The 54,985-nt window shown below is 69.6% G+C and carries 61 protein-coding genes and 1 tRNA gene (2 of these 62 only partly in view); 26 read left to right on the top strand and 36 right to left on the bottom strand.

The window, feature by feature from the left end; genetic code table 11:
- From ACFWH5_RS09960 to ACFWH5_RS09970, 3 genes are all read right to left on the bottom strand, one after another.
- Positions 1–467 carry the start of a substrate-binding domain-containing protein gene (locus ACFWH5_RS09960; RefSeq protein ID WP_378834339.1) on the bottom strand. Its footprint begins 658 nt before the window's first position, so the window shows 467 of its 1,125 coding nt (coding positions 1–467); the start codon lies at positions 465–467; its stop codon lies off the left edge, out of view.
- 53 nt (positions 468–520) lie between these two features.
- Complete coding sequence (locus ACFWH5_RS09965) at positions 521–3,370, bottom strand: hypothetical protein (protein ID WP_378834340.1); 2,850 nt, start codon at positions 3,368–3,370, stop codon at positions 521–523.
- A gap of 246 nt (positions 3,371–3,616) precedes the next feature.
- Positions 3,617–4,390: a hypothetical protein gene (locus ACFWH5_RS09970; RefSeq protein ID WP_378834805.1), complete on the bottom strand. Its 774-nt coding sequence runs from the start codon at positions 4,388–4,390 to the stop codon at positions 3,617–3,619.
- Between the two features lie 174 nt (positions 4,391–4,564).
- On the opposite strand from ACFWH5_RS09970, the gene ACFWH5_RS09975 reads away from it, so the two are divergent.
- Positions 4,565–6,562 carry a DUF262 domain-containing protein gene (locus ACFWH5_RS09975; protein WP_378834341.1) on the top strand — a complete coding sequence of 666 codons (1,998 nt, stop codon included), beginning with the start codon at positions 4,565–4,567 and terminating at the stop codon, positions 6,560–6,562.
- 28 nt (positions 6,563–6,590) lie between these two features.
- Here ACFWH5_RS09975 and ACFWH5_RS09980 read toward each other — a convergent pair whose 3' ends face one another.
- On the bottom strand, positions 6,591–6,812 hold the full coding sequence (locus ACFWH5_RS09980; RefSeq protein WP_378834343.1) for a hypothetical protein: 222 nt from the start codon (positions 6,810–6,812) through the stop codon (positions 6,591–6,593).
- A 148-nt stretch (positions 6,813–6,960) separates the two neighbouring features.
- On the opposite strand from ACFWH5_RS09980, the gene ACFWH5_RS09985 reads away from it, so the two are divergent.
- Positions 6,961–7,836 (top strand): DUF72 domain-containing protein, encoded by an 876-nt coding sequence (locus ACFWH5_RS09985; RefSeq protein WP_378834344.1) that lies wholly within the window; start codon positions 6,961–6,963, stop codon positions 7,834–7,836.
- Positions 7,833–8,042, top strand: coding sequence for a KTSC domain-containing protein (locus ACFWH5_RS09990; RefSeq protein ID WP_378834345.1), 210 nt, complete (start codon positions 7,833–7,835; stop codon positions 8,040–8,042). Before ACFWH5_RS09985 ends, ACFWH5_RS09990 begins: the two co-directional genes overlap by 4 nt.
- Positions 8,043–8,049: 7 nt before the next feature.
- On the opposite strand, the gene ACFWH5_RS09995 is transcribed toward ACFWH5_RS09990, so the two are convergent.
- Complete coding sequence (locus ACFWH5_RS09995; RefSeq protein WP_378834346.1) at positions 8,050–9,039, bottom strand: YihY/virulence factor BrkB family protein; 990 nt, start codon at positions 9,037–9,039, stop codon at positions 8,050–8,052.
- Between the two features lie 124 nt (positions 9,040–9,163).
- On the opposite strand from ACFWH5_RS09995, the gene ACFWH5_RS10000 reads away from it, so the two are divergent.
- On the top strand, positions 9,164–9,463 hold the full coding sequence (locus ACFWH5_RS10000) for a hypothetical protein (RefSeq protein ID WP_378834347.1): 300 nt from the start codon (positions 9,164–9,166) through the stop codon (positions 9,461–9,463).
- A 24-nt stretch (positions 9,464–9,487) separates the two neighbouring features.
- On the opposite strand, the gene ACFWH5_RS10005 is transcribed toward ACFWH5_RS10000, so the two are convergent.
- Complete coding sequence (locus tag ACFWH5_RS10005; RefSeq protein WP_378834349.1) at positions 9,488–10,543, bottom strand: iron-containing redox enzyme family protein; 1,056 nt, start codon at positions 10,541–10,543, stop codon at positions 9,488–9,490.
- 205 nt (positions 10,544–10,748) lie between these two features.
- Between ACFWH5_RS10005 and ACFWH5_RS10010 the strand changes: the two genes are divergently transcribed.
- The gene (locus ACFWH5_RS10010; protein WP_378834350.1) at positions 10,749–10,955 is read left to right on the top strand and encodes a CDGSH iron-sulfur domain-containing protein; all 207 of its coding nucleotides are present in this window, start codon (positions 10,749–10,751) and stop codon (positions 10,953–10,955) included.
- A gap of 9 nt (positions 10,956–10,964) precedes the next feature.
- Here ACFWH5_RS10010 and ACFWH5_RS10015 read toward each other — a convergent pair.
- Both ACFWH5_RS10015 and ACFWH5_RS10020 read right to left on the bottom strand, forming a co-directional pair.
- A tRNA-Ile gene (locus ACFWH5_RS10015) sits at positions 10,965–11,038 on the bottom strand.
- A 33-nt stretch (positions 11,039–11,071) separates the two neighbouring features.
- Positions 11,072–11,608, bottom strand: coding sequence for a gamma carbonic anhydrase family protein (locus ACFWH5_RS10020; protein WP_378834352.1), 537 nt, complete (start codon positions 11,606–11,608; stop codon positions 11,072–11,074).
- 128 nt (positions 11,609–11,736) lie between these two features.
- Here ACFWH5_RS10020 and ACFWH5_RS10025 point away from each other — a divergent pair, with 128 nt between their 5' ends.
- Positions 11,737–12,222, top strand: coding sequence for a Dps family protein (locus ACFWH5_RS10025; protein WP_378834353.1), 486 nt, complete (start codon positions 11,737–11,739; stop codon positions 12,220–12,222).
- A 51-nt stretch (positions 12,223–12,273) separates the two neighbouring features.
- Here the strand turns inward: ACFWH5_RS10025 and ACFWH5_RS10030 are convergent, their stop codons facing one another.
- The 6 genes from ACFWH5_RS10030 to ACFWH5_RS10055 all read right to left on the bottom strand — a co-directional run bounded on the left by ACFWH5_RS10030 (position 12,274) and on the right by ACFWH5_RS10055 (position 18,838).
- Entirely contained in the window at positions 12,274–13,755 is a 1,482-nt protein-coding gene (locus ACFWH5_RS10030) for an amidohydrolase (protein WP_378834354.1), read from the bottom strand.
- Positions 13,752–14,393, bottom strand: coding sequence for an FMN-binding negative transcriptional regulator (locus tag ACFWH5_RS10035; protein ID WP_378834355.1), 642 nt, complete (start codon positions 14,391–14,393; stop codon positions 13,752–13,754). Before ACFWH5_RS10035 ends, ACFWH5_RS10030 begins: the two co-directional genes overlap by 4 nt.
- Positions 14,394–14,454: 61 nt before the next feature.
- A complete protein-coding gene (locus ACFWH5_RS10040) occupies positions 14,455–15,936 on the bottom strand; it encodes an alanine/glycine:cation symporter family protein (RefSeq protein WP_378834357.1) in 1,482 nt (493 codons plus the stop codon).
- A 105-nt stretch (positions 15,937–16,041) separates the two neighbouring features.
- Positions 16,042–17,055, bottom strand: coding sequence for an Fpg/Nei family DNA glycosylase (locus ACFWH5_RS10045; RefSeq protein WP_378834359.1), 1,014 nt, complete (start codon positions 17,053–17,055; stop codon positions 16,042–16,044).
- Position 17,056: 1 nt separating this feature from the next.
- Positions 17,057–17,542: a ribose-5-phosphate isomerase gene (locus ACFWH5_RS10050; RefSeq protein WP_378834360.1), complete on the bottom strand. Its 486-nt coding sequence runs from the start codon at positions 17,540–17,542 to the stop codon at positions 17,057–17,059.
- A gap of 102 nt (positions 17,543–17,644) precedes the next feature.
- Positions 17,645–18,838, bottom strand: a complete 1,194-nt coding sequence (locus ACFWH5_RS10055; RefSeq protein WP_378834362.1) for a ferrochelatase — start codon at positions 18,836–18,838, stop codon at positions 17,645–17,647.
- 135 nt (positions 18,839–18,973) lie between these two features.
- On the opposite strand from ACFWH5_RS10055, the gene pepN reads away from it, so the two are divergent.
- From pepN to ACFWH5_RS10075, 4 genes are all read left to right on the top strand, one after another.
- Positions 18,974–21,544, top strand: a complete 2,571-nt coding sequence (pepN, locus tag ACFWH5_RS10060; protein WP_378834363.1) for an aminopeptidase N — start codon at positions 18,974–18,976, stop codon at positions 21,542–21,544.
- 99 nt (positions 21,545–21,643) lie between these two features.
- Complete coding sequence (locus ACFWH5_RS10065) at positions 21,644–22,729, top strand: mechanosensitive ion channel family protein (RefSeq protein WP_378834364.1); 1,086 nt, start codon at positions 21,644–21,646, stop codon at positions 22,727–22,729.
- Entirely contained in the window at positions 22,726–23,175 is a 450-nt protein-coding gene (locus ACFWH5_RS10070; RefSeq protein WP_378834365.1) for a globin, read from the top strand. The genes ACFWH5_RS10065 and ACFWH5_RS10070 overlap by 4 nt, the downstream gene beginning before the upstream one ends.
- Entirely contained in the window at positions 23,172–24,836 is a 1,665-nt protein-coding gene (locus ACFWH5_RS10075; protein WP_378834367.1) for an FAD-binding dehydrogenase, read from the top strand. Before ACFWH5_RS10070 ends, ACFWH5_RS10075 begins: the two co-directional genes overlap by 4 nt.
- 39 nt (positions 24,837–24,875) lie before the next feature.
- Here the strand turns inward: ACFWH5_RS10075 and ACFWH5_RS10080 are convergent, their stop codons facing one another.
- Positions 24,876–25,559, bottom strand: a complete 684-nt coding sequence (locus ACFWH5_RS10080) for a hypothetical protein (RefSeq protein WP_378834368.1) — start codon at positions 25,557–25,559, stop codon at positions 24,876–24,878.
- A gap of 18 nt (positions 25,560–25,577) precedes the next feature.
- Here ACFWH5_RS10080 and ACFWH5_RS10085 point away from each other — a divergent pair, with 18 nt between their 5' ends.
- Positions 25,578–26,474: an acyl-CoA thioesterase gene (locus tag ACFWH5_RS10085; RefSeq protein WP_378834369.1), complete on the top strand. Its 897-nt coding sequence runs from the start codon at positions 25,578–25,580 to the stop codon at positions 26,472–26,474.
- 20 nt (positions 26,475–26,494) lie between these two features.
- Here ACFWH5_RS10085 and ACFWH5_RS10090 read toward each other — a convergent pair whose 3' ends face one another.
- The 7 genes from ACFWH5_RS10090 to ACFWH5_RS10120 all read right to left on the bottom strand — a co-directional run bounded on the left by ACFWH5_RS10090 (position 26,495) and on the right by ACFWH5_RS10120 (position 32,435).
- Positions 26,495–26,971 carry an acyl-CoA thioesterase gene (locus ACFWH5_RS10090; protein ID WP_378834370.1) on the bottom strand — a complete coding sequence of 159 codons (477 nt, stop codon included), beginning with the start codon at positions 26,969–26,971 and terminating at the stop codon, positions 26,495–26,497.
- 63 nt (positions 26,972–27,034) lie between these two features.
- Entirely contained in the window at positions 27,035–28,714 is a 1,680-nt protein-coding gene (ettA, locus tag ACFWH5_RS10095; RefSeq protein WP_378834371.1) for an energy-dependent translational throttle protein EttA, read from the bottom strand.
- Between the two features lie 154 nt (positions 28,715–28,868).
- Positions 28,869–29,864, bottom strand: a complete 996-nt coding sequence (locus ACFWH5_RS10100) for a bile acid:sodium symporter family protein (RefSeq protein WP_378834373.1) — start codon at positions 29,862–29,864, stop codon at positions 28,869–28,871.
- Between the two features lie 93 nt (positions 29,865–29,957).
- The gene (locus ACFWH5_RS10105; protein WP_378834374.1) at positions 29,958–30,485 is read right to left on the bottom strand and encodes a DUF6993 domain-containing protein; all 528 of its coding nucleotides are present in this window, start codon (positions 30,483–30,485) and stop codon (positions 29,958–29,960) included.
- 54 nt (positions 30,486–30,539) lie between these two features.
- Positions 30,540–31,109: a single-stranded DNA-binding protein gene (locus ACFWH5_RS10110; RefSeq protein WP_378834375.1), complete on the bottom strand. Its 570-nt coding sequence runs from the start codon at positions 31,107–31,109 to the stop codon at positions 30,540–30,542.
- A gap of 134 nt (positions 31,110–31,243) precedes the next feature.
- The gene (gene msrA / locus ACFWH5_RS10115) at positions 31,244–31,765 is read right to left on the bottom strand and encodes a peptide-methionine (S)-S-oxide reductase MsrA (protein WP_378834376.1); all 522 of its coding nucleotides are present in this window, start codon (positions 31,763–31,765) and stop codon (positions 31,244–31,246) included.
- A gap of 46 nt (positions 31,766–31,811) precedes the next feature.
- A complete protein-coding gene (locus ACFWH5_RS10120; RefSeq protein WP_378834377.1) occupies positions 31,812–32,435 on the bottom strand; it encodes a LysE family translocator in 624 nt (207 codons plus the stop codon).
- 70 nt (positions 32,436–32,505) lie between these two features.
- On the opposite strand from ACFWH5_RS10120, the gene ACFWH5_RS10125 reads away from it, so the two are divergent.
- Both ACFWH5_RS10125 and ACFWH5_RS10130 read left to right on the top strand, forming a co-directional pair.
- Complete coding sequence (locus tag ACFWH5_RS10125; RefSeq protein WP_378834378.1) at positions 32,506–33,216, top strand: exonuclease domain-containing protein; 711 nt, start codon at positions 32,506–32,508, stop codon at positions 33,214–33,216.
- Between the two features lie 53 nt (positions 33,217–33,269).
- A complete protein-coding gene (locus ACFWH5_RS10130; protein ID WP_378834379.1) occupies positions 33,270–33,575 on the top strand; it encodes a hypothetical protein in 306 nt (101 codons plus the stop codon).
- A gap of 63 nt (positions 33,576–33,638) precedes the next feature.
- Here ACFWH5_RS10130 and ACFWH5_RS10135 read toward each other — a convergent pair whose 3' ends face one another.
- The 3 genes from ACFWH5_RS10135 to glgA form a co-directional block, all read right to left on the bottom strand.
- On the bottom strand, positions 33,639–33,893 hold the full coding sequence (locus ACFWH5_RS10135) for a type B 50S ribosomal protein L31 (protein ID WP_378834380.1): 255 nt from the start codon (positions 33,891–33,893) through the stop codon (positions 33,639–33,641).
- An 87-nt stretch (positions 33,894–33,980) separates the two neighbouring features.
- Positions 33,981–34,763, bottom strand: coding sequence for an ABC transporter ATP-binding protein (locus tag ACFWH5_RS10140; protein WP_378834382.1), 783 nt, complete (start codon positions 34,761–34,763; stop codon positions 33,981–33,983).
- Positions 34,764–34,780: 17 nt separating this feature from the next.
- A complete protein-coding gene (glgA, locus tag ACFWH5_RS10145; RefSeq protein WP_378834383.1) occupies positions 34,781–35,965 on the bottom strand; it encodes a glycogen synthase in 1,185 nt (394 codons plus the stop codon).
- 46 nt (positions 35,966–36,011) lie between these two features.
- Here glgA and ACFWH5_RS10150 point away from each other — a divergent pair, with 46 nt between their 5' ends.
- The 3 genes from ACFWH5_RS10150 to ACFWH5_RS10160 are packed head-to-tail and all read left to right on the top strand — an operon-like array spanning position 36,012 to position 38,686.
- Positions 36,012–37,253, top strand: coding sequence for a glucose-1-phosphate adenylyltransferase (locus ACFWH5_RS10150; RefSeq protein WP_378834385.1), 1,242 nt, complete (start codon positions 36,012–36,014; stop codon positions 37,251–37,253).
- A gap of 49 nt (positions 37,254–37,302) precedes the next feature.
- Positions 37,303–37,938 carry a phosphoserine phosphatase SerB gene (serB, locus tag ACFWH5_RS10155; RefSeq protein ID WP_378834386.1) on the top strand — a complete coding sequence of 212 codons (636 nt, stop codon included), beginning with the start codon at positions 37,303–37,305 and terminating at the stop codon, positions 37,936–37,938.
- 49 nt (positions 37,939–37,987) lie between these two features.
- Positions 37,988–38,686 (top strand): alpha/beta fold hydrolase, encoded by a 699-nt coding sequence (locus ACFWH5_RS10160; RefSeq protein ID WP_378834387.1) that lies wholly within the window; start codon positions 37,988–37,990, stop codon positions 38,684–38,686.
- Positions 38,687–38,688: 2 nt separating this feature from the next.
- Here ACFWH5_RS10160 and fabG read toward each other — a convergent pair whose 3' ends face one another.
- Entirely contained in the window at positions 38,689–39,399 is a 711-nt protein-coding gene (fabG, locus tag ACFWH5_RS10165; protein WP_378834389.1) for a 3-oxoacyl-ACP reductase FabG, read from the bottom strand.
- Between the two features lie 137 nt (positions 39,400–39,536).
- Here fabG and ACFWH5_RS10170 point away from each other — a divergent pair, with 137 nt between their 5' ends.
- From ACFWH5_RS10170 to ACFWH5_RS10190, 5 genes are read left to right on the top strand one after another with little or no spacing between them, the layout of a single operon-like run.
- Positions 39,537–40,115 (top strand): DUF4190 domain-containing protein, encoded by a 579-nt coding sequence (locus ACFWH5_RS10170; RefSeq protein WP_378834390.1) that lies wholly within the window; start codon positions 39,537–39,539, stop codon positions 40,113–40,115.
- Between the two features lie 54 nt (positions 40,116–40,169).
- Positions 40,170–40,529: a DUF3099 domain-containing protein gene (locus ACFWH5_RS10175; protein ID WP_378834391.1), complete on the top strand. Its 360-nt coding sequence runs from the start codon at positions 40,170–40,172 to the stop codon at positions 40,527–40,529.
- A complete protein-coding gene (locus ACFWH5_RS10180; protein WP_378834393.1) occupies positions 40,526–40,723 on the top strand; it encodes a hypothetical protein in 198 nt (65 codons plus the stop codon). The genes ACFWH5_RS10175 and ACFWH5_RS10180 overlap by 4 nt, the downstream gene beginning before the upstream one ends.
- An 8-nt stretch (positions 40,724–40,731) precedes the next feature.
- On the top strand, positions 40,732–41,532 hold the full coding sequence (locus ACFWH5_RS10185; RefSeq protein WP_378834395.1) for an SURF1 family protein: 801 nt from the start codon (positions 40,732–40,734) through the stop codon (positions 41,530–41,532).
- A gap of 56 nt (positions 41,533–41,588) precedes the next feature.
- Positions 41,589–42,161, top strand: a complete 573-nt coding sequence (locus ACFWH5_RS10190; RefSeq protein ID WP_378834396.1) for a GrpB family protein — start codon at positions 41,589–41,591, stop codon at positions 42,159–42,161.
- A gap of 42 nt (positions 42,162–42,203) precedes the next feature.
- Here ACFWH5_RS10190 and abc-f read toward each other — a convergent pair whose 3' ends face one another.
- A complete protein-coding gene (gene abc-f / locus ACFWH5_RS10195) occupies positions 42,204–43,802 on the bottom strand; it encodes a ribosomal protection-like ABC-F family protein (RefSeq protein WP_378834398.1) in 1,599 nt (532 codons plus the stop codon).
- A gap of 163 nt (positions 43,803–43,965) precedes the next feature.
- Between abc-f and ACFWH5_RS10200 the strand changes: the two genes are divergently transcribed.
- The 4 genes from ACFWH5_RS10200 (at position 43,966) to ACFWH5_RS10215 (ending at position 47,948) form a co-directional block, all read left to right on the top strand.
- Positions 43,966–44,634, top strand: coding sequence for a DedA family protein (locus ACFWH5_RS10200; RefSeq protein WP_378834399.1), 669 nt, complete (start codon positions 43,966–43,968; stop codon positions 44,632–44,634).
- Positions 44,635–44,639: 5 nt separating this feature from the next.
- The gene (locus ACFWH5_RS10205) at positions 44,640–45,863 is read left to right on the top strand and encodes a sensor histidine kinase (protein WP_378834401.1); all 1,224 of its coding nucleotides are present in this window, start codon (positions 44,640–44,642) and stop codon (positions 45,861–45,863) included.
- Entirely contained in the window at positions 45,860–46,531 is a 672-nt protein-coding gene (locus ACFWH5_RS10210) for a response regulator (RefSeq protein ID WP_378834402.1), read from the top strand. Before ACFWH5_RS10205 ends, ACFWH5_RS10210 begins: the two co-directional genes overlap by 4 nt.
- Positions 46,532–46,649: 118 nt before the next feature.
- Positions 46,650–47,948 carry an acyltransferase gene (locus ACFWH5_RS10215; RefSeq protein WP_378834403.1) on the top strand — a complete coding sequence of 433 codons (1,299 nt, stop codon included), beginning with the start codon at positions 46,650–46,652 and terminating at the stop codon, positions 47,946–47,948.
- Between the two features lie 12 nt (positions 47,949–47,960).
- Here ACFWH5_RS10215 and ACFWH5_RS10220 read toward each other — a convergent pair whose 3' ends face one another.
- The 3 genes from ACFWH5_RS10220 to ACFWH5_RS10230 are packed head-to-tail and all read right to left on the bottom strand — an operon-like array spanning position 47,961 to position 49,835.
- The gene (locus tag ACFWH5_RS10220; protein WP_378834405.1) at positions 47,961–48,557 is read right to left on the bottom strand and encodes a CbiQ family ECF transporter T component; all 597 of its coding nucleotides are present in this window, start codon (positions 48,555–48,557) and stop codon (positions 47,961–47,963) included.
- Positions 48,554–49,279: an energy-coupling factor ABC transporter ATP-binding protein gene (locus tag ACFWH5_RS10225; protein ID WP_378834406.1), complete on the bottom strand. Its 726-nt coding sequence runs from the start codon at positions 49,277–49,279 to the stop codon at positions 48,554–48,556. The genes ACFWH5_RS10220 and ACFWH5_RS10225 overlap by 4 nt, the downstream gene beginning before the upstream one ends.
- Positions 49,260–49,835, bottom strand: a complete 576-nt coding sequence (locus ACFWH5_RS10230; protein ID WP_378834408.1) for a biotin transporter BioY — start codon at positions 49,833–49,835, stop codon at positions 49,260–49,262. The genes ACFWH5_RS10225 and ACFWH5_RS10230 overlap by 20 nt, the downstream gene beginning before the upstream one ends.
- Positions 49,836–49,911: 76 nt before the next feature.
- On the opposite strand from ACFWH5_RS10230, the gene ACFWH5_RS10235 reads away from it, so the two are divergent.
- Positions 49,912–50,463: a TetR family transcriptional regulator gene (locus ACFWH5_RS10235; protein ID WP_378834410.1), complete on the top strand. Its 552-nt coding sequence runs from the start codon at positions 49,912–49,914 to the stop codon at positions 50,461–50,463.
- On the opposite strand, the gene ACFWH5_RS10240 is transcribed toward ACFWH5_RS10235, so the two are convergent.
- The 6 genes from ACFWH5_RS10240 to sufD all read right to left on the bottom strand — a co-directional run.
- Positions 50,438–51,838: an MFS transporter gene (locus tag ACFWH5_RS10240; RefSeq protein WP_378834411.1), complete on the bottom strand. Its 1,401-nt coding sequence runs from the start codon at positions 51,836–51,838 to the stop codon at positions 50,438–50,440. The two genes, ACFWH5_RS10235 and ACFWH5_RS10240, sit on opposite strands and share 26 nt — an antisense overlap.
- Positions 51,835–53,004: a MalY/PatB family protein gene (locus tag ACFWH5_RS10245; protein ID WP_378834807.1), complete on the bottom strand. Its 1,170-nt coding sequence runs from the start codon at positions 53,002–53,004 to the stop codon at positions 51,835–51,837. The genes ACFWH5_RS10240 and ACFWH5_RS10245 overlap by 4 nt, the downstream gene beginning before the upstream one ends.
- 80 nt (positions 53,005–53,084) lie before the next feature.
- Positions 53,085–53,414 carry a metal-sulfur cluster assembly factor gene (locus tag ACFWH5_RS10250; protein WP_378834413.1) on the bottom strand — a complete coding sequence of 110 codons (330 nt, stop codon included), beginning with the start codon at positions 53,412–53,414 and terminating at the stop codon, positions 53,085–53,087.
- A gap of 9 nt (positions 53,415–53,423) precedes the next feature.
- Positions 53,424–54,194 carry a Fe-S cluster assembly ATPase SufC gene (gene sufC, locus ACFWH5_RS10255; protein ID WP_378834415.1) on the bottom strand — a complete coding sequence of 257 codons (771 nt, stop codon included), beginning with the start codon at positions 54,192–54,194 and terminating at the stop codon, positions 53,424–53,426.
- Entirely contained in the window at positions 54,195–54,521 is a 327-nt protein-coding gene (locus tag ACFWH5_RS10260) for a non-heme iron oxygenase ferredoxin subunit (RefSeq protein ID WP_378834416.1), read from the bottom strand.
- Positions 54,518–54,985, bottom strand: partial view of a Fe-S cluster assembly protein SufD gene (gene sufD / locus ACFWH5_RS10265; RefSeq protein ID WP_378834417.1) — the 3' portion only. Its footprint extends 729 nt past the window's final position; only the last 468 of its 1,197 coding nucleotides appear in the window; its start codon lies beyond the right edge, outside the window; the stop codon is at positions 54,518–54,520. The genes ACFWH5_RS10260 and sufD overlap by 4 nt, the downstream gene beginning before the upstream one ends.

The raw sequence follows: 54,985 nt of genomic DNA on the forward strand, positions 1-54,985 counted from the left end.
CCCAGCGTCGCCATGAGGCGGTAGGTCTCAGGGTCGTCGGGGTACGCACCGGCCGGCGTGACGATCACCCCGTCGAGCCGGGCGGAGACCATCCTGCGGAGCTGGCGTCGTTCCAGCTCCGCCGAGTACTCGGAGGTCGCCAGCACAAGGCGCACACCGAGCTCGGCGGCGGCTGCCTGTGCCCCCGCGATCACACGCGGGTAGTAGTAGGCGGCGGATGGCACCACCATGCCGATGCTGACCGGACGCGGCGGTGATGCCCCGGGACGCGCCGAGAGCGGCATGGCGGCCGGGGGGATCGCCCCGCCGTGCACCCGTTCGAGCCGCCCCTGGGCGGCGAGGCTGTCGAGGTCGCGGCGGATGGTCATGGCGGACAGACCTGTGCGCCGCGTGAACATCGCCGTCGAGAACGCGCCCGTGAGGGCGAGTTCGCGCAGGATCTGGTTACGGCGTTCGGAGGGGATCAACGGCGAGCTCCTTGGAGGGTCCTCTCCCACGCTACCCACTTCCCGATCGCGGCTCAGTGCGCCATGGCCAGCCCCGATGCCGGAGTCTGCGCGAGCCGATCGGTGTCGATCACCCGTCCGTCGAGGATCATCCGTCCGGCTCCGGTCATCGTCGCGGTGAGTGGACCGGACCGACTAGTGGCCAGCACGATGCGAAAGGTCGCGTGCGTCCCCGCGCGCGTCAGACGCAGGGTGCCGTCGATGTTCTCGGCGATCAGGCCCTCGGGTTCGAGCACGAAGCCCGACAGTGTGGCTCCGTTCGGCGCCGTGAAGGTGAACATGGGAGAACCGGGTGACGGGCTGTCGTCGATCGTGATCGAGACGCCGTTCTCCGGGCGCAGCTGCCAACTCCATTCGTGTGGGACCGTGTCGTCGAACCGATCCTTCACAGCCACGATGGCGCTGCTTCGCCCGCCCTTCGCCAGGTCCACCACTTCCTGTCGCTCGGCCTTCACGACCTCGAAGTTCTCTGAGCCGTCGAGATGCAGGTAGCCACCGCCCTGGCCGCGGAATGCCCGGGAATCCAGCGTTCGCCCCTTGCCGTTCACGGTCTCGTACTGGCTGGCATAGGGCTGCAGCTCGCCGTCGATGAGAGGCACGCTCCACAGTGCAGGCGCGTCCTTCGCCTTGCCGCCCAGGGTCGCCCAGGTGGTGTCGTCACCGATCCACGACAGTGAGAAGGTCTCGGACGACGACCAGCCACGGTGCTGCTGGTTGCGGTTCGACGTCACGATGATCGTGTCATCGGAGTCGCGATACCGGTTGCGGAAGGCGTAGAAGCCCGAGACGTCGTCGAGGATGGCGGTCTTGGCGGCCTTGGCGGTCAGCCGGCCCGTGGACGCACTCGGGTGCGTCGGGTAGTAGAGCATGCTCCACAGGCCCTGGATGCCGTCGAACGAGCGGGTCGCCGAGTCGACGCCCATCACTTCGTCGTACACCGCGGTCATCCCGTCGACGGCGCTTTTCGGTGTGATCGGGAAGAGCAGCGGGAAGGCACCGGCGACCTGGCCGTTCGGTCCGCTCACGCCCCACTGGGCCACATCGCCCTTCTGACGGTACGACGCGACGTGCAGGGCGAGGTTCCAGAACTGCGGGCGCTGCAGGTGCTCGTCGAGCGCGGTCATCCCGGTCCCCTGCGCGAGATAGATCGACGGCAGCATGTACAGGGCGGTGTAGTGGAAGTAGTCCCAGCCCTCCTGGGTGTACCCCGAGTCGGTGTACGCCTGGTCCAGGTGCTGCGCGACCTGATCGGCGAGCATCCCGATGCGGGCGTCGTGGTACCCGAAGTCACCGTCGCCGCGCGCTGCCAGCAGGAGCGCCAGCTCGCTCGCGCGGACGACTCCGACCCAGTTGCTGGTCTTGGACGTGTCGTCCAGAGCGGGGTGATGGTAGGTCGACAGCAGGTCGACGGAGCGCGTCATCGCCGTGCGCACCGTCGCGCGCTGCGCCTCGGTCCAGGCGGCATGAGCCCAGTCGTAGGCAGGGGCGAGCAGCAGCTGTGCACGGGCCAGTTCGAGGCCCATGTTCACGTCACGCGGCACGATGAAATCCAGAGAAGCCATGATGCCGTCGTATGCGGTCTGCGCATACGACGGATCACCGGTCACGGCGTAGGCGAACGCCGCGTCGCGAGCGCGGTACAGCCCCGCGCTGCCGTTCGAGGCGTACCCGGAGTCCGGGCCGGAGACGCGGGACAGCAGCGCGGACCATGCGCCCGTCACCGTGGGCTGTCCCTTCGCGAGAGCCCGCTTCACGGTCGAGATGGCATCACCGGTGGCGATCGCGCGCGGATGCTCGCTCGATCCGACCACGGCCGTGCCGATCACGGTGGCGCCGGAGCGCAGCTCGACCGTCTGTCCTCCGTGGGCAGCGATCTGAGCGTGGCCCTGCGCGCCGGCGACGTCCACCGTGCGGCGACCGGCACGCAGCGAGAGATCCTCGGAGGGGACGTGTTCCGCGAGGGTCCAGCTGACCCGTGCGCCGGCCCCATCTTCGAGCGCTGTGACGATCGTGTTCTGCTGGGTGCTGCGCAGCACTGCCGGGGTGGTCACCTGGCGCGCCGGTGTGGTGGCGATCACTGTTCCGTCCGCCGCGACGGCATCCACCTGGTACGTGTAGGTCGTGTCAGGCGACACGCCGTCGTCCGCCGTGGTGGCCGCGTAGGCGCTGCGCAAGAAGCTGGTGTCATCGCGCGCCGGCGGCTCCGCTCCCGTCGTACGGTGCACGGCGTACCGCGCGGCCTGCTGCGCGTCGTCGAAGGACCAGAACAGCTCCACCACTCCGTGCGCGGTCGCCGTGGCGGTGAGCGACGCCGTGCTGGCTCCGGCGTCCACGCGAACGCCCGTCACCCAGAGCGTGCCGGGCGAGCGGTCCAGCATGGGCTCGATCGAGAGCTGGGCGGCTCCTGCGGGCAGCGTGATCTCGGTGGAGACGGTCTTCCAGTCGAACGTTCCCGTCAGGTACGGCCCCTTCTGCACGGGCACGATCGCTTTGCCTGCCGCATCGAATGCCTGCACGCGAACCTCGCTGAAGCCGCCGGAAAGACCGATGCCCTTCACCGAAGCCGAGACGACGAGCTCGCGGGGCGTGGTCTCGTCGACGGCGATGCGCTGCGTCAGCGCATACCGGGTCGCCGCGCCGGTAGTCGCAGTGATCGACACCGCGGAGCCGCCGTCCGGTCCCGCCGTCTGATCGACCGTGACCTCGGCCGTACCCGCAGGGTTCCACGCTCTCCACATCTCCGGCAGTCCGGACGATGCGACCGATGCGAAATCGGGGTTCGCGACCACCGGCACGGCGCCTTGCGCGGCGCTGCTCGGCGCGGCGATCATGAGCGAGATCATCATCGCTGCGCTCGCAGCCATGGCCGCCGTCATCCGCGAACGCCTTCGGTGCCTGAACATCGTCGTCGAAGACATCCCGAGGTCCTCCTTCGCCTGCCCGGATCGCCGGGTGCCCGCATCCGCGCGGACGACTCAGATGCTATGCGCAGCATCCGCGCCTCTGCCGGAAACGCACAGAAGCGCACATCCCGCCCTGTGCCCTCGCGCGTTCCCCACGAAAAGGGAGCCCCGGCCGTGCGGCCGGGGCTCCCTCGATGCGCGTGGCGCTCAGGCCTCGCTCATGGCTTGCTTGACCTGCTGGCCCTTGGCCGCGTAGTACGCGGCGCGGGCAGCGTCCTTGCGCGCCTGCTCGGCGTAGCCGTGCTCGAGGACGTCCTGCGGCACCTCGAACTGCGTGTGCTCAGAGGTGCCGTTGTACTTCTCGATGTAGGCGTCGAGCTCGGGACCCGAGGTCCACGAGGTGATGAGGTTGTAGCGCGGCTCGGTGCCGTTGTGCGTCGTGGCGTGCCACAGGCGCTGGGTGTCGATGATCAGCTGGGCACCCGCGGGCAGCGCGATGCGCACCTCGCCCTGCGGGTCGGTGCGGTTCTCGCGCAGCACGAAGAAGCTGTCCTTGTCGTCGGTCAGGTTGAAGAAGCCCCGCACGACCCAGCCGGTGCCGTCGGGGTTCAGGCGGTTGTTGTCATCCTGGTGCAGGTTGTACAGGCAGTCGCCGTACGGCGTGGGCTGCAGCTCGATGACGCGGCAACGGCCGACGTTCGCGCCCGGCTCCTGCGCGCGACGGGTCAGGTTCGGTGCCTTCTCGACCTGCGAGTCGATCCAGACGCCGTCCTTGTCGGTGCGCGGTGGCTTGTGGTTCCAGAAGCCGTTGCACTCGATCTCGCCCTGCGCGCTGGCGAGCGGGGCGAAGCGCGTGTCTCCGGAGGACTTCCAGTCGACATACTCGATGTCGAGCCACTCCTTGGGGTCGAGATCCTGGTTGTACCTGTCGAGGATGACGAAACCCTTGTCCTCGAGGGCTGCGGACTTGATGTATCCCATGATCTGAGTCATGTCCTTTCGTAGGGGGCCAGCACGTTTTTACAGGCCCTACTTAGGCAAGCCTACATCGGGGCCCGCGAGGAGCCTGGGCGCGCCACCGGGCGGAATCCAGCCCGGGACTAGACTCGACGCGGCGGATCCCGTCTTCCCGCCGCACGGAGGAATCACCCAGTCATGGCAACGGCGACCAATGTCGAAGCGACCGCAACCGGCACGATCGAATGGCTCTCCGCCCCGGCGACGAACATCGTGGTGCCGGTGTACCAGCGCCAGTACCGGTGGGACATCGGCGGGTGCGAGAAGCTGCTGTCGGATGTGCGGGCGGTCGCCGATGAGCAGGAGTCGCATCGTCACTTCATCGGGTCGATCCTCTCGGCGGAGGACGCGCAGGACGGCGATCTGATCCTCATCGACGGCCAGCAGCGGGTGACCACGATCATGCTTCTCGTGGCCGCCCTGCACCACGCCGTGCGGGAATCGGACCCGTCGATGGCGGCGGAGCTCGAACGCGTGCTGGTGCGATCGGATGCCCCGTCGCGCACCAGGCTGCGTCCGCATCACGCCTGGGCCGACCTCTACGAGTCGGTCGTCCTCGACCGGCGTGACGATGACGAGCGGGAGTCGCGATTCGACGACAACTACGCGTTCTTCCGCAGTCAGGTGCATGCCGATGAGGCTCCCCGCATCTGGCGCGGGCTGCGCAAGCTCGAGCACGTGTCGATCACCTTGGGCGCCGAGGCCAACGCCCAGCAGATCTTCGAGAGCCTCAACTCCACCGGCGAGCCGCTGCGCGACCACGAGCTCATCCACAACTACGTGCTGATGGGACTGTCGCACGCCGAGCAGCTCGTCGTCGAGGAGGAGTTCTGGCAGCCCATCGAACGGCACACCGGCGAGACCATCGGCGCCTTCTGGCGCCACTACCTCGTGATGACCACGGGACGAGAGGTCGCGGCGGCAGGCGAACACGGCGTGTATGCGGCGTTCCGTGACTCCTTCCCCCGTCTCGATCTCGCGCACCTGCGCACCGATGCGGCGGTCTGGCGGGAGTATGCCGAGATCTACGGGACCCTGCTGGATCCGACGCGCGAACCCGACCTCGCCGTGCGGCGTCAGCTGGAGCACGTGAACACGTTCGGACGTGCCACCTATCCCCTTGTCATGAGCGCGTACGGGGACCACCGGCGCGGGGTGATCGCACAGGACGAGCTCATCGAGACGCTGGAATGGGTGCAGGCGATGTTCCTGCGCCGGGCGGTGGTGGGGCTCCCCGCCGACCGGCTGATCGCGCGCCTCTGCCGTGCCCGCGCCGGGGGCCGCGACGAACTGATGCGCGCGGTCGCCCGCATCACCCCGTCCGACGAGCGGGTCAGCGCCGTGCTGAAGTACGTCGAGCTGCCGCACGCGAGCTATGTGCTGGGCCGCATCGAGGACGTCGACGACCCGTCCGCCTTCGATGTGGAGAGCATCGTGCCGGCGGTTCCCGCGGATTCGTGGTCGGGTGACGGCATCCGCCCGTGGAGCGAGTACAGCGAGGACGAGCAGAACAGTCACCGCGCACTCGCGCCGACGCTGGGGAACCTCACGCTGCTCGAGCCGCAGCTGACCGAGCGCGTGTTCGGCGCGGCGTTCCCCGACAAACGCCGCGACGCGTACGCGCGCAGCGCGGTCGCCTCCACGCGGGAGCTGTCCGACGTCGACGTGTGGGACACCGCCGCGATCTCGGCGCGCAGCGCGCGCCTGATCCGCGAGTTCGTGCGCGTGTGGGCGCGGCCCGCTCTCGCCGAGATCGACGACGACGGCCTCACCCCGGTGCTGGATGCGGTGCGGCGGCGCGGATGGCCTGCCGGCTGGGATCGCGAGTTCGACTACGTCGAGTATCGCGGCGAGCACTGGGAGGTGAAGGACGTGAGGGCGCTCTTCAACCGCGTCTTCCGTCGCGCGTGGACCGACGATCGGCCGTCCGCGCTGTCATACAGCGCGCATCACGGCGGACCCATCTACGACGAGATGGCCTGGAAGGGCCACTGGGACACTCTCGCCGACGGAGCGCACCTCTACATGGGCTGGGATTCCAATTACATGATGACCGCCCTGCAGGGCGTGCTGGAGGAGTCCGGCATCGCCGCCGAGGTGTTCGTGAAGTACTCCTACATCGGGAACGTGATGTGACTCTTCCGCTGACACGGATGCGCCGGACCTAACCTTCCGGACGCTGCTCGTCGCCGTCCTCGGGGACCTCGATGTTCTGCTCGGCCACGTCGGCCGGATTCGCCTCGACACCGCCGGGCTCCGGCTGCGTCGTCGTGCGCTCGGGGTCGCGGGGTTCCTCGACGGGCTCCCGCCGCTGCTCGAGGCGGTCGCCCTCGGCCGCCTGCATGAGATCGTCCGCCTGAGTGTGATCGTCCGGCCTGCCGGGCATGACGGCTCCTTTCCTGGTACGGACCTCCAGGATGCCCACCGCCGAGCGGGCAGGAAAGGGGGTTGCGGTCGTCCGAGTCGCCCGCGTCAACCCCGGTGCCCACGCCGCTGGGGTCCCGTAGCGTGCGAAGCGATCGAAAGGAGCGCGGATGGACTCGGCTGCCGCGGCACCCCCACGCACGGGCCGGATCCGGGTGGGCACGTCCGGCTGGCGGTACGGCTCGTGGCGTGGCGACTTCTACCCTCGCGGTCTTCCACAGCGACGTGAGCTCGCGTTCATCGGCGAGAGCTTCTCGACGGTCGAGCTGAACGGCAGCTTCTATTCGCTGCAGCATCCGGACAGCTACCGCAAGTGGCGGGCGAGCGTACCCGAGGGATTCACCTTCGCCGTCAAGGGTTCTCGGTACATCACCCACATGCTGCGGCTGCGCAACTCCCGCACCGCACTGGCGAACTTCTTCGCCTCGGGCGTGCTCGCCCTGGACGACGCGCTGGGACCGGTGCTGTGGCAGCTGCCGGAGCGGCAGGAGTTCGATCCGGATCGACTGTCGGAGTTCCTCGCGATGCTCCCGCGCACGACCGCCGAGGCGCAGGCTCTCGCTCGCGACCACGATGCGAGACTCGACGGGCGCGACTGGCTGCACATCGACGCCGACCGCCCCATCCGTTACGCCCTCGAGCCGCGCGCGGAGAGCTTCGCACATCCCGACCTGTACGCCCTGCTGCGCGATCACCGCGTCGCGCTCGCGCTCGCCGACACGGCCGGCCGGTGGCCCCGGCTCGAGGCGGACACCACCGACTTCGCCTACATCCGGCTGCACGGCTCCGCCGAGCTGTACACCAGCGGGTACTCGGCGGCGGAGCTGCGCGAGTGGTCCGACCTGTGCCGGCGGCTGTCGAACCGGCAGGCGGACCACCCGGCAGACGTCTACGTGTATTTCGACAACGACGCGAAGGGACACGCGCCGCACGATGCCCGCGCACTCGCCGACCTCGTCGGAGACGCACCGGAGGGCGCGCCGTGAAGAGGGACGAGGTGTCGTCCTCGGCCCTCACGTCGGTCGGCTACGACCCGGCGCACGCCGTGCTCGAGATCGAGTTTCGCAGCGGTGACGTCTACCGCTACTACGCGGTGCCGCCGTCCGTGCACTCGGCGCTGATGCACGCGCCCAGCCTGGGCACCTACTTCCAGCGCCGCATCCGCGACCGCTACCCCACGGAGAGGCTGTGATCGGGTCTCAGCGCCGCGACCGGCGGAACCGGCGCGCCGCCCGCGCCTCCTCGAGCTCGGCGCGGGCGTTGCGGCGAACCCGCTCGGTGTCGCGCAGCGGCACCTGGATGTCCCGCTCCGCCGGGATGCCGTGGCGCAGCTCCCGGATGCGCTCCATCTCGGCGTCGAAGAGCGCGCCCGCCAGCAGGGACATGTTGCCGATCCAGAGCCACAGCAGCAGCATGACGATGCCGGCGAACGAACCGTAGATCCGGTCGTAGTCGGCGAGGTTGCTCACGTAGAACCCGAACCCGACGGATGCGAGCGCGAACAGCGCGATGGCGATGACCGCACCGAGGCTGATCAGGCGGAAGCGCGGATGCGCGATGTTCGGCGCGAAGTAATACAGCAGCGCCACCACGATGACCACCACCGCAACCAGCACGGGCCACCGCGCGATGCGCCACACGAGCAGGGTCACCTCGCTTGCTCCCGTCGCCCGACCCACGGCCTGCACGAGGGGCCAGCTCGCGACGGCGAGGCCCCCGGCGAGCGACACCAGCAGGAACACGACGAGTGTGACCAGCAGGTGCACGGGCTTGGCCTTCCAGAGCACCCGGCCCTCGGGCACGTCGTAGATCCGGTTGATCGCCCTGCCCAGTGCGGTCACGTACCGGGCGACCGACCACACCGCGATCACGAGAGCGACGACGAGATACCATCCGATGTTCGCCGCCGACGCCAGCTGCTCGATGGGCTCACCGATCGCCCCCACGACGTCGGGCGGCAGCACATCCTTCGCCACATCGAGCACGGCGCGCACGCCGTCCTTCCGGTCGCCCAGCAGCGCGATCAGCGAGAAGGCGGCGACCACCGTCGGAACCATCGCGAGCAGTGCGTAGAAGGTGAGACCCGCCGCCGCATCCGGCGAGGCCGTGCGGAAGAAGCCACGGACCACTCGACGCACGATGGAGCCGACCTCTGCCCTATGCCGCGCTCGTGCCACCTCGGTGCCCATGCGGCACAGTCTCGCGCATGCCGCGCCGTCGCGCATGCGACTTGCCGCGACCCGCGTCGCGGTGCTAACGGCAGGCGAAGTCAAGCCCCTCGCGCCGTGATCCCGTCCGGACGACGGTGGAGGCATGAGCGACAGGACAGACGACCCGAACCGCGCCGCAACCCCGGAGGACGATCAGGATTCGCCGGCCGCCGGCTCCGCAGAGCGACCGCGCGCGACCGACGAGCCGAGCGCCGAGAAGCCGTCCGACGAGCAGCCGCGCGTCTCGGAGCTCGAGGAGCCGAGCACCGAGAAGGAGCCCGATGAGGAGCCGGAGGCGCGGCGCCCCCATGACCCCGAGCCCGACCACCAGGCGGTGGGCATCGGCGTCGTCGGCGGACCGCAGACCGACACCGACGCCGCGGACGACGGCGAGAACGGCTGACAGGCCACGGGCTCCTGACGAGCGTCAGCGGGCGGTGTCGGCCGCGCCCCGCAACGACGATTCGCCTCGCTCCCAGCAGTGCAGGATGTGCTCGCTTCCCCATCCGTCGACGGTGAGGCACGCGGCGGCGCCGAAAAGGATGTCGGCAAGCAGTTCGGGCTCGTCCTCGGCGAGCGAACCGGCGAGATCGCGCCCGGCGATCTGCTCGTGCACGGCGTCCGCCTCGACATGCTCGTCGTAGTACGCCGCGACATCGTCGCCGAAGCCGACACGGCGCAGCCCCTCGGCGATCGCGCGGCACGGCAGCGACGACGTCATCTCGAACGCCGCGAGGTGCCCGACCGACGCGCCGCGAAGTCGGCGGTTCATGCCGAACATCGTCATCAAGTTGAACGACGCGAGGGTGATCGCGGGCACGGCGTCGACATAGGCGCCGTAGGTGTCATCCAGCCCCGCCCCACGCATCGCCCGGGCGAACATCGTCTGATGCATGCGGTCGGGGCGGCCGCCGCCGTACTCGTCGGCCTGGATCTCGACCAGCGCCACCTTCGCGCGGCCGGTGAGCCGAGGGATCGCCCAGGAGTGAGCATCGGCTTCGCGCAGCGTGTAGATGCTGCGCTGTATGAGCAGCTCGCGGGCCTGCTCGACCGTCGCCTTCCTGCTGACGAAGCGCGACAGGCTGGGGCCCGGCTCGGGGGCGGTCATGCGGAAGAGCTCAGCGGCGACGGCTTCTCTCGTCGGCTCCGGGACCGTCGGATGCTCGACCGCGGCCCGCACGGCATCTTCGAACGCCCGCTCCAGTGCCGCGCGCGCGGTGATCAGCGACGTGTCCCACTCCCAGTGCGCCCCGAACGCCGGAATCGACCCGTACGCGACCGCGTAGAGCAGGAACAGCGACAGCTGAAGATCGTCGTCGCGGATGGGGTCCTCTGTGAGTGCGGCTTCGCTCGCACGCTGCGGCAGCTCGTCGGCACGACCGGGTGCCCGATCGCTGAGCACATCGAGCAGCGCGGAGCTGAGCGGGCCGCGCGCGGCGAAAGGGGTGGAGAGATCCGAATCCGAGGCGAGGCCGATTGTCATGCGAGGTCTCCTTCGTCAGTGCACCGTCGTGCGTTCACTCTAGAGCGCGCGTGCACAGCGTTCATCGGGCTTGACACCGCCTGTGCACAACTGCCAACGACACATCCCGCCTGCTCCGCTACCGGGATGCTCCGCGGGCGTCAAGACCCTGCATCCGGCCGCCCGACAACGGGCAGACTCGGCAGAGAGAGCCCAGAGGAGAGCGATGACCACGCACGACGAGCCCGTCTCGATCACCCCCTGCCCCGACGGCCCGCTTCTGGTGCGCGGCGAGATCGAGCTGCGTTCCGCCGACGGCACCCTGATCGATCCGCACCGGCACACCGTGGCGCTGTGCCGGTGCGGGCTGTCATCGATCAAGCCGTTCTGCGACGGGGCGCACAAGACGGCAGGATTCCGCACGGAGGCGTGACGTTCCCGGTGGGGCGGGCGGGACTCGAACCCGCGATCGTTGGGTTATGAGCCCACTGCCTTGACCAGCTTGGCCACCGCCCCGTGCGCACCAGCCTATCGAAGCCGGCGCCCGGCTCAGGACGGTTCCGCCGACGTGTGCGTCGAGATGTGCGCGAGATAGACCGCGGCGTTCCGCTCCAGGCCCTCGCGCTCCTCGTCGGTGAGCGCCCGGCGCACCTTGGCGGGCACACCGGCGACCAGCGACCCGTCGGGCACCTCGGTGCCGCTGAGCACCACGGCTCCCCCGGCGACCAGACATCCGCTGCCGATCACCGCGCCGCTGAGCACGACGGCGCCCATGCCGATCAATGAGCCGTCGCCGATCGTGCAGCCGTGCACGACCGCGTTGTGGCCGATCGACACCCGCTCTCCGATGACCACGGCGTGGTCGGTGTCGACGTGCACCGACACGTTGTCCTGCACATTGCTGTCCGCGCCGACCGTGATCGGGGCGGAGTCGGCGCGCAGCACCGCGTTGTACCAGACGCTCGCGCGCGCACCCAGCGCGACGGCGCCGACGATGCGCGCCCCGTCGGCGACGAACGCGTCGGAGGCGATCTCCGGACGCCTTTCCGCGAGGGTGAGGACGGATGCTGTCGCGGCGATGCTCATGAGGCGAGACTACCCTCACATCCGCGGAATCACGCGGCAGTAAGCGTTGCCTTCGCTTGCTTGCGGAATACTCCCCGCTGAGTAGCGTTGGTGTCAGACGAGCCCCGCAGACCCTTCAGGAGGACCCCATGAGCAAGGCACAGACCGTCCCCACCACCGCCGTCGACCCGACCGTCGCCGCGGCCGCCGCACAGTTCCTCTCCCCCGTCGTGCTGGGCCTCGAGGCGCTCACGGTGAACGGCAAGCAGGCGCACTGGCACGTGCGCGGCGCGAACTTCGTCGGCGTGCACGAGCTGCTCGACACGATCGTCGCGCATGCCGGCGACTACGCCGACACCGCCGCGGAGCGCATCGTCGCCCTCGGCCTGCCCATCGACGCCCGCATCGGAACCGTCGCCGAGAAGGCCGGCATCACCGCCGTGCCGGCCGGCTTCACGCAGTCCGATGAGCTGGTGCGCGCGGTGATCAGCGACATCGACGCCATCCTGGTCGACCTGAAGGCCGCGATCGACGGCCTGGACGAGGTCGACCTGACCAGCCAGGACGTCGCGATCGAGATCATGCGCGGGCTCGAGAAGGACCGCTGGTTCCTGGTCTCGCACATCGCGGCCTGACCGCAGCCCTCGAACGGGCTCCGGAGCATCCGCTTCGGCGCCCGTTCGCGTTCACCCGAGGTGCGTCACGCGACCGCCCAGGATGGTCGCCGCGATCGGCATGGACCGCAGCTCCTCGCGGCCGGCGCGCAGCGGGTCGACGGCGCACAGCACGAGGTCTGCTGTCGCGCCGACCGCGATCGAGGCCTCACCGTGCCGGCTGCTGGCGCCCAGGGCGATCTCGGTCGACACCCGCTCCTCGGGATGCCAGGCGTCGCGCTCGTCGCCCGTGCGATGTACGGCGGCCGAGATGGTCAGCCACGGGTCCAGCGGTGCCACCGGCGCGTCGGAGCCGAACCGCACCGGGATGCCGGCCGACAGCAGCGTGGCGAGCGGGTGCCCGATCGCCTGCTGATCCCGCCACAGGTCGGCGGCCATGTCCCGGTCGTCCACCGCGTGCTCGGGCTGGACGCTCGCGACGATGCCCAGACGGGCGAAGCGCATGAGGTCGGCATGCCGCACGAGTTGCGCGTGCTCGATCGTTCCCCTCGCCTGCGTGTAGGTGAGAGCGTCGAGTGCCTGCGCCACGGCGCGATCACCGATCGCATGCACCGCCGCATCGAGACCTGAACCGGCGGCGATCGTGAGCAGATCGCGCAGCTCGTCCGGCCCGATCGTGAGGACGCCGAAGTTGTCCGGGTCGTCCGCGTAGGCGTGCGAGCACGCCGCGGTGCGCGTTCCCAGCGAGCCGTCGGTGATGAGCTTCAACGGGCCGACGCGGACCAGTCCGTCCGTTCCGGCGAGTTCGTCGCCGCTGCGCAGACCTTCCCTGATCGCCCGTTGCAGGTCCGCGCGATAGAACGCGAACTCCACGCGGTGAGCGTCGAAGCCGCCGGCGACGCGGCGGCGCCACGCCTCCGCGTTCCAGGCCATGTCGAAATCCACCAGCCCCGTGATCCCGCGCGCGGCGGCCCGGGAGCCGGCGGCCGCCACAGCGGCATCCGCCACGATGTCGTCGGCGGCATTGAGACGACGGGAAATCTCGAACGCGTCCTCCTCGCGCAGCAGACCGTCGTCATCGACGCCGTCGAAGCCCTCCCTTCGCAGCGCCGCGGAGTTGAGCCAGACGCTGTGCACATCGGCGTTGATCAGATACGTCGGGCGTTCACCGGATGCCGCATCGAGCAGCGCGCGCGTGGGACGATCCGGCCACAGCCCGTCCCGGAAGCCGGTCCCCACCACCCTGTCGTCGGGCAGCGGCGCAGCCCCGGCGATCAGCCGCGCGGCCTGGACGGCGCTCGATGCCTCGCCGAGCGGCATGCGCTGCGCGTCGAGCGCCCACTGCACCGTGTGCACGTGATGATCCCAGAGGCCGGGGATCACCCAGGTGCCCTCGGCGTCGAGCTGCTCGCACGTCGTCGCGAGATTCCCGGTCGGCGCGATGTCGGCGATCACGCCGGAGCGGATCAGGATGTCGACCGGCTCATCGGCGGGAAGGTACTCCCTGCCCGGTCCGGCCACGCGGGTGGCTCGCAGCAGCAGGTCGCCGGTCATCCGCGGCGCGCCAGACGAGCCTCGTGCGCCCTGCGCATCTCCGCCGCCAGCGCGGGGTTGGCGTACTCCCCCGCGCCGTCGAGCTCGGCGATCACGTTCTCCACGACCTCGTCTGGCTTGTTCTGGCTCAGCTTGCGCTTCGCCGAGACGCGCGTGGGCGAAAGGCGGAACCCGACCGTGCCGGCCTCGAGCGCACGCACGAACTCCTCGGTGTTCGGCGGCTGCCACATCAGGCGGGGCTGCGGCAGCATCCGTTCGAAATGGGCGACCAGGTCGTCGAGCACCCGTAGGTTCGCCTCGGTATCGATGACCTCGGGGATGCCGGCCAGATGCACCGCGGTGTAGTTCCACGTCGGCACCGCCCGCACATCGCCGTACCAGCTCGGCGAGATGTAGCCGTGCGGTCCCTGGAAGACCAGCAGCAGCTCGCGTTCACCCAGATGGAGCACCTGGTCGTCGGGCTTTCCGACGTGCCCGATCACCGTGAGGTCGTCGCGGTCGGGATCGAGCAGCACCGGGTAGTGCGACGCGATCAGCCCGTCATCACCCGTCGCGATCACCGTCGCCCACGGGTTCTGCGCGATCACCCTGCGCAGCTCGGTCACATCCGTCATGGCGAAGCTGGGATTCTGACGCATGAGACCAGATTACGGCCGCGGCGGCGGGACGAGCGCCGCGCTCGCCCCACCGCCGCTGCGCTCACTTCCGCTCGTCGACGACCGGTATGGCCTGCGTCTTCCAGGCCTCGAAGTCCTTGTCGCCCGCCATGAAGGCGTTCACCTCGTCGGTGCTGGCACGCAGCTTCGGATCGTTGTCGAGGTACTTCTTCGTCTCACGGGCGATCAGGCCCGAGAGGATGAGCAGGCCGATCAGGTTCGGGATCGCCATGAGCCCGTTCATGACATCGGAGAAGGCCCAGACGACGCCGAGCTGAACCGTGCAGCCCACGAAGACCACCAGCGAGAACACCACGCGGAACGGCATCACCGCGCGACGTCCGAGCAGGCGCTCGATGTTGCGCTCGCCGTAATACGACCAGCCCAGGATGGTCGACCCCGCGAACATCACCAGCCCGATCGTGACGATGTAATGGCCCCAGTCCCCCGGCAAGCCGTGCGAGAACGCCTCACCGGTCATCAGAGCCGCGCTGATCTGCTCGCCGGTCTCGGGGTCGGTCATGTTCCAGACGCCGGTGGTGATGATCACCAGGCCCGTGCAGGTGACGACGATAATCGTGTCGATGAACGTCTGGGTCATCGATACCAGCCCCTGGCGCACCGGGTGGCTGGTCTTCGCCGCTGCCGCGGCGATGGCGGCGGAGCCCATGCCCGACTCGTTCGAGAAGATGCCGCGGGCCACGCCGAACTGCACGGCGATGATGATGGCCGAACCGGCGAAGCCGCCGACGGCGCTCGTGCCGGTGAACGCGTCGGTGAAGATCTGCGCGAACGCCGCCGGCACGCCGCCGATGTTGGCGATGAGGATGTACAGCGCGCCCAGCACGTAGAAGATGATCATGATCGGGACGAGACCCGCGGTGACGCGACCGATCGACTTGATGCCGCCGACGAGCACCAGCAGCGCGAAGATCGTCAGCGCCACGCCCGACACCCAGGTGGGAACGTTGAAGCTGTTCTCCATGTTCGTGGCGATCGAGTTGCCCTGGGTCATGTTGCCGATGCCGAAGCAGGCGATCACCGCGGCGATCGCGAAGAACAGCGCCAGGAACTTGCCGAACCCGTTGGGGATGCCGCGCTCGAGGTAGTACTGAGGTCCGCCCGACTTCTCGCCGGCATCGTCGGTCTTGCGGAAGCGCACGCCGAGGAACGCCTCGGAGTACTTCGAGGCCATGCCGAGCAGGCCGGTGACCCACATCCAGAACAGTGCACCCGGGCCGCCGATGCCGATCGCGGTGGCCACGCCGACGATGTTGCCGGTGCCCACCGTGGCGGCCAGCGCGGTGGTGAGCGCCTGGAACTGCGAGATGTCGCCGTCGGCGCCGGCATCCTTGCGGGTGAAGAGACCGAGGCGCAGCGCCGCGCCGAGGCGCAGGAATTGCAGTCCGCCGAGGCGGATGGTGAGGTAGAGGCCCGTGCCGAGCAGCAGCGGGATGAGGATCCAGGGTCCCCAGATCCACGAGCTGAGCCCTGTCAGAAAGTTCTCCAGACCGGTCAGGTCCATGGCGTCTCCTGTCGTGCGTCGTTGCAAAGGATTCCGCCATCATATTCACGGCGCGCGTTCAGCTCGGCGCGACGTGCCACGCGTGGCGCGCGCCGGTCGGTCGGCTTAGCGCTGGCAGAACGGGCACCAGTACAGCTTGCGGGCGCCGATCTCCTCGAGCGCGATCTCGGTGCCGCACACCCGGCAGGGCAGCCCCGCACGGCGATACACCCAGTGCCGGTCGTCGCGGTTCGCCATCGCCGCCCGATACTGCTCCGGCGACAGATCGTCCATGGTCATCATCTGACCGGTCTCCACGCCGACGGCCAGCAACCGGACCCAGTCCCGCCAGAGTGCGCGCACGATCTCCTCGGGCACGTCCTTGCCCGGCGTGTGCGGATCGAGGCGCGCGCGGTAGAGCATCTCCGCCCGGTAGACGTTGCCGATGCCGCTGACGACAGACTGATCCATCAGCAGCAGCGCGATGGGCGTCGCCTTGCGGCGCACGATGCCGACGAAGCGCTCCTCGCCTTCCGCGGGATCTCCCACCAGCGGATCGGGGCCGAGCTTCGCGATCGTCGCGAGCATCTCATCCGGCGTCTGCAGCACGCACGCCGTCGGCCCGCGCAGGTCGGCGCAGGTCACGGGCGTCAGCAGACGCAGCCGCACCTGGCCGACGACCGGCGGCGGCCACTCGTCGCCCTCGTCCTCGAGACCCTGGGTCTGCTCGGACATGCGCACGTGCACGCGGGTGCGGCGCGGCGCGCCGATCGATGCGAGGGAGTTCTCCCCTTCGGCGTCGAAGATGGGCGCCTCGTCGTCGCCTTCGGCGAGCACCGCACCGCGCTGATTGGTCTGGCCCATCCGCCCGTTCGCCGAGGCGATGGTCGGGTCGACGAGGATCTCGCCCGCGAAGTCCCATGCACCGTAGAGCCCGAGATGCACGCGCAGCCAAAGGTTCCCGTCGAACTCGAGGAACATCTGCTTGCCGACGGCCCGCGCCTGCAGCATCTCGCGACCGTCGAGTACCGCCGCTCCCTCGGCGAATCGCCCCTGTGGGCTGCTGGCGCTCACCGGCCGGCCGACGAAGTTGCGCGCGAACTGCCGGGCGACGCGGTGGACGGAGTGACCCTCGGGCATGTCAGGCCCGCGGGTCCGGCAGCAGAGACCCGTCGCCTTCGAAGTCGGCGATCTGGCCGATGCGGCGCGTGTGGCGTTCCTCGTCGGAGAACGGCGTGGCGATGAACGTGTCGATGAAGGAGGTCACCTCGTCGAAGCTGTGCTGGCGCGCACCGATGGAGATCACGTTCGCGTCGTTGTGCTCGCGGGCGAGCTCTGCCGTCGACAGGTTCCAGACGAGCGCCGCGCGGATGCCTTCGACCTTGTTCGCTGCGATCTGCTCGCCGTTGCCGGATCCGCCGAACACGACGCCCAGCGCCTCGACGCCGGCTCGCTGGTCGGCGACCACCGCCTGCGCGGCGCGGATGCAGAAGGCCGGATAGTCGTCGAGCGCGTCGTACTCCACCGGACCGTGATCGATGACCTCGTGCCCCGCCGTGCGCAGATGCTCCTGCAGTCGCGTCGAGAAGTCCAGGCCGGCGTGGTCGGTGGCGATGTGGATGCGCATGGCATCATCCTATTCCGGGCGCCCTTGATCGGCTCTGCGCAGGGGCCTCGCGCCTCCCAGGCTCCGGGCAGCGCGAAGCGATGCTCGGAGGGGGGCGTGGGATCAGGGTGCGACGCCGGCCGCGGCCGGCTTGAACCCCGCACGGACGTTCTCGCAGCATCCGGGCCGGCACACGTCGAAAGCCGGACCGAGCGAGGTCGCGTGCGCTCGATCGGAAGCAGGACGGCCCTCGAGCCTCTCCTGGATGAGATCGACGATACCGGCGACGAACGACGCCGACACGCCGGGGGTGGGCGTGCGCACGAACCGCAGCCCGGCTCCCTCGGCGGCCTCCTTCGCCTCCGTGTCGAGGTCCCAGAGCACCTCCATGTGGTCGCTCATGAAGCCCACCGGCACCACCACGACAGCACGGCGTCCGCGCCGGGGCAGATCGCCGATGACGTCGCACACATCCGGCTCCAGCCAGGGCTGCGACGGCGGGCCGGAACGCGACTGGTAGACGAGCTCCCACGGCACGGCGGCGGCCGACGGCAGCAGCTGGGCCACCCGGTCCATCACCCAGGCCGCGACCGCCTCGTGCTGTGCCGCATACGCGCCGCCCTCGCCCCAGTCGACGTCACGGGGACCGGAGCGCTCGGCGTCCGCCGTGGGGATGCTGTGCGTCGAGAACAGCACCTGCACGTCCTCCGGGGCGACACCGCCGTCGATGAACTCCGCCACCGCGGCGTGCACGCCCTCGACGAAGGCCTGAACGAACCCGGGGTGGTCGTAGAACGGGCGGATCTTGTCGATCGTCACGACGCCGTCGTGCTCGGTGCCGTCCAGCACGCGGGAGAAGTCCTCGCGGTACTGGCGGCAGCTCGAGAACGAGCTGTACGCGCTCGTGGCGAAGGCCAGCAGCGTCGTGTCGCCGTTGCTCGCGGCTTCGGAGACGGCATCCTCGAGATACGGCGTCCAGTTGCGGTTGCCCCAGTAGACGGGCAGATCGATCGACCGCGCCGCCAGCTCGGCCTCGAGCGCGATCTTCAGCGCGCGGTTCTGCCCGTTGATCGGGCTGACGCCCCCGAAGTGCCGGTAGTGGTGAGCGACCTCCTCCAGCCGCTCATCCGGAATCCCACGTCCCCTGGTCACGTTCCGCAGGAACGGGATGACGTCGTCCTGCCCTTCGGGACCCCCGAAGCCGGCGAGCAGGATCGCGTCATAGGCGACGGGCTGCTCGATGTACGGGGCGCCTCCCGCAGCGGCGGGCGAGGCGTGGCGGACGACATCCGGTACAGAGGAACTCACGGCCTTCATCCTTCCACTCGTGGCTATGAGCCAGCGGCGAGACGATTCGCGACACCGCGGTGCTGGCGTAGGCTGTCAGGGTTGTCGTCGGCGCCAGCAGCGTCGACGCGGGACGACATCCCCTCACCACTGGGAGAAACAGCTGTGCCTGGAGAAAACCTCACCCGTACCGAAGCGCAGGAGCGCCGCGCCGTCATCGACACGCAGTCCTATCAGGTGTCGCTCGATCTCACCAAGGGAGCCGAGGTCTTCGGCTCTCGCAGTGTGGTGCGCTTCAACGCCACACCGGGCGCCTTCACCTTCATCGATTTGATCGCACGCGACGTGCGCGAGATCACGCTCAACGGAGAGCAGATCGACCCGAACGAAGCGTTCGCCGATTCGCGCATCGCGCTCAGCGATCTGCAGGCCGAGAACGTTCTGATCGTCGATGCCGACTGCCTCTACACCAACACCGGCGAGGGCCTGCACCGCTTCGTCGATCCGGTCGACGGAGAGGTGTACCTCTACTCGCAGTTCGAGGTGCCGGACTCGCGGCGCGTCTTCGCCGTGTTCGAGCAGCCCGATCTGAAGGCGACGTTCCAGTTCACGGTCACCGCGCCCGCAGCGTGGAAGGTCGTGTCGAACTCGCCCACGCCCGAGCCGATCGTGCACGACCCCTCATCGGGGTCGGGCAGCGAGCCGATCGCCACCTGGGGCTTCGAGCCCACCCCGCGCATCTCGTCGTACATCACCGCGCTGATCGCCGGGCCCTACGAGGCGACCTTCTCCGAGCTCACCAGCAGCTCGGGTCAGGTCATCCCCCTCGGGGTCTACGGGCGCAAGAGCCTGTGGCAGCACCTCGACGCCGACTACATCTTCGACAAGACCCGCGAGGGCTTCGCGTACTTCGAATCGAAGTTCGGCGTGCCGTATCCGTTCGCCAAGTACGACCAGCTGTTCGTGCCGGAGTTCAATGCGGGCGCGATGGAGAACGCCGGCGCGGTCACCTTCACCGAGACGTACGTGTTCCGCAGCAAGGTGACGGATGCCGTCAAGGAGCGCCGCGTCGTCACGATCCTGCACGAGCTGGCCCACATGTGGTTCGGCGACCTCGTCACCATGAAGTGGTGGAACGACCTGTGGCTGAACGAGTCGTTCGCCGAGTGGGCGTCGACCATCGCCACGGCCGAGGCGACCGAGTGGAGCGAGGCCTGGACGACCTTCAACGCCATGGAGAAGACCTGGGCGTATCGTCAGGACCAGCTGCCCTCCACGCATCCCGTCGTCGCCGAGATCAACGACCTGCAGGACGTGCAGGTCAACTTCGACGGCATCACGTACGCCAAGGGCGGCTCCGTGCTCAAGCAGCTCGCCGCCTGGGTCGGGATCGACGCGTTCTTCGCGGGCGTCGGCCAGTACTTCCAGAAGCACTCGTGGGGCAACACCGAGCTCAGCGACCTGCTCGCCGAGCTCGAGGCCACGAGTGGCCGCGAGCTGAGCACATGGGCGAAGAAGTGGCTCGAGACCGCCGGCGTGAACACGCTCTCGCCCGTGATCGCCGAGGATGCATCCGGCGCCATCACCCGCTTCGCGGTGACCCAGACCGCCCCCGCCGACTACCCCACCATCCGTCCCCACCGTCTGGGCATCGGGTTCTACGACCTCGACGGGGATGCGCTCGTGCGCACCCACTACGTCGAGGTGGACGTCGACGGCGATCGCACCGAGATCCCCGAGCTGCAGGGCCTGCGGCGCCCCGACATGGTGCTGCTGAACGACAACGACCTCGCGTATGCGAAGATCCGCCTCGACGAGCGCTCGCTGGAGACCGCGATCGCCCACCTCGCAGACATCAGCGACCCGCTCGCGCGCTCGCTGGTCTGGGGTGCGGCGTGGGATCAGACGCGCGACGCCGAGACCGCGGCATCCGACTACATCGATCTCGTGCTGGGCAACATCGGCCGCGAGACCGAGTCGACCACGGTGCGCACCACGCTGGCGCAGCTGCAGCTCGCCGCGAACCACTACGTCGCACCGGATTCTCGGGCAGCGGCCCGCGAGAAGATCGCCGATGGCCTTTGGGCGCTGGCCCAGCAGGCCGAAGCGGGCAGCGACAGCCAGCTGCAGCTCGTCAGCGCGTTCGCGAACGCGCTGACGACGCACGACCACGCCGGCATCGTCGGCCGCCTGCGTGCCGGCGAGGAGACGCTGCCAGGGCTCGAGATCGACGCCGACCTGTCGTGGCAGCTGCTGATCGGGCTGGCCGCCGCCGGCGCCACCGACAAGGCGGCGATCGACGCGGCGCTCTCCGCCGACAACACCGCCAAGGGCGCCGAGTTCGCCGCCCAGGCCCGCGCGGCGCTGCCGACCTCCGAGGCCAAGCAGGCCGCCTGGTCGTCGCTGATCGAGAACGACGACCTGCCGAACACCATCGTGCGCGCGGCGGCCGCCGGCTTCGTGCACCCGTCCGGCGCCGGCGTGCTCGGCGAGTTCATCCCGAAGTACTTCGACATGCTCCTGCCGATCTGGGAGGGTCGCACCTACCAGATCGCCGACTACCTGATCGTGGGCCTCTACCCGCGTGCACTCGCGAACGTCGAGCTTCGCGACGCGACCCGCGCCTGGCTGTCCGCCCACCAGGACGCCTCACCGGCACTGCGCCGCCTGGTGCACGAGAACCTGGCCGATGTGGAGCGCGCCCTCGCCGCGCAGTCGCGCGACGCGGAGGACTGATCCCCACGGCCCCCTCTGGCAGGCCGACGACACGTCGGACTCCGAACGGGCCTCTGCGCATCCAGTGTGCGCGGAGGCCCGCTCGCTAACATCGAGGTGATGAACATCCCCTCCGCCGCGGAGACGCCCGCGCCCGAACCGACCGACCCCGGACCGTGGGGCAAAGTGCTGACAGCCCTCCTCGAGATCGGCGGGCGGGCACTGACCGTCGCGATCATCATCGCCGGGTGCGTGCTCATCGCCTTCATCCTTCGGTTCGTGATCCGCCGCGTGGTGCAGCGCATCGTCAACAGCGCGAAGTCCAAGGCGCGCGTCGATGACACGCAGGCCCTGGAGCGGTCGCCGCTGGCCGACATGCGGCTGGTGCAGCGCACGCGCACGCTCGGGTCGATCCTGCAGAACATCGTCAATGTGATGCTCGTGGTGATCGCCATCGTGCTCGTCGTCAACTTCCTGGCGCCCAGCCTGCTCGGCTCGCTCACCCTGCTCACCGCCGCCGTCGGCGCCGGTCTCGGCTTCGGCGCGCAGAACATCGTCAAGGACGTGCTGAACGGCATCTTCCTCGTCGCCGAGGATCAGATCGGCATCGGCGACGTGGTCGACGTCGGCCTCGCCTCCGGCGTCGTCGAGTACGTCAGCGTGCGCGTCACCCAGGTGCGCGATGTGAACGGCACGCTCTGGTACGTGCGCAACGGCGAGATCACCCGCATCGGCAACATGTCCCAGGGATGGGCGCGTGCGATCGTCGACCTCGGTGTGCCGGCGGACGCGGAGCTCGAGCTGGTCGAGTCCACGATGCTCACCACCGCGCAGGATCTCGCGAAGGATCCGAAGTGGCGCACCCGGATCATCGAGCGTCCCGAGGTGTGGGGCCTCGAGTCGGTCGACGGCGACGCCCTGGTGGTGCGCGTGGTCATGAAGACCCGCGCGAACGCGATGGACGACGTCTCACAGGAGCTCCGCCGCCGCCTGCGCCAGGCCCTCCTGAATCACGACGTGCTCGTCCCGCGCCTGGAGTCGGTGACGCTGACCGGACCCGACGGCGCCCGCCGGGTGCGCGGCGCGAACCCGCCGAAGACGCGTCCGAATCCCGTGACGGGCGTGCCCCGGGTGGTCGAGCGCGGCATCTGGCGGCGCAGGAAGAGCGGCGACGGCCGGAACGGCGAGGAAGGCGAGGAGAAGTGAGCTTCTACGACGAGGTCGGCGGCTACCCGACGTTCGAGCGGATCGTGTCGGTGTTCTACCGCGAGGTGGCCCTCGACCCGGTGCTGAAGCCGATGTACCCCGAGGAGGATCTCGGCCCTGCCGCGGAGCGGCTCACCTGGTTCCTCGCCCAGTACTGGGGCGGTCCCGCCACGTACGGCGAACGACGCGGCCACCCTCGGCTGCGCATGCGTCACATGCCGTTCCACGTCGATCCGGATGCCAGGGACCGGTGGCTTCGGCACATGCGCACGGCCGTGGACGAGGCCGCGTTGTCGCCTCTGCACGAAGCGACGCTCTGGGACTACCTCGAGCGCGCCGCATATGCCATGGTGAACACATTCGAGCCCTCGGGCATCGGGCCCGCCTCCGGCGGACGCACGACGCTCGAGACGCGCGCCAGCCAGGAGCCGACGGAGACCGCATGACGACCACGCCCGCCACCCGATCCGCTGATGTTCTCGTGATCGGGTGGGGGCTGTCGGGGCTGGTCGCCGCGGCGGAGGCCGTCGCCGCCGGGCGCAGCGTCGTCCTCATCGACCAGCAGCCGCGCACCGACCTCGGCGGTCAGGCGTGGTGGTCGTTCGGCGGGCTGTTCCTCGTCGACTCCCCCGAACAGCGTCGCATGGGCGTCCGCGACTCGCTCGAGCTGGCCACCCAGGACTGGTTCGGCAACGCCGGCTTCGACCGGCCGGAGGACGAGTGGGCCCGGCGCTGGGCGGAGGCGTATCTGCAGTTCGCGGCCGGTGAGAAGCGCGCCTGGCTACGCGAGCGCGGAGTGGGCTTCTTCCCCGTCGTCGGCTGGGCGGAGCGGGGCGGTGGCGGCGCCATCGGACCCGGGAACTCCGTGCCGCGCTTCCACATCACGTGGGGCACCGGTCCGGGAATCGTCGCGCCGTTCGCAGATGCCGTGGAGAAGGCGGAGAGTGCACGGGCGGTCACCGTGCTTCCACGTCACCGTGTCACCGAGCTGATCGTCGAGGGCGGGTCGGTCGTCGGGGCGCGCGGGCAGGTGCTCGCCGACAGCGACGCGTCGCGAGGCGCGGTGTCCCCGCGGGACGAGATCGGCGACTTCGAGATCCGCGCCGGAGCGACGGTGGTCGCGTCGGGCGGGATCGGGGGGAATCACGACCTCGTGCGGGCGGCGTGGCCCGCCTCGCTCGGGACTCCCCCGCAGCACATGCTCACCGGCGTGCCCGCGTACGTCGACGGGTCGATGCAGGCTGTCGCCCGTTCCGCGGGCGCCAAACTCATCAACGGCGATCGGATGTGGCATTACGTGGAAGGGATCACCAACTGGGATCCGGTATGGCCGGGCCATGGGATCCGCATCCTGCCCGGGCCCTCGTCGCTGTGGCTGGACGCCACCGGAGCACGGCTGCCCGTTCCGCTGTTCCCCGGCTTCGACACGCTCGGCACCCTCGCGCACCTGCGCCGGACCGGGCACGATCATTCCTGGTTCGTCACCACGCTGAAGATCGTCGAGAAGGAGTTCGCCCTGTCGGGCAGCGAGCAGAATCCGGACCTCACCGGCAAGGACGTCGCCCTGCTGCTGAAGTCCCGGCTGGCCAAGGGTCCGACGGGACCAGTGCAGTCGTTCCTCGACGAAGGCGCCGACTTCGTCGTCGAGAACGACCTGGAGTCGCTGCTCGCGCAGATGACCCGGATGCCGGGCGGGGAGGCGCTCGACGTGGACCGCGTGCGCCGCGAGGTGATCGCCCGGGATCGCGAGATCGGGAACGACTTCACGAAGGATGCGCAGATCTCCCTGCTGCGCTCGATGCGCGCCTACCGCGGCGATCGCCTCATCAGGACCGCTTCCCCGCACCGCCTGCAGGATCCGGCCGCAGGGCCGATGATCGCGGTCAAGCTGCATGTGCTCACCCGCAAGTCGCTGGGCGGCATGCAGACGGATCTGGACGGCCGAGTGCTCGACGCCGCGGGCGAGGCGATTCCCGGCCTGTTCGCGGTCGGTGAGGCGGCCGGGTTCGGCGGGGGCGGCGCGCACGGCTACCGGGCGCTGGAGGGGACGTTCCTCGGCGGATGCCTGTTCTCCGGCCGTCAGGCGGGCCGGGCTGCCGCCCGCTGAGCGGCTGTCCTGTGCCGGAGCTCCGCGGTCAGCGCGACGTCAGGCGTCGGGGCCGGAGCCCGTCGACGCGCCGGTGGCGCGGATCGGCGTCAACCCTGTCACGGCCGGACCGCGGCTGAGCACGTGCCCCCGTGCGAAGGCGAGTCGCGTCCACCGGCCGGATGCCGTGACGCGCACGCTTTCGGCACCGGAGATGAAGCCGAAGGCGTGTGCGGCGAACGCGACCCCGCGCGGCAACCCGAGCAGTGCGTCATCCGGCTCGCCCCAGATCCGCGCGCGCAGGGTCCGTACCGCTTCCTCCCCCGCGCCCGCCGGGGTGCCGTGCGCGACCGCGGAGATGCCCCACTGGGCGCGCTCCGCCACGAGGTGCGCGTCGATCGAACCCACCGGCTCCCACCCGGCGCGCGGCGGAGCGATCCCGGCCCATGCCGGCGACAGGGCGGTCTCGGGAAGGCTCAGCTGTGCAGGGTCCTCCGTCTCGCCGAGCGTCTCGACGACGAGGTCGCAGCGCAGTTCGGGATCGGCGTGCACGATCCGCATCGCCAGGACGGTGGGGGTGTGATCGAACAGGCTCTGCGGGGCGAGCGCCGCCGCGGACAGGGCCAGCACACCGCCGGATGCCTGCAGGCGGACGCCCTCGGCGCCGGCCCTCGCGGCGCGGCCGGAGAAGGTCAGCACGTCGCGTGCGGTCTGCGGGTCGGCGAGCACGAGGGGTCTGGTCACTCCTCCTAAACTAGTCGGATGACCGCCGAGCAGAACGCCCGCCGATCCGTCGACAACCTTCTCGACGTGCTCAGCCTCGCCGCATCCGAGGCCCGCACCACCGAGGACATCTTCACCGGGGTGTCGCATCCGATGCCCACCGGCCGGGTCTACGGCGGTCAGGTGCTCGCCCAGTCGCTCATCGCCGCAGAGCGCACGCTGCCCGAGAACCGCATCGTGCACTCCATGCACGGCTACTTCCTGCGCCCCGGCGATGCCAGCCAGGGGATCACATTCGCCGTCGACCGCATCCACGACGGGCGCTCGTTCTCGACGCGCCGCTCCCAGGCGTACCAGGGCGGAGTGCCCATCTTCTCGATGATCGCCTCGTTCCAGGATCAGGATCCCGGGGTCGAGCACGCGCAGCCGATGCCCGAGGGGGTTCCCGCCCCGGAGGACGTCCCGTCGGACGACGAGTTGATCGGCTCGGTGCATCCGCTCACCGGGCGCCTTCTCGCGGAGCGTCCGGCCGATGTGCGGCACGTCAGCGGTCCGCTGTTCCTCGAGGTCGCGGGTGAGCGGGTACCGCAGCAGGCGGTCTGGATGCGGATGCGCGCTCCGATGCCCGATGACCCGGGTCTGCACCGCGCCGCACTCGCCTATCTGAGCGACATGACGATCCAGGAGTCGATCCTGCGCCGTCACGGCGTCACGTGGAGCACACCGGGGCTCAAGGTGGCGAGTCTGGACCACGCCATGTGGTGGCACCGCTTCGGCCGCGTCGACGAGTGGATGCTGTACGTGCAGGAATCGCCGAACGCCCGTGGCGGCCGTGGTCTCGGAGAGGGACGCATCTACAGCCGCGAGGGTGCGCTGCTCGCCAGCGTCGCTCAGGAGGTCATGGTGCGGGTGCCGGAGGGCGACGCGTCGGCCTGATCGCCGGGATCATCGCGGGCTCAGCGTCGGTGGTACGCGAGCGGCTCGCCCACGAGGGGCTCCCAGGCCGCACGCATCTCGGCGCTGAGCCGAACCGGGCGCCCCGTGGCGGCATCCACCAGCACGATCACGGTCGTCGCGCGGGCGTACAGCATCGGCTCGGCACTGCCCGGGTGGTCGTGCACCTCGTAGCAGACCTCGATGCTCGAGCCGCCGAGCTTGCCGAACCACAGCTGCACGTCGAGCGGGTGCCGCTGATACGGCACGGGTGCGAGGTATTCGATCTCCTGTCGGGCGATCAGCGTGAGCAGCCCGTGCGCGATCCCGGAGTCGAGCACGGCGGTGCTCGGCGCCTGCTCGCCGGGTGCCGGCTTCCAGAAGGCGCGCACGCGCGCCTCTTCGAGCAGCTTGAGCATCGACGTGTTGTTGACGTGATTGAACGCGTCGAGATCCCCCCAGCGCAGCTGGATGGGGATGTGCAGTCGCTCAGATGTCACGATCACAGCTCTCGTCCGGTGTTCGATCGACTCGCCGGCCCCACGCCCCCGTGGGGCGAGGGATCAGTCGCGCGTCAGCTTGCGATGGGTGGTGCGGTGCGGGCGCGCCGCCTCCGGACCCATGCGCTCGATCTTGTTCTTCTCGTACGCCTCGAAGTTGCCCTCGAACCAGTGCCACTGCGAGGGATTCTCATCGGTGCCCTCATAGGCGAGGATGTGGGTGGCGATGCGGTCCAGGAACCACCGGTCGTGGGTGATCACCACCGCGCACCCGGGGAACTCGAGCAGCGCGTTCTCGAGCGAGCTCAGCGTCTCGACGTCGAGATCGTTGGTCGGCTCGTCGAGGAGCAGCAGGTTGCCACCCTCCTTGAGCGTGAGCGCGAGGTTCAGCCGGTTGCGCTCACCGCCGGAGAGCACGCCGGCCTTCTTCTGCTGATCGGGTCCCTTGAAGCCGAACTTCGACACGTAGGCCCGCGAGGGGATCTCGATCTTGCCGACCGTGATGTAGTCGAGCCCGTCGGAGACGACCTCCCACAGGGTCTTGTCGGCGTCGATGCTGGCCCGCGACTGGTCGACGTAGCTGATCTTGACCGTCTCGCCGATCTTCAGGTCTCCCCCGTCGAGCGGCTCGAGACCCACGATCGTCTTGAACAGGGTGGTCTTGCCGACGCCGTTCGGTCCGATCACCCCGACGATCCCGTTCGGCGGCAGGCTGAAGCTCAGGCCGTCGATGAGCATGCGCTCACCGAAGCCCTTCTCCAGGTTCTTCGCCTCGATCACCACACTGCCCAGGCGCGGGCCGGCGGGGATCTGGATCTCCTCGAAGTCGAGCTTCCTGGTGCGCTCGGCCTCGGCAGCCATCTCCTCGTAGCGGGCCAGGCGCGCCTTCGACTTCGTCTGACGGCCCTTGGCGCTGGAGCGGACCCACTCGAGCTCGTCCTTGAGCCGTTTGGCGAGCTTGGCGTCCTTCTTGCCCTGGATGTCGAGTCGCTCGGCCTTCTTCTCCAGGTAGGTCGAGTAGTTGCCCTCGTAGCCGATGAGGCGTCCCCGGTCGACCTCGGCGATCCACTCCGCGACGTTGTCGAGGAAGTACCGGTCGTGGGTGATGGCGATGACCGCGCCCTTGTAATCCTTCAGGTGCTGCTCGAGCCACAGCACGCTCTCGGCATCGAGGTGGTTGGTCGGCTCGTCGAGAAGCAGCAGATCGGGCTTCTGCAGCAGCAGCTTCGCCAGGGCGACGCGACGCTTCTCACCGCCGGACAGCGGTCCGATGAGGGCATCCGCCGGCGGGGTGCGCAGCGCGTCCATGGCCTGCTCGAGCTGGGAGTCGAGATCCCAGCCGTCTGCGGCATCGATCTCCTCCTGCAGAACGCCCATCTCGGCGAGCAGGGAGTCGAAGTCGGCGTCCGGGTCGGCCATCAGCGCCGAGATCTCGTTGAACCGGTCGACCTTGGCCTTGATGGCCACGCCGTCCTGGATGTTCTCGAGCACGGTCTTCGACTCGTCGAGCTCGGGCTCCTGCATGAGGATGCCGACCGAGAAGCCTGGCGTCAGCTTGGCCTCACCGTTGGACGGCTGGTCGAGGCCGGCCATGATCTTCAGGATCGTCGACTTACCTGCGCCGTTCGGGCCCACCATGCCGATCTTCGCGCCCGGGAGGAACGCCATGGTGACGTCGTCGAGAATGAGCTTGTCACCCACGGCCTTGCGGGCTCGCACCATGGAATAGATGTACTCGGCCACGAAACGGCGCTCCTTCTGTCGGCGGGCAACGGGAACGGAACCAGGGGGAACCGACTCACCAGCCTACCCGCCTTCATTCCCCGGTCAGCCCGGGCAGGGGGCTGGACGGTTCGAACGCTGCGCGCGAACCACCGGTCCCCGGCTGCGGATCCTGTCAGGCGGTCTCGTCGACCTTCGCCGTGCGACGGCGCGCGGCGGGCGCGCGTCGCGACCAGAAACCCGCCAGGAGCGAGCCCGAGACGTTGTGCCAGACCGAGAAGATCGCGGCCGGCAGCGCGGCTTCGGGACTGAAGTGCGTGCGGGCGAGGCCCGCCGCCAGACCGGAGTTCTGCATGCCCACCTCGATGCTCACGGCGCGGCGGGACGACTCGTCCAGGCCCACGGCGCGCGCAGCGCCGTAGCCGAGCAGCAGGCCGACGCCGTTGAGCGCGATGACGATCGCGAAGATCAGCAGTCCGGAGCTGAGGATGGTGGCCGCGCTGCCCGCGACGACGGCGAGGACCACGAGGGTGATGCCGACGACCGAGACGAGCGGCATCCACTCGACGAGCACCTCGACGACGCGCGGGAGGAAACGACGCAGCAGCAGGCCGACGCCGATCGGGATGAGCACGATCTGGACGATCGAGAGGAACAGCCCCGGCGCGTCCACGGGAAGGTAGGAGCCCGCGAGGAAGAGGACGAGCAGCGGGGTGAGGATGGGGGCCAGCAGGGTGGAGACGGTCGTCATCGCGACCGACAGGGCGACGTCCCCCCTCGCCAGATACGTCATGACGTTGGAAGCGGTGCCGCCCGGCGCCGCGGCCACCAGGATCACGCCCACGGCGATCGCCGGGTCGAGCTGCAGGAGCGTCACGAGCAGCCATCCGGTCGCCGGCATGACGATGTACTGCGCCAGCACGCCGATCAGCAACGCGACCGGTCGCTTGGCGACGATCGCGAAGTCCGATCCGCGCAGAGTCATACCCATGCCGAGCATGATGATCATCAGCAGCGGGTTGATCCAGGGCCCCAGAACAAGGAACGGTCCGGGCAGGAAGACGGCGACGGCACCTGCCGCGAGCACGATGAGCGGGAACCAGGCTCCGGCGATCCTTCCGATGCGTGCGGCGGTGGTCTCAGGGTGCGGCGTCGCTTCTTCGGTCTTCACCCCGACAGACTAACGACCACTGCTCCCCTGCCTGTGCATCATGACATCGCCGCTGCGCGCGCCTGAATGTCGGTGATCCGGCGGACAGGTCGATCACCAGTCGATCGGACGGGTGTCTCCGATGAGGCAGCGACCCTCCGCGAGCTGCGGCATCACGGCGGTCACCGGTTCGCCGGTCGAAGGGCCGGTCTGACCGATGAGGCACTGCCCGTCACGCCACGCGACGGAGAACTGGATGCTCTCCGCCGGGTTCCCGACCGTGGAGCGGTCGGCGGTGAGCTGCATGCGCTCCCTGTCGAATCCGGCTGCGGTCAGCGCGTCGATGTAGGCGCGCCCCGCGTCGCGCTCGGCCGAGGCCCAGACTTCGTCGATCACTGCCGAGAACAGCGGCTCGTTGTCTTCTGCACTCCCCTCAGGATGCAACGCCGGCGCCGGCGCGGGCTCCGGTTCGGCCGCCGGTGTGCTCGCATCCGCGGACGGCGTCGGCGACGTGACGTCCGTCGGCTCCGAGGTGCAGCCGACCAACGCTGCCGCAAGCGTCGACAAGACGAAGCCGGCGATGGCTGCCCTCGGCAGGAAGTACGCAGGGCGCGCGGCGGAGTCGGCGATTCCTCGGGTCACGCTCAGCAGTCTAGAAGGCCGCCGCCGGGCATCCGATCTCCGCCGCGCGCTCGCTCACGCCGACGCGTACGAGGCATCCGACTCCTGGTCGGTGTCCTCGGGGATCACGTCCAGTCCGGCCTCCCCCCACGCCGCCCGCTCGTCGGATGTCGGATCCTCGTCGAAACCGCGGTGATCCTGCGGGTCCGGCGCCGTGTCGTCCGCCGACGATCCGTCGTCGGACGACGGCCGAGGGACACCGGCGACCGCCGCGTCCAGCGCCGTCGCGCGCGGAGCGCGCATGAAGTTGCTCGTGCCCCACCGCAGGTCGTGTCCGATCGAATCGGCGACGAGATCGGCGCTGAAGCCGCGTTTGCCGTTGCTCTCCCACTCGCGCAGCTTCAGGGTGCCCGTGACGATCACCGCATCTCCGCTGCGCAACGACGCCTTGGCGTGATCGGCCAGCTGACGAAACGCCGACACGGCGTACCAGTTCGTGCCGCCGTCGACCCAGCTTCCGGTGCGCCGGTCCCAATAACCCGAGCTCGACGCCACGCGCAAGTGCACGACGGAGACGCCTCCGGGGGTCGTGCTCTTCACAGGGTCGCCGCCGATGTTGCCGCGGATCGTCACCGTGTCGTTCATGGTCGTACTCCTCTGTACCCCGGGGCGATGCCCGGCTGAGTACAGCGTGCCCATGCCCCGCCGACGGCCGACGACCGATTCCCGAGAACGGTGGAGAACTCGCCGGAACGGCCGGACGTGCAGAAGGAGTCGGTTCAGACCAAGTACTCGGCGAAGCGCGCCCGCACCTTGTTGACCTTCGGCACAGCCACAGCCAGACAGTATCCCTGCGTCGGGTTCTTCGCGAAGAAGTCCTGGTGATAGTCCTCCGCCTCGTAGAACTCCCCCAACGGCTCCATGGTGGTCACGGGTTCGCCGTCCCAGATCTCGGCGGCGCGCTCCCTGGCTGCCTCGAAGACCTCGCGCTGCCTGTCGTCCGCGGGGAACATGGCACTGCGGTACTGCGTGCCGACGTCGTTGCCCTGCCGGTTCAGCTGCCGTGGGTCGTGCATGGTGAAGAACGCGTCCAAAATGACATCCGCCGGGATCTCATCGGGATCGAACGTCACCGCGACCGCCTCTGCGTGGCCGGTCGCACCGGTGCACACCTGCTCATAACTGGGATGCACGGCGGTGCCACCGGTGTATCCGGAGACGACGGAGGCGACGCCGCGGAGCGGGCGATAGGCGGCATCCAGGCACCAGAAGCAGCCGCCGGCGAGCACGAAGGTTTCCATGCCGTCAACGCTACGCGCTCTGCGGCCGCGCAGCGTCGCGGCGACGTCAGTGCACGAACAGCAGCAGCGCGGCGACGCCGACGAAGAGCACGCCGAACACCTTGTTCAGCACCCGCTGACCCCGTGCGGTCTGCGTGATCCGCCGGAACGGCTTGGCCGCGGCGGCGAAGAAGAACCACATCACGAGCACGTCGACCGCGATCACCGTGGCGATCAGGATCAGGTACTGCGGAAGCGGGTCGCGATCGAGACGCACGAACTGGGGAACGAACGCCAGGAAGAAGACGATGGCCTTCGGGTTGAGCAGGTTCACCCAGAACCCTCGCCGGAAGATCGACCAGGCGGGCTCCCGACGGCGCGACGCGTCCGCCTCGTCCATCGGCTGCGGTGTGCTGAGCAGCATCCGGATGCCGAGGTAGACGAGATACGCGGCCCCGAGATAGCGGATCGTCTCGAACAGGATCGGAGACCGTGCCACGAGCAGCCCCACGCCGGCGGCCACGATCACCACATGCACGACGAGCGCGGCCTGCTGGCCGAGGACGCCCCAGAGCGAACGCCGCCAGCCCTGGTTGAGGGCATTGCTCATCGTGTTGATCGCGCCCGCCCCGGGTGTGAGGCTGATCACCACGCACGCCGCGAGCAGCGAGAGCCATACCGTCCAGGTCACCAGCACAGTGTAGGGGCGGGCGGAGAGACCTCCGCGCGCGATGTCGGTTGCGCCGCCTACGGTGACCTTCATGATCACCGTGCCGCCGTTCCCCGCCTGGCTCACGCGCGTGGGCGTCTTCGACCTCGAGACGACCGGCGTCGACGTGACACGGGATCGGATCGTGACGGCGCACATCGGCGTGCTGGACGTGCACGGCCGCGAGATCGCCGCCCGTGACTGGCTGGCCGACCCCGGCGTGCCGATCCCCGACGGGGCTGCCGCGGTGCACGGCATCACGACCGAGCACGCGCGTGCACACGGCCGGCCGGCCGGTGAGGTGGTCACCGAGGTCACGCACGCCCTGCGCACCCTGTTCGCTCAGGGGCTGCCGATCGTCGCGTACAACGCGTCCTACGACTTCTCCCTGCTCGCGCACGAGGCCGAGCGGCACGGCATTCCCGTGCTGACGCAGCCGTCGCCCGTCATCGATCCGCTCGTGTTGGACAAGGCGTATGACCGGTTCCGGCGCGGCAAGCGGACGCTGGCCGTGGTCGCCGAGCATTATGCGGTGCCTCTGGACGATGCGCATGAGGCGGCGGCGGATGCCATCGCGGCCGGCCGGGTCGCGCTGGCTCTCGCTCAGGAGTTCACGCTCCCCCGCTCGGCCGCTGAACTGCACACGCAGCAGATCGGCTGGGCCCGCGACCAGGCGGCGGGCCTCACCGAGTACTTCATCAGGATCGGCCGGCTCGATCCCGATGACTCCCTCGACGGCACCTGGCCGGTGCGCGAGCGGTGATCGGGCCGAACACACGAATGCGCGAGCCGACGCCGGCGGCGTAATCTGCTGGCATGGATGGCCTCATCGACGTGGTGATGGGATGGGGCACCATCGTGCTCGTGATCGTCGTGCCGATCGTGCTGGGTGGGGCCGGGATCGCCGTGCTGCTGACATCCAGGCCTCTCGAGCAGAGGTACTCCTCCTCCGGCGGAGGGCTCGCCGGGGGATTCGCGAACGGCTTGGAAGCCGCGTTCTCGCCCAGCGCGCACGAGGCCGGAGTCGAGCGCGACCGGCAGACCAGGCGCACCGCCCCCGCGCCGACGCCTGGCGATCCGCCGTGGGAGATCGACGGCGACCGCATCCGCATCGAGGTGTGACGGGCGCGCCTCGCATGCGAAGACCCCCGCCTCGGTGAGGAGACGGGGGCCTTGGCGGGCGGCTTACTTGGAGGAGCCGAAGTTCTTGAAGCGCTGGTTGAACTTCTCGACGCGACCGGCCGAGTCCATGATGCGCTGCTTGCCCGTGTAGAACGGGTGCGAGGCCGAGGAGATCTCGACGTCGACGACGGGGTACTCGACGCCGTCCAGCTCGACCGTCTTGTCGCTGGTGACGGTGGAACGGGTGAGGAAGGTCTCGCCGGAGCCGAGGTCACGGAACACGACGGCCTGGTAGTCGGGGTGAATGTCAGTCTTCATGCGGAATCCTTGGATCGCGGAGGGTGTACTACGGAGAAGTCGAAGGGTGCACACGCACCAAGGGACGATCTTATCAGATGCCGGCCGTCACGCGGCACGCGCGGCGTAGCGGCCGCCGTCGGCGGTCAGCACGATCGGCATCCCGAACGCCGTGCTCAGGTTCTCGGCCGTGAGCGTCTCGGCGATCGGCCCGGCCGCCACCACGCCGCCCTCGCGCAGCAGCAGCACGTGCGTGAAGCCGACCGGGATCTCCTCGACGTGGTGCGTGACCATGACCATCGCCGGCGTCGTCGGCGATGCGGCGTAGCCGCCCAGCAGCTGCAGGAGCTCCTCGCGCGCGCCGAGGTCGAGACTCGCGGTCGGCTCGTCGAGCAGCAGCAGCTCCGGGTCGGTCATCACCGCGCGGGCGATCTGCACGCGCTTCTGCTCGCCGTCGCTGAGCGTGCCGAACAGACGCCCGGCGAGGTGCTCGAGCTTCCACTCGGCGAGCACGCGCTGCGCCCGGCGCTCGTCGATGCCCTCGTACGATTCGTTCCACCGGCCGAGCACCGAGAACGCCGCGGTCATGACCGTATTCAGAACCGTCTCATCGCGCGGGATCCGCCGCGCCATGGCCGAGGAGGCGAATCCGATCCGCGGGCGGATCTCGAACACGTCGGTGCGGCCCAGCATCTCGCCCAGGATCTCGACGGTGCCCGCGGTGGGATGCATCAGGGTGTCGGCCAGCTGAAGCAGCGTCGTCTTGCCCGCGCCGTTCGGTCCGAGGATGACCCATCGCTGGTCATCGGAGACCTGCCAGGTCACGTGATCGACGATGTTGCGTCCGTCACGACGCACGACGACATCGGTGAGTTCCAGAGCGCTCGGCATGCCGCCAGCCTATCGGCTCAGAGGGCGAGCTCCTCGTAGAGGGCGCGCGTGGTGTCGGCGATCGCCCCCCAGCTGAAGTCGCTGCGGGCGCGCTCACGGCCGGCGGCCCCGTACTGCGCGGCGCGCTCCGGATCGCTCACGACCTCGGTGAGCGTCGCCGCGAGGTCGCTGACGAACCGGTCGGGATCGACCGGGGTGCCTGTGCCGTCCTGCACCTGCTCGATGGGCACGAGCCGGCCGGTGATGCCGTCGGCGACGACCTCGGGGATGCCGCCCGTCGCGGTGCCCACGACCGCGGCACCACAGGCCATCGCTTCGAGGTTCACGATGCCGAGCGGCTCGTACACCGACGGACACACGAACGTGGTCGCGGCGGCGAGGATCGCGGACAGCTCGCCACGCGGCAGCATCCGCTCGATCCAGACCACTCCGTTCCTGCTCTGCTGCAGCAGCCGCACCAACTCCTGCACCTCCGCCATGATCTCGGGCGTGTCCGGTGCTCCGGCGCACAGCACGAGTTGCACGTCCGGCGGCAGCAGCTGGGCCGCGCGCAGCAGGTAGGGCAGCCCCTTCTGCCGTGTGATGCGGCCGACGAACACGACCGAGGGGCGCGCCGGATCCATGCCGATGCTCTGCAGGAACTCCGGATTCTGCACGGGACGCCACCGCTCGACGTCGATGCCGTTGTGGATCACCCGCACGCGCTGCGGGTCCACCTGCGCGTAGCTGCGCAGGATGTCGTGCCGCATCCCGGCGCTGACGGCGACGATCGCCGCGGCGTTCTCGTACGCGAGCCGCTCGATTCCGCTCGAGACCGCGTAGCCTCCGCCCAGCTGCTCGGCCTTCCATGGGCGCAGCGGCTCGAGGCTGTGCGCGGTGAGCACGTGCGGGATGCCGTGCAGCTGCGACGCCAGGTGCCCGGCGAAGTTCGCGTACCAGGTGTGGCTGTGCACCACGTCGGCGCCGGCGATGTCCTCGACCATCACAAGGTCGGTGCCGAGCGTCTGCAGTGCGGCGTTCGCGGCGACGAGGTCGGCCGGCGTCCGGTAGGCGGATGTGCCGGGTTCGGCTCGGTCGGCGCCGAAGGCGCGCACCCGCACGTCGATGCTGCGGCGCAGCGCCGAGACCAGCTCGGCGACATGCACGCCGGCGCCGCCGTAGATCTCCGGTGGGTACTCCTTGGTGATGATGTCGACGCGCATGACTGCACGCTAGTACATCGTCCGCTCGGCCCTCTATGGTGGTTGCATGTCGGCACCTAAGAAGGTTTTCGGGATCATCCTCGCCGGCGGCGAGGGCAAGCGTCTGATGCCTCTCACGGCGGATCGAGCGAAACCCGCGGTGCCTTTCGGAGGCCAGTACCGGCTGATCGACTTCGCCATCTCCAACCTGATCAACTCGGGTCTGCAGCAGATCGTGGTGCTCACGCAGTACAAGTCCCACAGCCTCGACCGGCACGTCTCGCAGACCTGGCGGATGGCGTCGGTGCTCGATTCCTATGTGGCCTCGGTGCCCGCGCAGCAGCGCCTCGGCAAGCGCTGGTTCTCGGGCTCCGCCGACGCCATCCTGCAGAGCATGAACCTCATCATCGACGAGCAGCCCGACATCGTCGTCGTCATCGGCGCCGACCACGTGTACCGGATGGACTTCCAGCAGATGGTCGACGCGCACATCGCGTCCGGCGCGAAGGCCACGGTGGCCGGCATCCGCCAGCCGCTCGCGCTGGCCTCGCAGTTCGGAGTCATCGACGCGGATGCCGAGACGGGACGCATCCGGGATTTCCTGGAGAAGCCGACGAACCCGACGGGCCTGGCCGACTCGCCGAATGAGGTGCTCGTGTCGATGGGCAACTACGTGTTCGACACCGACGCGCTCGTCGCCGCTGTGGAGGCCGATGGGGAGTCGGCGGTCTCGGGCCACGACATGGGCGGCGACATCGTCCCCTACTTCGTGGACAGGGGCGAAGCCGCCTACTACGACATGAAGCAGAACGTCGTGCCGGGATCCTCGCCGCGCGACCGCTCGTACTGGCGCGATGTCGGAACCATCGACTCGTACTTCGACGCGCACATGGATCTGATCTCCACGCTCCCGGTGTTCAACCTGTACAACAAGGACTGGCCGATCCGCACGCAGAGCGTGAACGCCCCTCCGGCGAAGTTCGTCCGCGACGCGGTCGGACGCATCGGCAACGCGATCGACTCGATCGTCTCCCTGGGCTCCGTGCTCTCCGGCACGCATCTCGAGCGCAGCGTGGTGGGGCCCGGGACGCTCGCGGCGGGAGGATCGACGATCACGGATGCCGTGCTGCTCGATCACGTGCACGTCGGCGCGGGCGCGCGCGTGCACCGGGCCGTGCTCGACAAGAACGTGACCCTCGAGGACGGCGCCACGGTGGGCGTCGATCGGGAACGGGATGTGGAGCGCGGGTTCACCGTGACCGACTCCGGCATCACCGTCGTGGGCAAGGGCATCCACATCCCCCGCTGATCCCCCGGCCGAGCTCGGGGCGACCCTCGAACACCGCTACGCTCGTCGGGTGACCGCTGCGCGCTTCCTCGTCGTCCTCGATGCCGATTCCACGCTCATCCGGAACGAGGTGATCGAGCTGCTCGCCGACGAGGCCGGTCGCCGCGCCGAGGTGCAGGCCGCGACCGAGGCTGCGATGCGCGGCGAGGTCGACTTCGCCGCCAGCCTGCGCTCCCGCGTCGCCGCGCTCGAAGGCGTGCCCTTGTCGGCGTACGAGAGGGTGATCTCCCGCATCGAGCCGACGCAGGGGGTGCACGAGCTCATCGCCGCCGTGCACGACCGTGGCGGTGTCGTCGGCGTGGTCTCGGGTGGATTCCACGAGATCCTCGACCATGTCGCTCCCGGCCTCGGCGTGGATCGCTGGCGGGCGAACCGTCTCGACGTGTCGGCCGATGCGCTGGCGGGCACGGTGGACGGCGAGATCGTCGATGCCGCCGTGAAGGCCGCGACGCTCGCGCAGTGGGCGGACGAGCTCGGCGTCTCGCGGCGCGCGACGATCGCGATCGGCGACGGCGCGAACGACCTGACGATGATGGCGGTGGCAGGGCTCGGGGTGGCGTTCAACGCCAAGCCCGCCGTCCGGGCCGCGGCCGCGCTGGTCGTCGGCCCGCAGGACCTTTCCGAAGTCATTCCGCTGCTGCCGTGACGGGCTGATTCCTCTCTCGATGTCCGAGGCATCGGATACGGTCAGCGCCATGGACATCATCCTCGTTCCCGGACTGTGGCTCGACGCGGATTCCTGGCGGGAGGTGATCCCTCTCCTCGAGGACGCCGGTCATCACACCCTGCCGCTGACGATGCCCGGCGTGGGCGTTCCGGCACCGGAGTCGTCGGCAGTGGGCATGTCGGACTGGGTCGAGGCCGTCGTCGCGACGATCGATGACGCAGAAGGTCCCGTGGTGCTCGTGGGGCATTCCGGCGGCGGGAACGTCGTCTGGGGCGCGGCCGATGCCCGGGCGGACAGAGTGGACCGCGTGATCCTCATCGACACCGTCCCGCCGCCGCCCGGTCAAGGGATCGGCGAGTTCGATGTCATCGACGGCGTCGTGCCGTTCCCCGGGTGGGAGCACTTCCCCGACGAGGACGTGCACGACCTGGCGCCGGCCGTCCGCGCGCGCACCGCGCCGCTGACGCTCAGCGTGCCGGCCGCCGTTCCGAACGATCCCATCGTGCTCGGCGATCAGGGTGCGCGCTTCGCCGTTCCGGTCACGCTGCTGATGGGCGGAATCGATCAGGCGGCCTTCGACTCGATGATCGGCCAGTGGGGCCCGTTCGCCGACGAGTACCGTGCGATCGCCGACGCCGAAGTCGTCAGGATCGGTTCCGGGCACTGGCCGCAGTTCTCGGCCCCGGCCCGGCTGGCGGCCCTCCTCCTCGCGGCGGTGTCGCGCTGAGCTCAGTGCCCCATGCCGAGCCCGCCGTCGACGGGGATGACGGCGCCGGAGATGTACCCGGCGTCATCACCGGCGAGCCACGTCACCACACCGGCGACCTCGTCGGCCGTCGCGAACCGGCCCGCGGGAATGCTCGCCCGGTACTGCTTCTGCGTCTCCTCGGGAAGCTCGGCGGTCATGTCGGTCTCGATGAAGCCGGGCGCGACGACGTTCGCGGTGATCCCCCGACCGCCCAGCTCGCGTGTCAGCGAGCGTGCGAAGCCCACCAGAGCGCTCTTCGACGCCGCGTAGTTGACCTGACCCGCTGAGCCGTAGAGGCCCACCACGCTGGAGATGAGGATGACGCGGCCGAACCGGGCGCGCAGCATCCCCTTCGACGCCCGCTTGACGACGCGGAACGCGCCGCCGAGGTTGGTGGCGACGACGCTGTCGAAATCGTCCTCGCTCATGCGCATGAGAAGGGTGTCCTTGGTGATGCCGGCGTTCGCGACCACGATCTCGACAGGACCGAGCTGCTGCTCGACCTCGGTGAACGCGGCATCCACGGACGCGGCATCCGTCACGTCGGCGCGCACCGTCAGCGTGCCCTCCGGCCCCTCACCGGTGCGAGCCGTCACCGCGACGCGGTAGCCGTCGCGCACGAAGCGCTCCGCGATCGCGCGGCCGATGCCGCGGTTTCCACCGGTGACGAGAACGACGCGCTCAGCGCTCATGGAAGGCTCCTGCCTGTCGGAACGGACGCACGCCATCCTATCGACCGGCCTGAGCCGCTCGATCGCGGGCGCCGCACCAGCGGTGTTTGACAGCGGATCGCGCAGGCTGACAGCCTGACTCTGACGAAGGGGGAACCGTGAGCGACCAGCCCGAGCCACAGCACGATCAGAATCCGTCGACGTACCCGCCACCGGTGCCTCCCGCCCCCGCCTCGGCAGGCTACCCGGGTGCTGCGGTGACCCCGGCCGGCTACTCCGTCCCGCCCTACGCACCACCGCCCGCACCCGAGCCGTACAGGGGCCAGCAGCACCCTTCGGCACCGCAGTCGTACCCGCAGCCCTATCAACCGGGGCGACTGCACCAGCGGGGGCAGCCGTACCAGCCGCCTCAGCCGTACGCCGTCCATCCGGCGCAGCCCTACGCTCAACCGCGGCCCACCAGCGGCCTTGCCGTCGCCTCGCTGGTGTGCGGCCTGGCCGGCCTCGTGCTGTCGTGGCTGGTCTTTCCGATCCTCGCCTCCGTCGCCGCCGTGATCACCGGTCACATGGCGCTGAAGCAGACCGGTCAGCGGCCCGATCTCGCGGGCAGGGGCCTGGCGATCGCGGGTCTGATCCTCGGTTACGTGGGCGTCGGGTTCCTCGTGCTCGCAATGGCCGGAGGCCTGCTCGCGCTACTCACGACCGGAGTCGCCCTGCTGCCGTTCTTCTTCGTCTGACAGCCGCAGGAACGGCGTCCTCGAGGGCTCCGGGCGGCGTAGGCTTGAGACACTGTGAAACGCGCCAGACACGCCCCGGCTGTCACCTCCCTGCCGCAGGCCCCGAACGACGAGGCGAGCCATCGTGTGCGCCGTTACGCGCTCACGATGGGCATCCGCATGGTGTGCTTCCTGCTGATGTTCCTCGTGCAGCCGTACGACTGGTACACCTGGGTGTTCGCCGTGGCCGCGGCCGTTCTGCCCTACGTCGCCGTGGTGTTCGCGAATGCCGGCAGTGACAGCACCGACACCGCCGTCGAGTCGCCCTCCCGGCAGATCGAGGCGCCCCGAGCCGAACCGCTGACGGGCGACAACGCGGTGATCACCGTGCAGGAGAAGCGCGACCGGGATCGGCCCCGGGACGATGAGCGATGACGGGCGAGTTCGAATGCTCGCGCGCCGCGTGCCGTCGCACTGCGACCCATCACATCCTCTGGCGCAATCCCCGGATCCATCCCGAGGATCGGCGCAAGACCTGGCTGGCGTGCGATGAGCACGTCGACTTCCTCAGTGACTACCTGCGCGCCAGGGATTTTCCGGTGGATGTGCGAGAAGGGCTTCCGGAGTGAGGCGGCGGATGATGCGGTGGGGCGTGTATCTGCTCGTGGCGATCGGCTTCGCGGTCGCCTGCGCGTTCCTGTCGGATTGGCAGTTCGACCGGAACGAGCAGCGCGCGACGCAGATCGAACTGGTGGAGCGGAACTACGACGCGGAGCCCGTCCCCGTCGCCGAGCTGATCGGCGCGGACGGTGCCCTCGATCCCGGTGACGAGTGGCGTCCGGTCGAGCTTCGCGGCGAATATCTCGCCGACGAGCAGATCCTGGTGCGCAACCGCCCGCACGGCGGCACGAGCGCTTTCGAGGTGCTGGTTCCGTTCCGCGATGAGAGCGGCCTGGTGCTCGCCGTCGACCGCGGCTGGGTTCCGCCCGGTGACGGCGATGCCCCGGATGCGGTGCCCGCTCCCCCGTCCGGCGAGGTGACGGTGGTCATGCGGCTGCGCTCCGGTGAGTCTCTTCCGCCTTCCGGCCGCGGTGCCCCGCCCGGACAGGTTCCCACCATCCACCTGCCGACGGTGGCGGACGCGGTGCAGCCGGACCTCGTCACCGGCGCCTACGGACAGCTGATCTCCGAGCGGCCCTCGGGTGAGAGCGGCCTGGGCGGGTTCAGCTCACCGACCGAGGATCCCGGCCCGCACCTGTCGTACGCGATCCAGTGGATCATCTTCGCGGTGATGGGCTTCGCCTTCATCGGCTACGTGATCCGCATCGAGATCGTCAAAGCGAAGGAGGACGCCGGCGAGCTGCCCGTGCGGGAGCGCCGCCGCCGCGACCGGGATGCCGCTGACGAGGACGCCCTGCTCGACACCGCGCAGCACTGAGTCCCCTGCGCCGCCGCCCGGTCTCATCGGCCGCCGCGGCCCGATACCGTGAGGGTGTGCATCCGACCGAGGCGACAGCGGCAACCCGACTGGCCGCCGTCTTCGCAGGCGCTGACCTCGGACTGCGACGCGGCGTCGTCGGCCTCGCGGCTGCCTCGGATCATTGGCGGCGCACGTTCGCGAAGGCGCATGAGGTGCTGAACGCCACGGCGCCGAACCCGGTGCTCGCCATCGAGCACATCGGATCGACGTCCGTTCCGGAACTGATCGCCAAACCCATCCTCGACATCGCGATCGGCGTCGCCTCAGGCACGGACCTGTCGACGCTGGACGACTGGCTGCTCGGGCTGGGCATGCTGTTGCGCGGCGACGGGAACGACGTCCGACCCGATCGGATGTACGGCTACGAACTCGAGCCGATGAACCGCCTTGCGAACGTGCACGTCATCGAACGGGATTCCGCGGACTGGCGACGGTACATCGCCTTTCGCGATCACCTGCGCAGGCATCCGTCCGATCGCGATGCGTACGGCGCCCTCAAGCGCCGGCTCGCCGCCGAGCATCCGGATGACCGCCTCGCCTACATCGAGGGCAAGGCGGCCTTCATCGTCGCCCGACGGGGAGACTGACGTCGACGACGGCGCACCCCCGAACGTGGTGCGGACGAGGACTCACGCCAGTTCGATGAGGTCCTGGTACTCCTTGCTCCAGATGTCCTCCACGCCGTCGGGCAGGATCAGCACACGCTCGGGGTTCAGCGATTCCACCGCGCCCGGGTCGTGCGAGACGAGCACCACGGCTCCCTCGTAGTGCGCGAGGGCACCGAGGATCTCTTCGCGTGAGGCGGGATCGAGGTTGTTCGTCGGCTCGTCGAGCAGCAGCATGTTCGCCGACGACACTACGAGCGTCGCGAGCGACAGACGGGTCTTCTCGCCGCCCGACAGCACGCCCGCGGGCTTGTGCACGTCGTCGCCGGTGAACAGGAACGAGCCGAGCACCTTTCGCGCCTCGGTCTCGTTGAGGTCGGGGGCGGCCGAGATCATGTTCTCGAGAACGGAACGCTGCACGTCGAGGTTCTCGTGCTCCTGCGCGTAGTACCCCACCTTCAGCCCGTGGCCGGGTTCGAGCTGGCCGGTATCGGGCTGATCGACGCCGGCCAGGAGACGCAGCAGGGTCGTCTTTCCTGCGCCGTTCAGGCCCAGGACGACGACCTTCGAACCACGATCGATGGCCAGGTCGACATCTGTGAAGATCTCCAGCGAACCGTACGACTTCGACAGCCCCGATGCCATCAGCGGAGTCTTGCCGCATGGCGCCGGCTTCGGGAAGCGCAGCTTCGCCACCCGGTCGACCTGGCGCACCTCGTCGAGACCCGAGAGCAGCTTCTCGGCGCGCGCGACCATCTGATGCGCCGCGGCGGCCTTCGACGCCTTCGCCCCGAACCGCGCGGCCTGCAGCTGCAGCTGGGTGGCCTTCTTCTCGGCGTTGGCGCGCTCCTTCTTGCGACGCTCCTCATCGGCCACCCGCTGGCGCAGGTAGTTCTTCCAGTTCATGTTGTAGATGTCGATGACCTGGCGGTTGGCATCGAGGTAGAAGACGCGATTGACCGTCTCGCCGACGAGCTCGACGTCGTGACTGATCACGATCAGCCCGCCCTTGTACCCCTTCAGGAACTCGCGCAGCCACACCACGCTGTCGGCGTCGAGGTGGTTGGTGGGCTCGTCGAGGATCATCGTGCCGGCATCCGAGAACAGGATGCGGGCGAGTTCGATGCGGCGGCGCTGACCACCGGAGAGCGTCTTCAGCGGCTGGTCGAGGATGCGGTCGGGCAGCGACAGGTTGTTGGCGATGGATGCCGCCTCGGCCTCGGCCGCGTAGCCGCCGAGCGCCTCGAACCGCTCGGTGAGACTGGCGAACTTCTTCATCGCCTTGGCGGCGATCGTCTCGTCGGTCGAGCCCATCTCCTCGGAGGCCCTCGCGATCCCCAGCTGCAGAGTGCCGAGGCCCCGCGCGTCGAGGATGCGGGTGCGGGCGAGCATCTCAGGATCTCCCGTGCGGGGGTCCTGCGGCAGATAGCCCAGCTCACCCGATCGCGTCACCTTGCCCTCGGAGGCCAGTACGTCACCGGCCAGCACCTTCGTCAACGTGGTCTTGCCGGCGCCGTTGCGCCCGACGAGCCCGATCTTGTCGCCGTCGGCGACGCGGAACGACACGTCCGACATGAGCACGCGCGCACCCACGCGTATCTCGAGTTCATGCACGGCAAGCACAGCAGATGTCCGTTCGTCAGGGGGTGAGCGGCCGAAGGGCCAGCCTCCCAGTATAGAAGTCGGAGCTGGACGGAGCCCCGCAGCGCGAATGCCCCTCTGAAGTATGACGCGGCCGATACTGCAGAGTGATGTGCTCGTGCACCGTGCTTCGTAGCGTCAAGACGTGGAGATCATCAACGAGCTCATCCTGCAGGCGACGGCCTCTCCCTGGCTGTACCTCGTCATGTTCGCCACGGCGGTCATCGACGGGTTCTTCCCTCCGATCCCCAGCGAGACCGTGCTCGTCGCAGCGGCCGCCGTCGCCGTCTCCACCGGGCAGGCGAACATCCTGCTGCTGTGCGGCGTCGCGGCCGCAGGGGCGATGCTCGGCGACAACGTCGCGTACGGGATCGGCCGCTGGGTGGGGACCACCCGGTTCGCCTGGACGAGGCGGCCCCGCGTGGCCGCCTCGTTCGCACGAGCACAGGGCGCACTCGACCGCAGTGGCGCGCCGCTCATCCTCGGCGCACGGTACATTCCCGTCGGGCGGGTCGCGGTCAACATGTCCGCCGGGGCACTCGGCTACCCCTGGCGCCGCTTCCTGCCGCTGAGTGCCGTCGCCGGTGTCACCTGGGCGCTCTACAGCGCCGGGATCGGGATCCTCGCCGGCCACTGGCTCGCCGACCAGCCGCTGCTCAGCGCCGTGTTCGGCGTCGCCGTCGCACTCGTCCTCGGGTTCGCGATCGACCGCGCGGCCGCCATCGCGCGGCGCAGGCGTGCCCGCCGAGACGTCACGACCGCGCCGGCGCGCAGCGAGGCGGACGAGACCCCACGCGTCCCGGTGGCAGGATGACTCCCATGGGCGTGGAGCGGAGACGGCGTGGTCCGTCCCGCCGTCTCCGTCTGTGGCCACGCGATCGCGGCACGGCGCTGATCGTCGTTCTGGCCGCGGTCGCCGTCGCGCTCTACGCCGTCGTCGTCCCCGTGCACGCGGCGGCCTATGGCAGCCCCGTGGGCACCACCATGGCGCTGGCTCTCGGCGCCGTGGCCGCTCCCCTGGTCTCCCTGCGGCATCCGAACATCGCGATCGCCCTGTTCACCGCGTCGGCCGTGCTCCTGCCCCTCATGGTCGACCGTCACGCCGCCGCCGGCGCCCCATGGCCGTGGTCGGTTCCGATGCTCATCGCCTTCGGCGTCGCCGTGATCGCCATCACGTTCCGGCACGGCTGGCGACCCGGACTGATCCAGCTCGGCCTCGGCACGGCGGCCGGGGTCACCGTCGCGGTCATGCTGCCCGCCATACCCGCCGGCACCTCGATCATCGTGACGACCTCGGTCGTGTCGGGCGTGTACCTCGTCGCCGTGCTCCTCGCCGGGCGGCTGCGTCTGGGCGCGGAGCTCACCCGAGAGCGTGCGCACACCGCTCAGGAGCAGTCCAGGCGGGAACTCGTGGAGGAGCGCACACGCATCGCACGGGAGCTGCACGACGTCGTTGCTCACAGCATGTCGCTGATCCAGGTGCAGGCGTCCACGGCGCGCTATCGTGTGCCCGATCTTCCTCCGGAGGCGGCGTCCGAGTTCGACGACATCGCGGCATCCGCCCGCTCCGCGCTGACCGAGATGCGTCGGATCCTCGGGGTGCTGCGCACCGAGGACCACACCGCCGAGCTCGCGCCTCAGCGCGGGATCGACGACATCTCCTCGCTGGTGGAGACCACGCGTCGTGCGGGGGCGACGGTCTCGCTCCGTCAGTCCGTCGAAGACGAGGTCTCCGCGTCGACGCAGCTGGCCGCCTACCGCATCACGCAGGAGGCGCTGAGCAATGCGGTACGGCATGCCCCCGGTTCGCCGATCTCGATCTCGCTGACCGGCGACGCCGACGACATCGCGGTCGTGATCCGCAATCCGCACTCCGGCGACGCGCCCCCCGCGTCGGGTGGCCATGGCATGCGCGGCATGACGGAGCGCGCCGCGCTGCTCGGCGGCACGGTGACGGCGGGTCCCGACGGCAACGGCACCTGGGTCGTCGACGCCCGGATGCCGCGGCACCCCGCTGTCCCCTTCTCGGAAGGATCCCCGTGACGATCGACGTGCTCATCGCCGACGACCAGGCCATGGTCAGGGCCGGTTTCGCCGCACTGCTGGACGCGCATGACGGCATCCGCGTCACAGGACAGGCGGCGAACGGCGCGGAGGCCGTCACCCTGTCGGCGCGACTGGACCCCGACGTCATCCTGATGGACGTGCGGATGCCGGAGCTCGACGGCATCGAGGCGACGCGCCGGATCCTCGGGCCGTCGTACCCGGCGGCGAAGGTGCCGCGGATCCTCATGCTGACGACTTTCGACATCGACGACTACGTGTACGACGCCCTGCAGGCCGGGGCCAGCGGGTTCCTGCTGAAGGATGCGCTGCCCGACGAGCTGGTGCACGCGGTGCGCGTCGTCGCGTCCGGCGACGCCCTGCTGGCGCCGAGCGTGACGCGCCGAATGATCGAGCACTTCTCGTCTCGACGGCCACGTACCCCGCGCGCCGCCGGCGCACTGAGCGAGCTCACCGAACGCGAGCGCGAGGTGCTCACGCTGATCGGGCGCGGACGATCGAACGCCGAGATCGGCACCGAGCTGTTCATCGCCGAGCAGACCGTGAAGACGCATGTCGGCAAGGTGTTCGCGAAGCTCGGCCTGCGCGATCGCGTGCAGGCGGTCATCCTGGCCTACGACGCCGGGCTCGTGGAGCCGGCCGGCTGACCCGCTCACGCCGCTGCACGCAGGACGGCACCAGGGTATGAGGGACATCGACCCCCTGGTGTGATGCCCGCAGGACCGACGGATCCATAGCCTCCGGGAAACGAACTCAGGAGGCCTCATGACCACCCTCACTCCGGCCCGCGACCGCGCGGTCGATCTCGTCCGCGCGCTGTGCATCGCCGGCGTCGTCATCCTGCATGCGCTGATGGTGGGCGTCACGATAGGCCCCGACGGCCCGGTGTTCGCCAACGCCGGCGAGACGGGCACCTGGCTCGTCCCGGTGAGCTGGGTGCTGCAGGTGATGCCGCTGTTCTTCGTGATCGGCGGGTTCTCAGGGCTGACGGCGCTGCGGGCAGCGCGGCGACGCGGCGAGAACGGTGCGGACTTCGCGGCGGCGCGCGTGCGTCGCCTGCTGCTTCCCGCGGTGGCGGCGGTCGGCAGTGCAGGGGTTCTCCTGGCCGTCCTCGGCGATGCGGGGCTCGATCCCCAGATCATCGGGATCGCGGCTCACCGATTCGGGCAGCCCCTGTGGTTCCTCGGGGTGTTCCTGCTCTGCCAGACGCTGCTGCCGGTCATGGTGCGCCTGCACGAGCGCGCACCAGTGCACACGGTCGCGGCCCTCGCGGGCATCGCCCTGACGGTCGAAGTCGTGCGTGCCGTCACGGGGACGGCCGGTATCGGGTTCCTGAATCTCCTGTTCGTCTGGCTCGCGATGCAGCAGCTCGGGTTCCTGCTCGCGGACGGGTGGATCGATCGCCTCTCCCGCCGGACGCGTCTGGCCGCCGCGGCAGCATCCCTCGGACTGCTGGGGGCCTCGTTCGCGCTCGGGTTCCACTCCCCCGATCTGATCGCGAACATCAATCCTCCGACCACCGCGCTGATCCTGGTGGGCGTGGTGCACACCTGTGCGTTCTCACTGCTTCGCGGGCGCCTCAGGGACGCCGCAGCGCGCCGGGTGCCCGCGTTGTTCACGCGTTTCGTCACTGCGCGGGCGATGACCATCTACCTCTGGCACATGCCCGTGCTGCTGACGCTCGCGGGGCTGTCGGCGCTCGTGGCGATGGGCACCGGCATGGTGCTGCCCGCGCCGGCATCCCCCGAGTGGTGGCTCACCCGTCCCCTCTGGGTGATCGTCGCTCTCGCGGCGACGGCGCTGCTCTCCGTGCCGCTGGCGCGGCTCGAGTCCCTCCGATCCCCCGCGGCCGTCGTCACCGGCGGCGCGGTGGCAGCGGCATCGACCGCCGGCATCGCGGGTGTGGTGCTTCTGCTGGTGGTCGGCACCTCGCCCACCACCGCAATCGTCGCGGTCTCGGCCTGGCTGTTCGCACTGCGCATCGTGACACCTGCGGCGCGTCCGGTGGCGCTCGCCGCGCCCGGGGTGCCGCCGACCCCCGTTCAGCCGAGATACAGCGCGTGATGCGCTCGCGCGTCAGTGTGCGACTCCCCGCGCCACCAGGGCGTCGCCGACATCATCGGCGTGGCGCATCGTGAGAACCAGCAGGGGCAGCGCCGCGCGCGCCCCGATCCGTGCGCCTCTGGCCCGCTGGGCGTCTCGCACCTGATCCGCGAACCCGGCGATGACCGGAATCATCGCGATCGTGAGCGAGACGGTGAGTGCCACCGGCGCCGGGTCGATCCGCAGCCTGCGCAGCGGCGCGAGGAGGCGACAGAGCACGTCCAGGATGGCTCCCATGCGCGTGGTCGCGGTCACCGCACCCGCGAGCAGCAGCAGCGTCACCACCCTCCCCGTGCTCGTCATCGCCTGCGCCGGGGAGGTGAACAGCCACAGCGCGCCGCCGAGCACGACGATCAGCCAGCGCAGGCGCCACCATGTCTGCAGAAGTGCCGCCGGCGGCAGACCGCTGAACGGATACAGCGCCGACGCGGCGACGACGGCCGACACGGTGCCCGCGACGCCGAGCGGGACCAGTGACAGCGCCAGTGCACAGACGGCAAGCGCCGCGAGCTTCGTTCCCGCCCGCATCCGATGGAGGATGCCGGCGCCGGGCCGGTAGAGCGAGATCACGCGCAGCTCCTCCGATATTCCTCGATGACGGATGCGGGGTCGCCGGCCACGCGCACCGTGCCGTCCTCGAACAGCACCACCTCATCGCACCGGCCCGCGAGCTCGAGGTCGTGCGTGACGATCACCAGGGCCGCGTCGAGGGCGAGCAGCAGATCGCCGATGCGGCGGGAGTTGCGCAGATCGAGGAGCGTCGTCGGCTCATCTGCGACGACCAGCGCCGGTTCTGTGGCGAGCACGGCCGCGATGGCCAGCAACTGCCTCTGCCCGCCGGAGAGCGCCGCGACCGGCACGTCGGCGTGGTCGGCGAGCCCGTACTGCGGAAGCAGCGTTCGCACCTGCTCGGCGCGCGCCGCACGGGGCAGATCCCGCAGCGAGAGGGCGAGATCCTCGGCCGGGGTCGGCATGAGGATCTGCGCCTCGGGGTTGGTGAACACGAATCCGACCCGACGGCGCAGCGCGGCGGCGTCCCTCCGCGGGTCGAGTCCGTGCACTCGGATGCTGCCCGACGTGGCAAGCCGCAGCCCGTTCAGCAGCCGTGCGAACGTCGATTTCCCCGAGCCGTTGGCACCGATGACGGCGGTGCGCCGCGCGCTCAGCTCGAGGCTGACGTCGTGCAGCAGCACGGCGCCGTCCACCTCGACCCCGACCCGGTCGAGCACGATGGCGGCGTCGGCCGTCGTCGCCTCGGCGCGCGGCGCCCGCTCAGCTCGCGTACGACGCATGGGAACGGCCGGGGAAGGCTCGCGGGTAGGCCCGCCGCAGCGCCACCGCCAGCATGGTCGCCGCGGCCGCCTTCAGGAGATCGCCGGGCAGGAACATCGCGCTCGACAGCGCGGTGGGCCCGATCGGCACTCCCGTGACGAGGGCCTGGACCGGGATGCCGAAGAGGTAGACGACGACGATCCCGCCGACGAGGGCACCGAGTGCCGCCCGCCACCAGGCGAAGACGCGGTGGTGCGCGATCACGCCCACCACGATCGAACCGGCGATCCAGCCCACCAGGTACCCGGTGGTCGGCCCCAGGAACACCCCGAGACCTCCCCGGCCGCCGGCGAGCACCGGCAGGCCGACGGCGGCCAGGGCGAGCACCACCAGCACGGCCAGCGGGGCGCGGCGAGGGCCCAGCACGAGCCCGGCGAGCATGACCCCCAGCGTCTGCGCGGTGACGGGCACTCCGGAGGGCATCGGGATCGTCACCGTGCCGAGCACGACGATCAGCGCGGCGAAGACCGCGATCCTGGCCAGATCGGCGCCGAGGGGTCGAGTGGGTTCGGACATCGGGTTCCTTTCCGAGGTGCGGGATCTCCACACCTGAACACTGTTCACCTGAACGGTGTTCACTATACTGATTCCCATGTCGCCTGCACGTCATGATCGCCGAAGCATCATCGAGCGCGCGCTGCGGCTGCTCGACGAGGTCGGCCTGCCCGACCTTACGATGCGCCGGCTCGCGACCGAACTCGACGTGCAGCCGAGTGCGCTGTACTGGCACTTCCCGAACAAGCAGCAGCTACTCGCGGCGGTCGCCGACCGCATCCTCGAGGCGGTGCCGCAACCGGATGCTGCGGCACCCCTGCCCGACACGGCCCGCGCGATCCGCGATGCGCTGCTCGCCTACCGCGACGGAGCGGAGGTGGTGATGAGCACCTATGCCCTGCGCCTCGGCGCACGAAGGGCGCAGGACGCGCTGACCGCGTCGCTCGGAGATGACGCCGGTGACGCGCTCGCGGATGCCGCCTTCGAGTTCATCCTGGGCCACAGCGCGCTGCTGCAGCAGCGCATGCACGCGCAGAGCATCGGAGCCGTGGAGCCGGACGCGGCGGACCCGGCGCATCGAGCCGACCTGGTGTTCGACGCCGGCGTGCGCAGCTTCGCCGCGCTCAGCGCCGCCCGTCGCCCATCTTGAGCCCGGGCAGCAGCGACACCAGCAGGATCGCCGCGGCGATCAGATAGACGGTGAGGTAGCCGGAGCCGCCGATCGGCAGCAGCACGAAGCCGAGACCGGCGAGGGCGATCATCACCGCGGAGCCCGTCGAGTCCGAGATCGACAGAGCGGCGGAGTTGAAGCCCTCGTTCGCCGTCGTCGAGTAGGCCAGCGTCAGCACCGTGAGGCGCGGATAGATCAGCCCCATCCCCGCTCCGGCCAGTCCCCAGCCGACGACGGCCACCCACGGCGCCGTGCCGGCGATCACGACGAACAGGATCGCCGCGACCGCCAGCAGCATGAGCGGGACGCCGATCACGACGATCCGGGTGCTGCCGAGCCGCTCACCGTAGCGGCCCTGCACGGCGGATGCGCTCGACCAACCGAGCGCCGCCAGGGTGAGAGCGAGACCGGCGATCGTCGGCGAGAAATCGAAGCGGTCCATCAGCAGCTTCGGCACATACGCCTCGGCGGCGAAGAACGCACCGGCGGCGAGCCCCCGCATCAGCACCGTGCTCGGCAGTCCGGCCGACGCGCGCAGCGTGCCGCGCGGCAACAGCGGCAGGATCGCGACCCCGATGACGATGATCGACGCCAGCGCGATCGGCGCACCGAACGCGGGCGGAGCGTCGGCGGAGAGGCCGACGGCGACGGCGGAGACGGCGACGACGATGGCGAGCAGCATCCGGGTCACGATCCCGCCGCGCCGCCCGGCGGATCCGGGTTGCGCCCGGCCGGCCGGCGGATCGACCGGCTCGTCGGCATCCTTCGCCAACGAGACGCCGCGCAGTCGCGCCGCCACGAGCGCGAACGCGGCCGCCGTCAGCACCGCGACGCCGAGGAATGCCCAGCGCCAGTGCAGGAACTCCGCCACAGCCCCGGCGAGGAACGGCCCGATCATCGAGGGCACCACCCATGCGGCCGCGTACGCGGCGAAGATCCTGCCGTGCAGGTGGGACGGATACACCCGGGCGACGACGACATACACCGCCACGGTCTGTCCACCGGCGCCGAGCCCCTGGATCAGCCGGCCGACGATGAAGGTGTACATGTCGAGCGCGAATCCGGACACCAGGAGTCCCACGGCGAACAACAGCACCGCCGCGTACAGCGGGGCACGCGGCCCGGACCGATCGCTCCAGGCACCCGCGCCGACCATGCCGATGACGCCGGTCGCGAGCGTCGCGGAGAACGCCACCGCGAACAGCGCGTCGCCGTGCAGATCGGTGCTGACGACGGGCATCACGGTGGTGACGGCGAGAGCCTCGATCGCCGCGAGGAAGATCAGCGCGACGGTGCCGACGGTGATGCCGAGCCTGGTGCGGTCCCAGATGCTCGCCGCTGTCGTGCCGCTCACTCCGACGCCGCGTCCGACGCGGCCCGCACTCGTCCGATGCGCTCGAAGGCCTCGGTGAGGATCTCCGGACTGGTGCCGAAGTTCACGCGCACATGTCCCGCTCCCTCCGCGCCGAAGGCCGGCCCGAAGTGCAGGGCGACCTTCGCCTCGCGCAGGATGCGCTTCGCGGGGTTCGGGCCCCAGCCCAGCTCGGTCAGATCGACCCAGGCGAGGTAGCCGGCATCCGGCATCCGGTACCGCGCCTCTGGCAGATGCTCGGCGAGCAGGTCCGCGAGCAGTCGCCGGTTCTCATCGAGCGCCGCGAGCAGGCCGTCCAGCCACTCGTCGCTCTCGGGCACGAAGGCCGCCACGGCAGCGAGCATCCCGAACTGCCCCGTGCGCCATTCGACCTCGACCGGAAGCGCGCGCAGCAGCGCCGCGTTGGCGTCGGACGCGGCCACCATCAGCGCGCACTTGAGTCCGGCGAGATTGAACGCCTTGCTCGCGCTGACGATCGCGAAGCCGACACGCTCGGCGGCCTCGCCGCAGGCGAGGAAGGGGGTGAAGCGCACGCCGGGCTGCGTCAGCGGGGCGTGGATCTCGTCGGAGACCACCGCGGCGTCGTACTGCTCGGCGAGGCGCGCCAGTGCGTCCAGGCTCTGCGCGGAGTGCACGGTGCCGGTGGGGTTGTGCGGATTGCACAGCAGCACCGCCCGGGCGCCCTCCGCCAGCGCCTGCTCGATGCCGTCCAGATCGAGCTCCCAGCCGTCGCCGGTGTCACGCAGCGGCACCCGCTCGACGACACCGCCCGCCTCATCGACGAGGTCGAAGAACGGCGGATAGATCGGCGGGTTCACGATGACCCGCTCCCCCGGCTGGATGACCCGGCGCAGGATCTCGACGATGCCCATACTCACGTCGGCCGTCGAGCGCATCCGGGCGGCATCCGGATGCCAGCAGAAGCGACGCTGCGCGAAGCCGGCGTATGCGGCGGCCAGCGGGGTGCGCGAGGCGACGTATCCGGTGTCGCCGATCCGCACCGCCTGCTCGAGCGCGCGCGTGATCGCCGGTGCCAGCGGGAAGTCCATCTCGGCGACGAACAGCGGAAGAACGTCCTCCGGGTACTCGCGCCACTTCTCACTGCTGCGCTCGCGGAGCTGCGCGAGACTCAGAGCCCTGACCTGCATCGTCATACGCTCAGCCTACGCGCGCGAAGGCGGTCGCCCCTCGGGGAGCGACCGCCTTCCGGAAGTGCGTGTGAAGGGGATCAGATCGCGAAGCCGAGCGCGCGCATCATGTCACGCCCGTCGTCGGTGATCCGCTCCGGGCCCCACGGCGGCATCCACACCCAGTTGATGCGGAACCGCTCCACGACGTCGTCGAGTGCCTGCGCGGTCTGCTCCTCGAGCACATCGGTGAGCGGGCAGCCGGCGCTGGTCAGCGTCATGTGGATGACCAGGGCGTCGTTCTCGTCGTCCCAGGCGAGATCGTAGATCAGGCCGAGGTCGACGACGTTGATCCCGAGCTCAGGATCCATGACGTCCTTGAGAGCCTCGGTGACCTCGTCGTACTTCTCCTCGGTCAGCGTTGCGGTCATGACACCAGCCTACGCTTCGACGGGCGCGCCGGGGTCGAGGAACCGGTCGTAGCCCTCGTCCTCCAGGCGGTCTGCCAGCTCGGGGCCGCCCTCCTCGACGATCTTCCCCGCGACGACGACGTGCACGTAGTCGGGGCGGATGTAGCGCAGGATGCGGGTGTAGTGCGTGATCAGCAGCACGCCGAGGTTCGTGGACTCCTTGGCACGGTTGACGCCCTCGGACACGATCTTCAGCGCGTCGACGTCGAGACCCGAGTCGGTCTCGTCGAGCACGGCGAGCTTGGGCTGCAGCACCTCGAGCTGCAGGATCTCGTGACGCTTCTTCTCACCGCCGGAGAAGCCCTCGTTGACGTTGCGCTGCGCGAACTTGGGGTCCATGCGCAGGTTGGCCATGGCGCCCTTGACGTCCTTGGTCCACTGACGGATCGAGGGCGCCTCGCCGTCGAGAGCGGTCTTCGCGGTGCGCAGGAAGTTCGTCACGGTGACGCCCGGGATCTCGACCGGGTACTGCATGGCGAGGAAGAGGCCGGCGCGGGCGCGCTCGTCCACGCTCATCGCCAGCACGTCCTCACCGTCGAAGGTGATGGAGCCCTGGGTGACGGTGTACTTCGGGTGGCCGGCGATGGTGTACGCCAGGGTCGACTTGCCGGAGCCGTTCGGGCCCATGATGGCGTGCGTCTCACCGGTGCGGATGGTCAGGTCGATGCCGTTGAGGATCGGCGTGGTGCCCTCATCGGTCTCGACCGTCACGTGCAGATCGCGGATCTCGAGAACAGACATTCAGACTTCCTTCGTGACAGTGGGGTCGATGAGCACGTCGTCGCCGTCGATCTCGACGGCGTAGACGGGGACGGGCTCGTAAGCGGGGAGGTTCAGGGGCTTGCCGGTGCAGAGCGAGAACGCCGAGCCGTGCGCCCAGCACTCCAGCATCTTGCCCTCGACGAAACCCTCGGACAGCGAGATGTCGCCGTGGGTGCAGGTGTCGCCGATCGCGTGGATCTCTCCGTCGGAGTCCTTCACGATCGCCATGGGGACGCCGTCGAGCTCGACCCGCAGGGGCGTGTCCTGCTCGAGCTCGGCGACGCCGCAGGCGCGCTGCGCGCTCACGCGTCCACCTGCGCGAGCTCGGCTTCGATGGCGATCAGCAGCTCCTCCTGCAGGGAGGGGATGCCGATGCGCTGCACGATGTCGGTGAGGAAGCCGAGCACGACGAGGCGGCGCGCCTCGTCCTCGCTGATTCCGCGGGCCTGCAGGTAGAACAGCTGCTCGTCGTCGAAACGACCCGTGGCGCTGGCGTGACCCGCACCGACGATGTCGCCGGTCTGGATCTCGAGGTTCGGGATCGAGTCGGCGCGCGCGCCCTCGGTGAGCACCAGGTTGCGGTTCGCCTCGTAGGAGTCGGTGCCGGTGGCGCCCGGCCCTATCAGCACGTCGCCGATCCACACGCTGTGTGCGCTCGCGCCCTGCAGCGCACCCTTGTAGAGCACGTCTCCGACGGTGTGGGCGCCCTTGTGGTGCAGGTACACCTGGCTCTCCAGATGCTGCCCCGCGTCAGCGTAGCTGAGGCCGTA

The organism is Microbacterium sp. NPDC058345 (genome assembly GCF_042723855.1).
Classification (GTDB): Bacteria; Actinomycetota; Actinomycetes; order Actinomycetales; family Microbacteriaceae; genus Microbacterium.

Coding starts and splice junctions, on each gene's coding strand:
- ACFWH5_RS10225 (WP_378834406.1), bottom strand. CDS start 49,279: ATGCGTCGTACGCGAGCTGAGCGGGCGCCGCGCGCCGAGGCGACGACG.
- ACFWH5_RS10035 (WP_378834355.1), bottom strand. CDS start 14,393: ATGCGTCAGAATCCCAGCTTCGCCATGACGGATGTGACCGAGCTGCGC.
- ACFWH5_RS10085 (WP_378834369.1), top strand. CDS start 25,578: ATGACCGCCGAGCAGAACGCCCGCCGATCCGTCGACAACCTTCTCGAC.
- ACFWH5_RS10215 (WP_378834403.1), top strand. CDS start 46,650: ATGACCACCCTCACTCCGGCCCGCGACCGCGCGGTCGATCTCGTCCGC.
- ACFWH5_RS09995 (WP_378834346.1), bottom strand. CDS start 9,039: ATGGGCACCGAGGTGGCACGAGCGCGGCATAGGGCAGAGGTCGGCTCC.
- ACFWH5_RS10230 (WP_378834408.1), bottom strand. CDS start 49,835: ATGTCCGAACCCACTCGACCCCTCGGCGCCGATCTGGCCAGGATCGCG.
- ACFWH5_RS10235 (WP_378834410.1), top strand. CDS start 49,912: ATGTCGCCTGCACGTCATGATCGCCGAAGCATCATCGAGCGCGCGCTG.
- ACFWH5_RS10185 (WP_378834395.1), top strand. CDS start 40,732: ATGATGCGGTGGGGCGTGTATCTGCTCGTGGCGATCGGCTTCGCGGTC.
- ACFWH5_RS10140 (WP_378834382.1), bottom strand. CDS start 34,763: ATGCCGAGCGCTCTGGAACTCACCGATGTCGTCGTGCGTCGTGACGGA.
- ACFWH5_RS10245 (WP_378834807.1), bottom strand. CDS start 53,004: ATGCAGGTCAGGGCTCTGAGTCTCGCGCAGCTCCGCGAGCGCAGCAGT.
- ACFWH5_RS09970 (WP_378834805.1), bottom strand. CDS start 4,390: ATGGGATACATCAAGTCCGCAGCCCTCGAGGACAAGGGTTTCGTCATC.
- ACFWH5_RS10005 (WP_378834349.1), bottom strand. CDS start 10,543: ATGACAATCGGCCTCGCCTCGGATTCGGATCTCTCCACCCCTTTCGCC.
- ACFWH5_RS09965 (WP_378834340.1), bottom strand. CDS start 3,370: ATGGCTGCGAGCGCAGCGATGATGATCTCGCTCATGATCGCCGCGCCG.
- ACFWH5_RS09980 (WP_378834343.1), bottom strand. CDS start 6,812: ATGCCCGGCAGGCCGGACGATCACACTCAGGCGGACGATCTCATGCAG.
- ACFWH5_RS10250 (WP_378834413.1), bottom strand. CDS start 53,414: ATGACCGCAACGCTGACCGAGGAGAAGTACGACGAGGTCACCGAGGCT.
- ACFWH5_RS10180 (WP_378834393.1), top strand. CDS start 40,526: ATGACGGGCGAGTTCGAATGCTCGCGCGCCGCGTGCCGTCGCACTGCG.
- ACFWH5_RS10125 (WP_378834378.1), top strand. CDS start 32,506: ATGATCACCGTGCCGCCGTTCCCCGCCTGGCTCACGCGCGTGGGCGTC.
- ACFWH5_RS10110 (WP_378834375.1), bottom strand. CDS start 31,109: ATGAACGACACGGTGACGATCCGCGGCAACATCGGCGGCGACCCTGTG.
- ACFWH5_RS10025 (WP_378834353.1), top strand. CDS start 11,737: ATGAGCAAGGCACAGACCGTCCCCACCACCGCCGTCGACCCGACCGTC.
- ACFWH5_RS10130 (WP_378834379.1), top strand. CDS start 33,270: ATGGATGGCCTCATCGACGTGGTGATGGGATGGGGCACCATCGTGCTC.
- ACFWH5_RS10055 (WP_378834362.1), bottom strand. CDS start 18,838: ATGAAGGCCGTGAGTTCCTCTGTACCGGATGTCGTCCGCCACGCCTCG.
- ACFWH5_RS10030 (WP_378834354.1), bottom strand. CDS start 13,755: ATGACCGGCGACCTGCTGCTGCGAGCCACCCGCGTGGCCGGACCGGGC.
- ACFWH5_RS09985 (WP_378834344.1), top strand. CDS start 6,961: ATGGACTCGGCTGCCGCGGCACCCCCACGCACGGGCCGGATCCGGGTG.
- ACFWH5_RS10040 (WP_378834357.1), bottom strand. CDS start 15,936: ATGGACCTGACCGGTCTGGAGAACTTTCTGACAGGGCTCAGCTCGTGG.
- ACFWH5_RS10150 (WP_378834385.1), top strand. CDS start 36,012: ATGTCGGCACCTAAGAAGGTTTTCGGGATCATCCTCGCCGGCGGCGAG.
- ACFWH5_RS10160 (WP_378834387.1), top strand. CDS start 37,988: ATGGACATCATCCTCGTTCCCGGACTGTGGCTCGACGCGGATTCCTGG.
- ACFWH5_RS10065 (WP_378834364.1), top strand. CDS start 21,644: ATGAACATCCCCTCCGCCGCGGAGACGCCCGCGCCCGAACCGACCGAC.
- sufC (WP_378834415.1), bottom strand. CDS start 54,194: ATGTCTGTTCTCGAGATCCGCGATCTGCACGTGACGGTCGAGACCGAT.
- ACFWH5_RS10020 (WP_378834352.1), bottom strand. CDS start 11,608: ATGAGCATCGCCGCGACAGCATCCGTCCTCACCCTCGCGGAAAGGCGT.
- ACFWH5_RS10000 (WP_378834347.1), top strand. CDS start 9,164: ATGAGCGACAGGACAGACGACCCGAACCGCGCCGCAACCCCGGAGGAC.
- fabG (WP_378834389.1), bottom strand. CDS start 39,399: ATGAGCGCTGAGCGCGTCGTTCTCGTCACCGGTGGAAACCGCGGCATC.
- ACFWH5_RS10075 (WP_378834367.1), top strand. CDS start 23,172: ATGACGACCACGCCCGCCACCCGATCCGCTGATGTTCTCGTGATCGGG.
- ACFWH5_RS10010 (WP_378834350.1), top strand. CDS start 10,749: ATGACCACGCACGACGAGCCCGTCTCGATCACCCCCTGCCCCGACGGC.
- ACFWH5_RS10205 (WP_378834401.1), top strand. CDS start 44,640: ATGGGCGTGGAGCGGAGACGGCGTGGTCCGTCCCGCCGTCTCCGTCTG.
- msrA (WP_378834376.1), bottom strand. CDS start 31,765: ATGGAAACCTTCGTGCTCGCCGGCGGCTGCTTCTGGTGCCTGGATGCC.
- ACFWH5_RS09975 (WP_378834341.1), top strand. CDS start 4,565: ATGGCAACGGCGACCAATGTCGAAGCGACCGCAACCGGCACGATCGAA.
- ACFWH5_RS10045 (WP_378834359.1), bottom strand. CDS start 17,055: ATGCCCGAGGGTCACTCCGTCCACCGCGTCGCCCGGCAGTTCGCGCGC.
- ACFWH5_RS10050 (WP_378834360.1), bottom strand. CDS start 17,542: ATGCGCATCCACATCGCCACCGACCACGCCGGCCTGGACTTCTCGACG.
- glgA (WP_378834383.1), bottom strand. CDS start 35,965: ATGCGCGTCGACATCATCACCAAGGAGTACCCACCGGAGATCTACGGC.
- ACFWH5_RS10135 (WP_378834380.1), bottom strand. CDS start 33,893: ATGAAGACTGACATTCACCCCGACTACCAGGCCGTCGTGTTCCGTGAC.